Here is a 56,553-nt window from a genome sequence, read left to right on the forward strand (position 1 = left end):
TTTCGGGGCCTCCTTCGCAAGTGGTTGCTCAAAACTCCACTTTGGCACTTGATGCCGTCAGATGCGAGACCCTACTCTGCGAGTGCCGGCGCAGAAGAGGGAGGTGTCCATACCATCTCGCTACGCGCCTGCGGCGCTGCGCTCGAACAACTGCGGCGAGTCAGTTGACGAAGCGGGTGTGTCCTTCGGCACACCCGCCAGCCCGGGCCCTGCGCGCGGCAGGCGCAGCCAGAAGGGCGGGGCGCGGGCCCCCGGGGAGCCGGAATCGGGATAGCTTCTTTGGGGGGGACAGGGCTTTGGCCGTGCCAAAGGTTGCCACCCCAAAGCCAGCTTTACAGCGTGAAGATCTTCCCCGGATTGAGGATGTTCTTTGGATCCAGCGCGCGCTTGATGGCGCGCATCATGTCGACCGCGCCGGCGCCGGTTTCGTCGACCAGGAAGCCCATCTTGTGGATGCCCACGCCGTGCTCGCCGGTGCAGGTGCCGCCCAGGCGCAGCGCGCGCGCGACCAGTTGGTGGTTCAGGGCTTCGGCGGTTTCGAGCTGCGCGGGCACGTTCGGGTCGAGCAGGTAGCCGAAGTGGAAGTTGCCGTCGCCCACGTGGCCCACGAGGAAGTAGGGCAGGCCGCTGGCATCGGCTTCGGTGATCGAGTCGAGCAGGCAGTCGGCCAGGCGGCTGATGGGCACGCAGGTGTCGGTGCTGATCGCGCGGCAGCCCGGATGGGAGCTCACGGCCGCGAAATAGGCGTTGTGGCGCGCGGTCCACAGGCGCGTGCGGTCCTCGGGCGTGCTGGCCCATTCGAAGGCCTGGCCGCCGAACTCGCTGGCGATGTCCTGCACGGTCTCGGCCTGCTCCTTGACGCCTGCGGGCGAGCCGTGGAATTCCATCAGCAGCATCGGTTCTTCGCGCAGCGTGGTCTTGCTGTAGGCGTTGACCATGCGCACCGAGTTCGCGTCGATCAGCTCGACGCGCGCGATCGGCACGCCCAGCTGTATGGTCTGGATCACGGTGCGCACCGCGGCTTCAATGCTGGGGAAGGAGCAGACTGCGGCCGAGACGGCTTCGGGCAGCGGGAACAGGCGCACCGTGACTTCGGTGACGATGCCCAGCGTGCCTTCGCTGCCGACCATCAGCCGCGTGAGGTCGTAGCCCGCGCTGCTTTTCTTGGCGCGCGTGCCGGTGTGGATCACTTCGCCGCTGGCCGTGACGACTTCGAGCGCGAGCACGTTCTCGCGCATGGTGCCGTAGCGCACGGCGTTGGTGCCGCTGGCGCGCGTCGCGGTCATGCCGCCGATGCTGGCGTCGGCGCCCGGATCGATGGGGAAGAACAGGCCGGTGTCGCGAATCGCTTCGTTGAGCTGCTTGCGCGACAGGCCGGGCTGCACGGTCACCGTGAGGTCTTCCGCGTTGACACTGAGCACGCGGTTCATGCGGCTGACGTCGAGGCTGATGCCGCCCTGGACGGCCAGCAGGTGGCCTTCGAGCGACGAGCCCGAGCCGTAGGCAATGATGGGAACTTCGTAGCTGCTGGCCAGCTTCACTGCGTCGACCACGTCCTGGGTGCTTTCGGCGAAGACCACGGCGCTGGGCGGCGGCGCCTGCAGCGCGCCTTCATCGCGGCCATGCTGCTCGCGCACGGCCAGGGATTGCGAGCACTGCGCACCGAAACGGGCGACCAGGGCGTCAAGAAAGGCAGCGGGCACCGGGCGTGGCGCGATGGCGGGCAACAGGTGCTGGGCAGCGACGGGTGAATTCATGGATGGACCTCTTCAAGCTATCCAAAAGAATACCACCCGTGAACGGCGCGGATTCGTGGTGCGGCGCATGCCGCAGCAGCGCGCGAGACTACTGGCGCGCGCCCCGCTGGAACTCTTCGAACGACAGGCTGCCGTTGCCGTCGGTATCGAGTTCGCGCAGGCGGCTGGCGATCACGGGCAGGGCCTGGGCTTCGGCCGCGCTGAGCTGGCCGTCATGGTTGCTGTCGGCGCGCTCGAAAGCCGCCTGTTCGGCGGTTTGCCGGGGCGGTGCCTGCGGTGCGGGCGAGGCCGGTGCCGCGGCGCTGCGCGCGGTGGGCTGGGGCGCGGTCTGCGCACTCGCCGCGCCGCCGAACACCAGGCTGGCAAACAGGACCATGCTGCGCACTTCGAAAGCGCCGATGGTGCGGGGATGGCTGGCCTTCATGGACAAAACTCCGGAACAATGAAACACGATTGCATTCCACTGCACATCGGGCTGCTTTGCTAGCATTTTTGCTTGTTGTTGCCTGGGTCTACACTTTCCTGCGCGCTGTAACCGAGAATGGGCGTTTTTCCTCGCAGGAACCACCATGGGCAACCGTTTGACACAGATCGCCACCCGTACGGGTGACGACGGGACCACCGGCCTTGGGGACAACACCCGGGTCTCGAAGAACAGCGGCCGCCCGCATGCAATGGGCGATGTGGACGAACTCAATTCCCACATCGGCCTGCTGCTGTGCGAGCCGCTGCCGCAGGACGTGCGCGAGCTGCTGGTCGATGTCCAGCACCAGCTGTTCAACCTGGGCGGCGAGCTGTCGATTCCGGGCTTCGAGCTGCTCAAGGACGAAGGGCTGCTGCAGCTCGACAATGCGCTGGCGCACTACAACGCGCAGTTGCCGCGCCTGCAGGAGTTCATCCTGCCCGCGGGCACGCGCGCCGCGGCACAGGCCCATGTCTGCCGCACGGTCGCGCGCCGCGCCGAGCGCATGGTCGTGGCGCTGGAGCAAAGCGAAGCCATGCGGCCCGCGCCGCGCCAGTACCTCAACCGCCTGTCGGACCTGCTGTTCGTGCTGGCGCGCGTGCTCAATCGCGTGGACGGCGGCGACGACGTGTATTGGAAAAGCGAGCGCCTGGCCGCGCAGGCGGGTGACGCCTCCTGATACGGCTCAGCGCGGTGCCAGGATCGCCATGGTGATGCGCGATGTGCAGGTCGGCTGGCCTTTGTCGTTGACCATGTCGATCTGCCACACATGGGTCGTGCGGCCTATGTGCACCGGCTTGGCGGTGGCCGTGACCCAGCCGCTGCGCGCGGCGCGCAGGTGGTTGGCGTTGATGTCCAGGCCGACCGCGGTATGGCCTTCGGGGCTGGCGTAGAAGGCGCCCAGCGAGCCCAGGGTTTCGGCCAGCACCACGCTGACGCCGCCGTGCAGCAGGCCGAAGGGCTGGACCGTGCGCGCGTCCACGGGCACGCGGCCGACGAGGTAGTCGTCGCCGATTTCGGTGATTTCTATGCCCAGATGGCTGACGGCCGTGTTGGCGCTGTGCTGGTTCAGGGCGTGCACGGAAGCGGGCTTTTTCCAGATCGACATAAGGCAACTCATAGCAGTGGGAGCAATGCCTGCATCATGCCCGCAGCCGGCGCGGGCTGCACAACCGATGCGACAGCGCACAAAAAAGCCCGGCGGCGGCCGGGCTGGTGGTGGGGACGATGCAGTCGGGTCAGACGTGCATGGTTCCGGTGTCGAGGAAGCGCTCGTGCCAGCTCAGCGCTTCGCGCAGGATGTGCGGCGTGTGCTGCGCGCCCTTGAGGCGCGCGCGGTCGAAGTAGTCCTGCAGCATGGGACGGAAGTCGGGGTGGGCGCACTTGTCGATGATGACCTGGGCGCGCTCGCGCGGCGACAGGCCGCGCAGGTCGGCCAGGCCCTGCTCGGTGACGATGATCTGGGTGTCGTGCTCGGTGTGGTCGACATGCGAGCACATCGGCACGATGCAGCTGATCTTGCCGTCCTTGGCGACGGACGGTGTGACGAAGAACGACAGGTAGCCGTTGCGCGCGAAGTCGCCCGAGCCGCCGATGCCGTTCATCATTCCCGAGCCCATGATGTGGGTCGAGTTGATGTTGCCGTAGATGTCGGCTTCGATCATCGAGTTCATCGCGATGATGCCCAGGCGGCGCACCAGCTCGGGGTGGTTGCTGATCTCCTGCGGACGCAGGATGATGCGTTCGCGGTAGAAATCGATGTTGCGCTCGAAGTCTTCATAGGCGCTGTTGCTCAGCGAAATCGAGGTCGCCGAAGCCTGGCGCATCTTGCCCGCGCGCAGCAGGTCGAGCATGCCGTCCTGCAGCACTTCGGTGAAGCCCAGCAGGTTCTCGAACGGCCCGGTCAGCAGGCCGGCGAGCACGGCGTTGGCCACGTTGCCCACGCCCGACTGGATGGGCAGCATTTCCTTGGGCAGGCGGCCTTGCTTCATCTCATGCGACAGGAAGTCGATGATGTGGCCCGCGATCTGGCTGGACACGGCGTCGGGCTGGGCAAAGCCCGAGTTGCGGTCGCTCTGGTGGGTTTCGACCACGGCGATGACCTTGGCCGGATCGACGCGCAGGTAGGCCTCGCCGATGCGCTCGGCGGCATGCGTCATGTGGATGGGCGTGCGCCGCGGCGGGATGGCCGTGCCGTAGTAGATGTCGTGCATGCCCTCGATGGCCTGCGGGGGCTTGGTGTTGACTTCGAGGATCACCTTGTCGGCGATCTCCAGCCAGGTCTTGTTGTTGCCCACGGCCGTGGACGGGATCAGGCGGCCGTCGGGCAGCACGCCCAGCACCTCGATCACCGCCACCTTCATCTCGCCGAGAAAGCCGAACCAGGCGTGCTGGGCGACGTGCGAAAGATGCATGTCGACGAAGTGAATTTCGCCGGCATTGATCTTCGCGCGGCAGATCGGGTCGGTCTGGAAAGGCAGGCGTTTTTCGTAGGCGTCGGCCGCGGCCAGCGTGCCGTCCATTTCGGGGGCCGTGGACGCGCCGGTCCAGACGCTGATCTTGAACGGTCGGCCCGCAGCGTGCTCGGCGCGCGCGCGCGCGGCCAGGGCCTGGGGAAGAAGCTTGGGATACCCCGCGCCGGTGAACCCGCTCATGCCGACATTGGCGCCCGCGGGCACCAGTTCGGCCGCCGCTTCGGCGCTCATGATCAGGGGGTGGAAATCGCTATACCGTACGCGGTCAATCAAGGACATCAACAAACTCCGCAAAAAAGCGCCACCGCCTGTCGCCAGAATTCGGGCGCGGTGGCTTGCGGGGCGGATATTAGCAGTGATGGACCTCGCATCCATGGTTTACCCGAGGTATCCGGTTTCCCGTCATGCTCACTGCGGGGCGCTGCCGGAAGACAAAAAAGGGGCCTTGCAGGCCCCTTGGGAAAGACGGGCCACAGGCCCTGCCTGTGGCTCAGCGGGGCTTGCGGTCCAGCAGCGCGTAGAGAATGATCGCGCCGAACGTTGCGGTTCCGATGCCGCCGAGCGCGAAATCGCCGAACTTGAGCGTGAAGTCGCCCGTGCCCAGGATCAGCGTGATCGCGGCGACGATCAGGTTCTTGTTCTGCGAGAAGTCGACCTTGTTGCGCACCCAGATGTTGGCGCCGGCGACCGCAATCAGGCCGAAGACGACGATGGACACGCCGCCCATCACCGGCAGCGGAATCGCCTGGATCAGCGCGCCGAACTTGGGGCTGAAGCCCAGCAGCACGGCCAGCACGGCCGCGCACAGGAACACCGCCGTCGAGTAGATGCGCGTGGCCGCCATCACGCCGATGTTCTCGGCATAGGTGGTCACGCCCGTGCCGCCGCCCGCGCCGCTGACCATGGTCGCGACGCCGTCACCGATGAAGGCCCGGCCCATGTACTGGTCGATGTTCTTGCCGGTCATTGCCGTGACGGCCTTGATGTGGCCCAGGTTCTCTGCGACCAGGATGATGACCACGGGAACGATCAGCAGCATGGCCGGCGCGCTGAACACCGGCGCATGCAGTTGCGGCAGGCCGATCCAGGCGGCGCTGAGCACGCCCGACAGGTCCAGCGGCTTGCCCAGGCCGGCGACATTGGTCAGCAGCGCGTAGAACAGGCTGGAGATGATCAGGCCGACGAGGATCAGCAGGCGCTGGACCATGCCGCGCGTGAGCACCGCGACCAGGCCGACGCTGACGAAGGTCAGCGCCTGCATCCAGCTGTCGAAGTTGCTTGCCGCCATGTTCTTGACCGGAATGGCCGCGAGATTCAGGCCTATGACCGCGACCACCGCACCCGTGACCACGGGCGGCATGAAGCGCTCTATCCAGCCCGTGCCCAGCCACTGCACGATCACGCCGATCAGCGTGTAGACCGCGCCGCAGGCAATGATGCCGCCCAGCGCCACGCCGATGTTGGCGTTCGCGCCCTGGCCCGCGTAGCCCGTGGCGGCGATCACCACGCCGATGAACGCAAACGACGAGCCCAGGTAGCTGGGCACCTTGCCGCCGGTGATCAGGAAGAAGATCAGCGTGCCTATGCCGCTCATCAGCACCGCGAGGTTGGGGTCGAAGCCCATGAGGATGGGCGCGAGCACGGTCGAGCCGAACATCGCAATCACGTGCTGGATACCCATCAGCCCGGTTTGCGGCCAGGGCAGGCGCTCATCGGGGCCGATCACGCCCCCGGAATGCAGCACATCGGAGGACTTTTCGGTCCATTGGAAAATTCCCATCGCTTCTCTCCTGTGAAAACTGGCGCGATGTTAGAGACATTCCGGGGTGGATGGGGGACAGAATCGCCAACCGTTGTAGGCGCATGACGCCGGCGCCGGTGTCGCCCAGGCGGCAGTCTGCGGGCTAACCCGCAAACACCTGCGCGCAGCCCGACTTAGAGTGGCTGACACCACCCAGCGAATCGCAGATTTGCGGTTGATGCTAGGCGCGTTGCCGCAGACAGTGCGAATAGCACGGCAAGGCAATGCAACGACGCAGCAAGGGTGGTGTCAGCCACTCTTAACGTCAGGGGACTATGTCCACACTTCCTGCCTATATCCCCCAGATTCGCCTTTACCAGGACTGGCTCGCGCAGCGCCATGGACTGGTGTTTGCCGACTACGACGCGCTGTGGCGCTGGTCGGTCACCGAGCTCAATGCATTCTGGCAAAGCATCTGGGACTACTGCGACCTGCAGTCGCCCACGCCGCACACGGCCGTGCTGGCGCGCAATGTAATGCCCGGCGCGCAGTGGTTTCCGGGCGCCCAGGTCAATTACGCGCAGCAGGTGCTGCGCCACACCGCGGCGGCGCAGGCCGCGGGCATGCCGGCCGTGGTCAGCTGCAACGAGCAGGGCCTGCACCGCGAGTTGAGCTGGCCCGAACTGCGCCGCCAGGTCGCGGCGCTGGCGCTGCACCTGCAGGCCCGGGGCGTGGCGCCCGGCGACCGGGTCGCGGCCTATCTGCCGAACATTCCCGAAGCCATGGTGGCGCTGCTGGCCTGCGCGAGCATAGGCGCGGTCTGGAGCATCTGCGCGCCCGACATGGGCACGCAGGCGGTGCTCGACCGCTTTCGCCAGATCGAACCCAAGGTGCTGATCGCGGTGGACGGCGTGCACTATGCGGGCCGCGACATCGACCGCCAGCCGGTGCTGGCCGAACTGCGCGCGCAGCTGCCCAGCCTGCAGCAGGTGGTGCTGGTCAACAACCTCGATCTGTCGCTGGACCGTGCCGACTGCGCCCACTGGGGTCGTATCACGGCGCGCGACGATGCCGCGACTGCAGCATTCGAGCCGCTGTGGCTGCCGTTCGACCATCCGCTGTGGATCGTCTACTCGAGCGGCACCACGGGCCTGCCCAAGCCCATCGTCCATGGCCACGGCGGCATGGTGCTGGTGGCGCTGCAGCTCAAGGGCCTGCACAACGACGTCGGCTGCAGCTGGGAGCCGAACAGCTGGGGCGAGCGCTTTCACTGGTACAGCTCCACGGGCTGGGTGATGTGGAACGCCCAGGTTTCGGGCCTGCTCGGCGGCACGACCTGCGTGATCTTCGACGGCAGCCCCGGTGGCAGCAAGGAGCAGCCCGACTGGGGCGTGCTGTGGCGCTTCGCGGCCGAGACCGGCGTGACCTGCTTCGGCTCGGGCGCGGCGTTCTATGCGAACTGCATGAAGGCCGGGGTGGATCTTTCGGAGTGCGGCGATCTGTCGCGCGTGCGCAGCCTGGGCTCGACCGGCTCGCCGCTGTCGGCCGATGTGCAGCAATGGGGCACGGAGCAGTTCCGCGCGCTGCGCGCCCAGGCGCAAGAACAAGGGCGCCCGGGCCTGTCGGCCGATGAGGACATCTGGTGGAACAACATTTCGGGCGGCACCGATTTCTGCGGCGCGTTTCTCGGCGGCCACCGCGAGCTGCCGCAGGTGCCGGGCGTGATGCAGTGCCGCCAGCTCGGCGCGGCCGTCGAGGCCTGGGACGACCAGGGCCGCTCGGTCATCGACGAAGTGGGCGAGCTGGTCTGCAGCCAGCCGATCCCGTCGATGCCGCTGTATTTCTGGGGCGACGAGGGCGGCAGGCGCTACCGTTCCAGCTACTTCGAGCATTTCGCAGCGGGCCAGGGTCGCCGGCCGGGCGGCGGCGACGCCGCGCCCGAGGCCGGCGCGGTCTGGCGCCATGGCGACTGGATACGCATCACGCCGGATGGCGGCTGCGTGATCTACGGCCGCAGCGACGCGACCATCAACCGCCACGGCCTGCGCATGGGCACGAGCGAAATCTACCGCGCCGTCGAAGCCCTGCCCGAAGTGCTCGACAGTCTGGTGGTCGACCTCGAACACCTGGGGCGCGAAAGCTATATGCCGCTGTTCGTGGTGCTGCGCCCCGGCGTGGAGCTCGACGCGGGGCTGCGCGCGCGCCTCAACGGCGCGATCCGCGCCGCAGTCTCGCCGCGCTTCGTGCCCGACGCCATCTACCAGGTGGCCGAAGTGCCGCGCACGCTCAGCGGCAAGAAGCAGGAGCTGCCGATCAAGCAACTGCTGCTGGGCAAGCCGCTGGCGCAGGTGGTCAACAAGGACACCATGGCCAACCCGGCGAGCCTGGCCTGGTACGAGGCGCTGGCCCGGCAGCGCCATGCCGAGGCCTTGGCGCACGGCGCGGGCGTGCAGATGTCATGACATGTATCTCTGCGGTCACACGCGGGCTGCGGTGCATGGCCCCGGGGTACACTTTGTCATCTTTTGAGATGCGTCTCCGACCTTTCCTCTCGCACTCCCCTCCATGGCCGCTGATTCGACGGGCAATGCCCGCTCCAGTTTTGACCTCAAGAGCGCACAGCTGCATGTCGTGGCCGTCGCGCTCAAGGACACCGACGTCCAGCTGGTCGCGGCCGACCTCGCGCAGCGCCTGGCCGATGACCCCGATTTCTTCGACAACGACCCGGTCCTCATCGATCTGGCCCAGGTCAAGGAGGTCGAGCAGCCCATCGATTTCCCGGCGCTGATCGCGCTGCTGCGCTCGCACCACACGCAGCCCGTCGCGGTGCGCGGCGGCAGCGAAGCGCAGGTCCGGGATGCCGTGGCCGCAGGCCTGAGCCTCGCGCCAGACGCGCAGACCGCGCGCCCGGCGCCGGCCGAAGTGCATGAAGTGATACGCGAAGTCGAAGTGGTGCGTGAAGTGCCCGCGCCCATGGCCGATGCGATGGTGATCGACAAGCCCTTGCGCTCGGGCCAGCAGGTCTATGCCCGGGGAACCGATCTGGTTGTTCTGGCCGTGGTCAGTTATGGTGCGGAAGTGATCGCCGACGGCAATGTGCATGTCTATGCGCCGCTGCGCGGGCGGGCCATCGCGGGTGCGCGTGGCAACACCTCGGCGCGCATTTTCAGCACCTGCATGGAGCCGCAACTGTTGTCGATTGCCGGCATGTACCGCACCACCGATACGGAGCTTCCGCCCGAGGTGGTCGGCAAGCCGGCCCAGGTCCGGCTTGACGGTGAGAAGATCATCGTCGAGCCTTTGTAATATGTCAGCGTTGTCGGAGCGTTATCTCCCAGCAATCGAGCCCGTCTTTTAAGGAATAGTGCAAACATGGCCAAAATCGTCGTCGTGACCTCCGGCAAGGGTGGTGTAGGCAAGACCACCACCAGCGCCAGCTTTGCCTCCGGCCTCGCTCTGCGGGGCCACAAGACCGCCGTCATCGACTTCGACGTCGGGCTGCGCAATCTCGATCTGATCATGGGCTGCGAACGCCGTGTGGTGTATGACCTGATCAACGTGATCCAGGGTGAAGCCAACCTGAACCAGGCGCTGATCAAGGACAAGCAGTGCGACAACCTGTTCGTGCTCGCGGCCTCGCAGACCCGCGACAAGGAGGCACTGAGCCAGGACGGCGTCGAGAAGATCCTCAAGGACCTCGGCGAGATGGGCTTCGACTACATCGTCTGCGATTCGCCCGCGGGCATCGAGAGCGGTGCGCTGATGGCCATGCACTTCGCCGACGAAGCGCTGGTGGTGACCAACCCGGAAGTCTCCTCGGTGCGCGACTCCGACCGCATCCTGGGCATGCTCAGCTCCAAGACCAAGCGCGCGATCGACGGCGGCGAAGCGATCAAGGAACATCTGCTGATCACGCGCTACAACCCGAACCGCGTCGAAGACGGCCAGATGCTGTCGCTCGAGGACATTCAGGACATCCTGCGCATCGAGCTGATCGGCGTGATCCCCGAGTCCGAAACCGTGCTGCAGGCGTCGAACCAGGGCATTCCGGCGGTGCACATGGCGAACACCGATGTATCCGAAGCCTACAAGGACGTGATCGACCGTTTCCTGGGAGAAGAAAAGCCGATGCGCTTCATTTCGGCACAGAAACCAGGCTTCTTCAAACGCATCTTCGGAGGGAAGTAAGACATGTCGATGCTGTCTTTTCTGTTGGGCGAAAAAAAGAAATCGGCTTCGGTCGCCAAGGAGCGTCTGCAGATCATCCTCGCGCACGAGCGCGTCGGTGGCGGCCGCAGCCAGCACGATTACCTGCCCGAGCTGCAGCGCGAGCTGATGGCGGTGATCTCCAAGTACGTGACCATCCACCCGAACGACATCAAGGTCCACCTCGAGCGTCAGGACAACCTCGAAGTGCTCGAAGTCAAGATCGAGCTGCCTGAAGCGAAATAAGGCCCCCACGCTCCCCCACTGCGTGTGGGTCGCTGCCCCCCAAGGGGGCCCTCGCGGCTTGGGGCGGCCCGGCGCCGCTCGTTCACACCCTTCTCAAGAATGTGTGAAGTGCGTGCACGCCCCTTGCCAAAGCGTCTTGTCGTCTCTTACTGAGCTTGGCGCAAAGGGCATTTTCGGCAGCAGCGGGATCTACCTCATGCGCCCATCGTGATAAATCAGCGGCGCCGCATCATTGCGGTGGCTGCAATGCTCGACTTCGCCGACGAAGATCACGTGGTCGCCTTCCTGGTAGCGGCTGCGGTTGAAGCATTCAAACGTCGCCACGGCGCCATCGAGCAGGGGCATGCCGGTCTGGCCGGGTTGGTGGACAACGCCTGCCCAGCGGTCTATGCCCTTGGACGCGAACTGTTCGGCCAGCGCTTTCTGTCCAGCTCCGAGCACATGCACCGCATAGTGCGAGCAGGCCATGAAGACCGACAGCGAAGCGGCGCTGTTGGCCATGCTCCACAGCACCAGCGGCGGATGCAGCGATACCGAATTGAACGAGCTCACCGTCACGCCCACGGGCTGGCCCTGGGCATTGAGTGCGGTCACGATGGTCACGCCGGTCGCGAACTGGCCAAGCGCCTTGCGGAAATCATGCGAGGAAAATTGCGGCGGCTGGGCCACGGCGGAGTGGGGTAGGGGCGAGTTCACGGGCAGCGATCACGGACAGGATGGGCCTATTATGGGCTGAGCCTGATGAACCGCTGCGTCCGGGGGAAGAAGGCCGCCATCGCGGCTGAAGAGGTCGGCGCTGCGCAGCGGGAATTTCGCTGCTTGCTGCGCGAGCATGCGCGCCATCTGGCCCTTGGGGCAGCGCTGCAATTCGGACAGCAGCCCGTGCCCGGTCTGGGCAATGCCCCAGCGCTGGCGCAGGTCCTGCTGCATGCGCGCGAGCAGGCTGGCCGCCATTTCGGCATCGGCCAGCGCCCGGTGGGCGCGCCCCGCGCGCGGCAGGCCCAGGTGGTCGACGATATTGCCGAGCTTGTGGCTCGTGGCCTCGGGGTAGAGCCGCCGCGACAGCAGTACGGTGCAGGCAAACGGCTGCGGCGCGGGCAGGCCCGCATGCGCGAGTTCGGCCTCCCAGAACTTGCGGTCGAACGCGGCGTTGTGCGCGACCATGGGCGCCGCGCCGACAAAGCGCGCGGCGTCGCGCATCACTGCTTCGGCCGCCGGGGCCGTCGCCACCATGGCGTTGCTGATGCCCGTGAGCTGGGTGATGAACGAGGGAATCCAGACACCGGTGCGCATCAGGCTCTGGAAACGGTCGACGACCTGGCCCGCTTCCAGCAGCACGATGGCCACTTCCGTGGCACGCGCGCCCTGGCCGGGCGCCATGCCCGTGGTTTCAAAGTCGATGACGGCAATGGCAGAAGACATGGAGAGATTGTCCCATGGGGTCCATGCTTGCCCCGCGCATGGGGGGCGCGCTGGTGCATTTCGCCTGTTGAAAGCCAAAAAAACCGGAGACGGGTCTCCGGTTTCCATTTCATGGCCTGCGCGCAGGCCGGAGCGCTCAGCGCACCAGCAGCACGGGAATGGTGCTGTGGGCCAGCACCTGGGTGCTCACCGAGCCCATGACCAGCTTGCCCAGTGCGCCATGGCCATGGGTGCCCATGACCAGCAGGTCGAACTGGCCTTCGTCGGCCAGCTTGGCGATGCACTCGCCCGCGGGGCCGACTTTGCCCATGCGTGCGGCGTTCACACCGTGCTTGGCGAGAAATTCGCACACGGGTGTGAGCACCTTGTCGAACTCTTCCTGGTAGTACTGTTCGACCACGTCCTTGCCCAGCGCGCTGCGCGCGCGCGGAGGCAAGGTGGCTTGCACCGTCACGGCCGTGTACTCATGGGTACGGGCCAGCAACTCGGCGTGCGAGGCCAGGTAGTTCAGCATTTTCTGGGTGTATTCGCTGCCGTCGACAGCAAGCAGTATTTTCATGGCGTCCTCCTAATGTTCAGAAACCAGATTAATCCCAGCAGAAATTGCGTGCCTTGATTTAAGTCATGTTTTTGCAGGCCGCTGCCGGAGAACCGCAAGGACTGGGCGCATGCGGTATTCCCATCATAGTTCTATGCATGCGCGCGGCTGGAAAAAGTCCTGCTCGCCCTTGCGCGCATAGCCCAGGGGGTTGGCCACGACGCGGCACTGCCAGGGCGCACCATCGGCACGCTGGCCGCGCACGGTGTAGTCGCTGGGCGCGTGCAGATGGCCGTGCAGCCACAGCGGCGCATGGGCGAGCCAGTCATCGAGCGCATTGCAAAATCCCGCCGTGCCCGGCACCAGGCCGTAGCGCGGATCGGCGCTGCGCAGGCTAGGCGCGAAGTGGGTCACGGCCACGGTCGCGCCGTCGAAGGGCCGGGCCAGCGCAGCCTGCAGCCATTGCTGGCACAGCAGCGCCTGTTCGCGCATCGGCTCGGCGAGAAAAGCTTCGCCGTGGCGCGTGCCACCGGTCTTGCGCAGGTAGAAGTTCGCGGCGCGGAATGCCTTGTCGCGCAGGCGCAGCAGCGCGCCCAGATCGCCCGACTGCACCTTGGCGTCCTGCAGCGCGATCGCGTCGTAGTCGGTCCACAGCGTGGTGCCGACAAAGCGCACGCCGCCCAGCGCCGCCGTTTCGCGCTCGAGCCAGATCAGACCCAGGCGGTCGCAGGTGGCGCGCAGGCGCGCATGGGCGACGTCGAAGTCCTGGTTATCGTATTCATGGTTGCCGGGCACGAAGATCACGGGGCAGGGCCAGCCCGCGTATTGCGGCAATGGAGAGAAACGGGCCAGGCCGAAGTCCTGGTCTTTCAGCAGCCCGCCTTCCTGGTAGGAGCCGATGTCGCCGGCGAGCACCAGCACATCGGCGCCGGCCGCGGGTTCGGGCTGGAAATGGGGGTGGGCTTCGAGGTGCAGGTCGGAAAGCAGCTGGATCTTCATGGGGCGCGCGGGAAAGTGTTTTGTGCGGAACGGAACAGGGCCTGCAGCAGCCAGTTGCAGGCGCTCGCCTGGGGGCCACGGAGGGGCCACAGTGCCTCGACATGTACCGGCGGCACGCTGAACGGCAACTCGCGCAGCGCGAGCGATCCGGCCATGCCGGTCACGGGAACGAAGTGGCGCGGCAGGATGGTCAGCAGGTCGGATTGGACCACCACGCGCCCGGCGGTGAAGAACTGGTTGACGGTCAGCACCACCTGGCGCTTGCGGCCCAATGCGGCCAGGGCTTCGTCGATGAAGCCGAAGGAGCGCCCGGAAAAGCTCACCAGCATGTGGCGTGCCGCGCAGTAGTTGTCGAGCGTGAGCGGCGCATGGGCCAGGGGATGGCCTTCGCGCATCACGCAGATGTAAGCGCTTGCATACAGTCTGCGGCTTTCAAAGCCTACGACATCGCCCGACTGCTCGCGCGCCGTGAGGTCGGCGAGCACGGCAGGAAAGTAGCCCACGGCAATGTCGGCCGTGCCGTCCTCCAGCAGCTGGCGCGGGTCGCGCGTGGTCAGCGGCAGCACGCGCACCGAGACGCCGGGCGCTTCGCGCTCGATGATGGAGTAGAGCGCGGGCACCAGCGTCGACGCCGTGGCGTCGGCCATCGCGAGCACGAACGTGGTGGTGGCGGTGGCCGGATCGAACGGGTTGGGCGCAAGCGTCTGCTGCAACTGGGCCAGCGCGCCGCGCACCGCGGGCCACAGCGCGAGCGCGCGCGGCGTGGGCTGTACGCCCTGACCGTGGCGTACCAGCAACTCGTCGCCCAGCGCTTCGCGCAGGCGCCGCATGGCGTTGCTCACCGCGGGCTGGGTGATGGCGAGCTTGTGCGCGGCGCGCGTCAGGCTGCGTTCCGCCATGACCTCGTCGAAGACCCGCAGCAGATTCAGGTCGAGGTGGTGGAAGCTGTGCGGCGTCATGGCGGCAATACATCACTCATATGAATGATATTAATTCAAAAGATAAATTTGAAGTTGCAAAGGGTAAACCCTATGATTACTGCATTGCCCGGCAATTTCGCCACAAGCGTCTGTAACGAGGTTTCCATCATGACCAGCTTTGTAAATTCCAGCCAATCCCTTGAACACTCCGGCGTTGTGCGCGTGCAGCGCGCTGCCGTGTTCCTGCAGGCCACCGCCGCCGACCTCACCGGTTCGCAGCGCCTGCCGCTGTCTGCCAGCGTCCGGGCTGGACTGCGCATGCTGGCGGGCATTGCGCGCCGCGCCGCCGTGACGGCCCGTGCCGGCCACCGTGACTGGGTGCAAAGCCGCAAGCAGGCGGCTGAAGACGAGCGCACCTGGAACGCCGCGCTCAAGGATGCACGCATCATGGCTGATCTCAGCCGTGCAATGCACGGCGAAACTCGATAACACCCCCTAAGCGGGCCGTCGCTTCCCCTCTCAACCTTCGGTGGAGGGGGGCGCCCGGCGAGGGACGACATCATCGCTACGGGGCGGCCCTTGCTCGATGTCCCTGAATGGGGACGTTGAGCGCCTGTGATTGCTGAACCCGGTAGGAATCAAGCCGCTGCCCACAAGGCTGCGGCTTTTTTGCGGGCATGAAAAAAGCCCCCACGCTTGCTCGCTTCGCGTAGCCGCTGCCCCCCAAGGGGGCATTTTCATCTTGGGGCGGCCCGGCGATGAAAAGAGCCCCCACGCTTGCTCGCTTCGCGTAGCCGCTGCCCCCCAAGGGGGTATTTTCATCTTGGGGCGGCCCGGCGATGAAAAGAGCCCCCACGCTTGCTCGCTTCGCGTAGCCGCTGCCCCCCAAGGGGGTGTTTTTCATCTTGGGGCGGCCCGGCAATGAAAAAAGCCCTGCGGAGCAGGGCTTGGTCGGGAAGCGGGCAGGCCCGCTTCTCAGCGTACGGCGCTTCAGTCTGCGAGGCGCTTCTCAAGCTGGGAACGCGTGGCCAGCAGTTCCTGGGGCAGCTTGTCGGCGAGCTGGGTGAACAGCGCGTCGTGCAGTTGCAGCTCGGCTTGCCAGGCGTCCTTGTCGATGCGCGTCACGGTGTCGAACTGGCTGGCGTTGAAGTCCAGGCCTTGCCAGTTGATTTCCGCGTAGGCCGGGCTCACGCCGAGCATGTTGTCCACGCCCTGGACCTGGCCTTCGATGCGGTCGATCATCCACTTGAGCACGCGCATGTTCTCGCCGTAGCCGGGCCAGACGAACTTGCCGCCTTCGTCCTTGCGGAACCAGTTGGTGGTGTACAGGCGGGGCAGCTGCGCGCCGGTGGCCTGCAGCTTGGTGCCCATGTCCAGCCAGTGCTGGAAGTATTCGCTCATGTTGTAGCCCATGAACGGCAGCATGGCGAAGGGATCGCGGCGCACCACGCCCTGGGCGCCAAACGCCGCGGCGGTGGTTTCCGAGCCCATGGTTGCGGCCATGTAGACGCCTTCGGTCCAGGTGCGCGCTTCGGTCACGAGGGGCACGGTGGTCGAGCGGCGGCCGCCGAACAGGAAGGCGTCGATCTTCACGCCGGCCGGATCGTCCCAGGCGGGATCGAGCGCGGGGTTGTTGGTCGCGGCCACGGTGAAGCGGGCGTTGGGGTGGGCGGCCTTGGCGCCGGTTTCACGCGCGATCTGCGGTGTCCAGTCCTTGCCTTGCCAGTCGATCAGGTGATCGGGCAGGCTGCCGGTGTCCTTTTCCATGCCTTCCCACCAGACGTCGCCGTCGTCGGTCAGCGCGACGTTCGTGAAGATCACGTTCTTGTCGAGGCTGGCCATGCAGTTCGGGTTGGTGTGGTAGTTCGTGCCCGGGGCCACGCCGAAGTAGCCGGCTTCGGGGTTGATCGCGCGCAGCGAGCCGTCGGCCTGGGGCTTGATCCAGGCGATGTCGTCGCCGATGGTCGTGACTTTCCAGCCGTCGAACGCGGCGGGCGGCACGAGCATGGAGAAATTGGTCTTGCCGCAGGCCGAGGGGAAGGCGGCGGCGACGTGGTACTTGGTGCCGTCGGGCTTGGCCACGCCCAGGATCAGCATGTGCTCGGCAAGCCAGCCCTGGTCGCGGCCCATGGTCGAGGCGATGCGCAGCGCGAAGCACTTCTTGCCCAGCAGCGCATTGCCGCCGTAGCCCGAACCATACGACCAGATTTCGCGTGTTTCGGGGTAGTGGACGATGTACTTGGTCTTGTTGCAGGGCCAGCTCGTGGTGTCCTTCTCGCCTTCGGCCAGGGGTGCGCCCACGGTGTGCATGCAGGGCACGAAGTCGCCGTCGGTGCCGATGACGTCGTACACGGCCTTGCCCATGCGCGTCATGATCTTCATGTTCACGGCGACATAGGCGCTGTCGGACAGTTCCACGCCGACATGGGCGATGGGCGAGCCCAGCGGACCCATGGAGAACGGCACGACATACATGGTGCGGCCGGCCATGCAGCCGTCGAACAGCGGCTGCAGCGTGGCGCGCATTTCGTTGGGCGCCATCCAGTTATTGGTCGGGCCGGCGTCGGCCTGGTCCTGGCTGCAGATGTAGGTGCGGTCTTCGACGCGCGCCACGTCCGACGGGTCGGACCAGGCGAGGTAGCTGCCCGGACGCTTGGCGGCGTTGAGCGGCTTGAAGGTGCCGGCGGCAACCAGCTGCTGGCACAGCGCGTCGTACTCTTCCTGCGAGCCGTCGCACCAGTGAATGTTGGCCGGCTTGCACAGCGCGGCCATTTCGGCGACCCAGGAGATCAGCCGGGCATTCTTGACATAGGAGGGGGCCTGAAGCGTCAGGCCTTGCAGTGCAGGTGCGTTCATCACGGGAGCTTTCTAATTGAAAAAACGTTTTTTCAAAGACAGTGCAGCACCGCGCGAGCGGCTAGGCAGCCTTTGAGAAAACAGGTTTTTTCACGGTCGTAGGCAACGCCACCGGGCGGCTGCCCCGGTGCTCAAATCGAGAGGAAGCCGCCATTCTAGGGAGCTGGCGCATTTTTGTGTCAGGCAAAAGTCCAAAAAACTATGCAATATAAGTATCAATATATGCACATGTTGAAGTGGGAGTGCGCAAAAAAAGGGCAAAAAAAAGCCCCGTGACCGGGGCTTGGAGAAGCAATAAGGGGGTTTCAGGCCAGGTAGACGGCGATGAAGGCCAGCAGGAACATCAGCACCGCACCGACCAGCGGCAGCACGACCGGGATATAGCGGACGACGGCTTCGGTCGCGTCCTCGGGATGCTCGTCGGCCGGGGCCGGGGCGTGGGGATGGGTCATGAGACTGGGACTCCCGTCGGTAAGTCAAGAAAGCTGCACTGGGGCTGCAATGCCGTTATTTTAAGCAGACCCGGCCGGGGCCGGGCCTGGGGTTAGCCATGAGGCTGGCAGGGTGCTCAGATCGTGAACACGTTCTCAGACGCGCTGCGCTTCCATGCCCTGGGCGCGCAGGCTGGCGAGCACCTGTTCGACATGCGGCTGGTTGCGTGTCTGCAGAACGCACTCGATCTCGACGTTCTGCGCGGCCAGCAGCGTGAATGCGCGCTGGTGGTGGACTTCCTCGATGTTCGCGCCGGCGTCGGCCACGGTGGCGGTGATGCGCGCGAGCACGCCGGGCACGTCGCGCGCGCTCACGCGGATGCGCGCCAGCCGGCCCGAGCGCACCATGCCGCGCTCGATGATGGCCGCGAGCAGCAGCGGGTCGATGTTGCCGCCCGACAGCACCAGCCCGACCTTCTTGCCCGCAAAGCGCGCGCCGTGGCGCAGCATGGCGGCCAGGCCCGCGGCGCCCGCGCCTTCGACCAGCGTCTTCTCGATTTCGAGCAGCATCAGCACCGCCTGTTCGATGTCGCCTTCATCGACGAGCAGCAGGTCGTCGACCAGGTCGCGGACCACGCGCTGGGTCATCTGGCCGGGCGTGGCCACGGCGATGCCTTCGGCGATCGTCGACTGGCCCATGGGCCAGTCGCTGCCCTGGATCGCATTGACCATCGACGCAAAGCGCTGGGTCTGCACGCCGATGATCTCTATGCCGGGCTTGATCGCCTTGGCGGCCGTGGCCACGCCGGCGATCAGGCCGCCACCGCCTATGGCCACGACCAGCATTTCGAGATCGGGCTGGGCCTGCAGCATTTCGAGCGCCAGCGTGCCCTGGCCCGCGGCCACGGCGGCGTCGTCATAGGGGTGGACGAACACCAGGCCCTGGGATTGCGCCAGTTCACGCGCATGGGCCCGCGCTTCGTCGAGCGTGTCGCCGTGCAGCACCACTTCGGCGCCGAAGCCGCGCGTGCGCTCGACCTTGACATCGGGCGTGAAGCGCGGCATCACGATCACCGCGCGCAGGCCCAGCCGCTGGGCATGGTAGGCCACGCCCTGGGCATGGTTGCCGGCGCTCATGGCGATCACGCCGCGCGCGCGCTCCTCGGGCGTGAGCTGGGCGAGCTTGTTGCAGGCGCCGCGCTCCTTGAACGAGGCGGTGAACTGCAGGTTCTCGAATTTGAGGAAAACCTGCGCGCCGACGATCTGGGACAGCGTGCGCGATTCCACGCAGGGCGTTTCCAGGATGTGGCCCTTGAGGCGCTGGGCGGCGAGTTCGATGTCGTGGAGGCTGATCATGGGCCATTGTCTCCACAGATGGCGCCCGGCGCGCGGCGCGCGGGAAAAACGCGGCTGGCCATGCAGGTTCTGCGGTCATTCTGTTGATCGATGCAGGGCGCTCGCGTCATGAACCCGTCCCAGCTCAGGCGGTGCTTTCTGGCAATGCGCGCTGCAGCAGATGCTGCAGGTCCATCTGCCGCGTGTCGAGCGCGCCGAGCACGCGGCCCGCGCCGCTGTGGCCCAGGCGCGTGGTGATGAAGGCCTGGGCCACGGCCGGCGGTGCGTCGCGGTGCAGCAGGCAGGCCTGGGCGGTCAGCACCAGGCGCTGCACCAGCATGCGTGCCATGGCCTGCTGCTCGGCCTGCGGCTGGGCGAGCATGGCGCGCAGCGCATGCAGCTGGGCCAGGATGCGCGCGTCGCCGCCGGCAATCTCTTCCATGGATTCGAACAGCACCTGGGCCGCGGGTTTTTGCCGGCCCAGCGCGCCCAGCACCTGCAGGCACAGCGCGTTGCCCATGCCTTCGCCGCGGCCCTGCGCGGGCGCCGCGAGGAACAGCCGCGCCAGGGTCTGGCCCTGGGGGCTGTCGAGCGCGCCCTGGGCGCCGGCCCATTCCATGGTTTCGGCGGTGATTTCCATCGCGCGGCGGCCAATCCAGAACTGGGCCGCGGGTGCCACCACATGTTTCCAGGCGCGATCGAGCGGCGGCATGTTGTCGTTGGTGGCGTCATCGCAGCGCTCGAATGCCTGCGCCAGGCGCATGGTCAGCATCAGCGCGGCTTCGCTTTCGAGCGCCATGTCGACCAGCACGCTGCCCAGCAGAGGTTGTGCGCTCACATCGCCCAGGCCGCGCGCCTGCGTCAGCGACTGCACCAGGGCCTGGCGCAGCAGCGCGCAGCTGGCCAGCGTACGGCCCAGCCACAGCACGCTCGCGGCCGCGCGGAAGGTGACCGGCCCCTGGCCTTCCTCGCCCAGCAGATAGCCGCTGGCGGCATCGAGCTGGAGGTCGGCGACGGCCAGGGGGCCGAACGCGCTGCGCAGCGGCTGCACGACCAGGCTGTTGCGCTGACCGTCCTCGCGCCAGCGCGGCACGAAAAAGCAGCTGGGCCCCTGCGGTGTTTGCGCGCTGAGCAGGTGGGCATCGCTGTCGGGCGCCGCAAGCCCCGGGCTGCTGCCGCTGAGCAGGTACTGCCGGCCCCACAGGCCCATGCCCACGGGGGCGGCCTGGAGTGCCACAGGCGTGGCGCGCAGGGTGTGCGCGGCCTGGACGGCGCTCGCATCGAGGCCCATCCAGAGCGAAGTCTTGCGCGCGATCGGCAGGTCACGCGCGTCGTCGTCGGGGTTGCGCATCAGCGGCCCCAGCCGCGCCCAGAGTGGGGGCTCCTTGCGCAGCACGGCCAGCGAGGCGGACGTCAGCAGCAGCGGGTCCAGGCTGTCGGGCGCGAACTGGCCATGCAGGTACAGGCCCGCGGCCCAGATGCTCCAGCGTCCGGGCGTGTCCTGCGTCAGCGCCTGGGCAACCAGCCCCTGGTGGCGTCCCAGCGCGCGCTGGGCCTGCCAGGCGGGGTTGTCCTGCATGGCGTCGGAAGCGACCTCCGCCCGGGTCAACTGGTTCGCATAGGCGTCGAGTCCGGCCCGTGCAGGCCCCGCGTTGGCGCGTTGCAGCGCTTCATCCAGGGGCGCGTCGTGGGCGATCGACGACGGCGCCGGGGGCGGGGCGGTGGACATGGCGGTCTCCTGTGCGCGGGGTTGCACGGGCAGTCCGGAAACGGTTGCCCGCAAACCCGCAGTATCGACAACTCGCGCGCCGCGCGGTGTCGGAGAGGTTCGCCGGTCGTGGGGTCTTGCGCCGGATGCTCAGGAGGCAAACGCGCGCTGCAGCACGGCCTGCAGGTCATGCTGCGCCGGGTCGAGCGCACCGACCACCGCGCCCGCGGCCTGCGCGCCCAGGCGCGTGGCGATGAAGGCGTCGGCCGTAGCCTGGGGTGCGGTCTGGCGCAGCAGGCCGGCCTGGGCCAGCAGCACCAGGCGCTGCACCAGCAGCCGGGCCTGGCCCTCGAGCTGCGCCGCGGGCAGTTGCAGCTGCTGCAAGATGACCTGCGCGGCCGCGCGCAGCAGCGGCTCGTCCCCGGCCAGCGTCTGCAGATCCGCAAGCAGCGCCTGTGCCTGAGCGGGTTCGCGCGCAAGCGCGCGCAGCACGTCCAGGCACATCACGTTGCCCGAGCCTTCCCAGATCGAATTGACCGGCGCTTCGCGAAACAGCCGCGCCAGCAGGCTGTCTTCGACATAGCCATTGCCGCCGAAGACTTCCATGGCTTCGCCCGTGAGTTCCACGGCGCGCTTGCAGACCCAGAACTTGGCTGCCGGCGTCATGATGCGTTTCCAGGCGCGCTCCAGCGGCGTGTCGTCGCTCTCGCAGGCCTGGGCCAGCCGCATGGCCAGCACCAGCGCGGCTTCGCTTTCAAGCGCCAGGTCGCCGAGCACGGCACGCATCAGCGCATGCCCGGCCAGGTGCTTGCCGAAGGCCATGCGCCGGCGCGCATAGGCCAGCGCCTGCACGCTCGCCGAGCGCAGCAGCGCGGCGCTGCCGAGCACGCAGTTCAGGCGCGTGTAGCCGGCCATCTCGAGAATCGTCGCGATGCCCCGGCCTTCCTCGCCGAGCAGCAGGCCCCAGGCATCCTCGAACTCGACTTCGCTGCTTGAATTGCTGCGGTTGCCAAGCTTGTTCTTCAGGCGCTGCAGGCGCACGGCATTGCGGCTGCCGTCGGGCCGCCAGCGCGGCACGAAAAAGCAGGCCGGTCCGCCGTTCGCGCCCAGTTGCGCGACCACGAGGTGGGCATCGCTCATCGGCGCCGAGAAGAACCATTTGTGGCCGCGCAGCAGGTACTCGCCGCCGCGCCCGCCCGCGCCCAGGGGCGTGGCCCGCGTGGTGTTGCTGCGCACGTCGGAGCCGCCCTGCTTTTCCGTCATGCCCATGCCTATCCAGAGCGAGGTCTTGCGCGCCAGCGGCAGGTCGCGCGCGTCGTAGGCGTCGCTGTAGAGCCCGGCCTGCAGCTGCTGCCACAGCGCGGCCTCCTTTTGCAGCACCGGGATGCTGGCTAGCGTCATGGTGCCCGGGCACAGGCTGCCTTGCTCGACCTGGGCGTGCAGGTAAAAGCCCGCGGCCCAGGCCGTCCAGCGGCCCGCGCGCGCGTCGCGAAACGGCAAGCTTGCGAGCCCCTGGCCGCGGTACAGCGCCTGCAGCGCGTGCCAGCTCGGGTGGAATTCGACCTGGTCTATGCGCCGCCCGCGCGCGTCAAAGCGCTGCAGTTCGGGCGGGTGCTGGTTGGCCTGGGCGGCGAGGGCCCAGCCGTTGGCGCAGCCCAACTGCTGCGCGTATTGCGAAAGCTGCGGCCGGCTCCAGTCGGCGCCGCCGCGCGTGAGCGCTTCGCCCAGCGCCGCATCGGTGGCGAGCAGGTCGAAGTCGGTCAGCTCGTCGAACTGGTTGCTGACTTCATGGGTGGAAAATGGGGTGACAAAGGCGTGCACGGCGTAGCCCTCCATGGCGCCAGTCTAGGAGCGCCGGGCCGGTGCCGGTGTGCGGATTTACGCCATGAGCGCGTCCATCGGCACGCCCTTCGACCCTTACAGGGTGCCCTGCGCCAGGGAGCCCTGCGCCAGGCTCAGGGTGAGCGCGCAAGCCCCCGTGCAATGCCCTACTGCGCCATCTGGCACACGCGCAGCACTTCGGCGCCATAGGCATCGAACTTCTTGGCGCCCATGCCGGGAATGCCGTGCAGGTCGTCGAGGCTTGCCGGGTCGCGCTCGGCGATCGCGGCCAGCGTCGCGTCGTGGAAGATCACATAGGCCGGCAGGTTGTGCTCGCGCGCGACTTCGGCGCGCCAGGCCTTGAGGTTGATGAAGCGCACCTGCGCGTCGGGGCCGAGGTTGAGCGCCGCGACGTTGGCCTGCGGCGCCTTGCGCGTGCGTTTGGCGGCGCTGGCCGTGGCTTCGCGCAGCATCACCTGGGCGTCGCCGCGCAGCACGGCGCGCGAGCCCGGCGTCAGCGCCAGCGTGTCGAAGCTGTGGCCGCTGTCGCTCGTGACCTTGTGCAGGCCGAGAGCCCCCGTGGCCAGCAGTTGGCGCAGCACGCCGCGCAGCTGGGCTTCGGAGTACTGCGCGCCCAGGCCGAACGTCGACAGGCTCTGGTGGCCGTACTGGCGCACTTTCTCGGTGTCCTTGCCGCGCAGCACGTCCATGATGTGGCCCGTGCCGAAGGTCAGCTGGCAGGCCTCGTGCACGCGGTAGATGGTCGACAGCAGCTTGCGCGCGGCGTCGGTGCCGTCCCAGACCGCGGGCGGGTTCAGGCAGTTGTCGCAGTTGCCGCAGGGCGTGGATTCCTCGCCGAAATAACCCAGCAGGCGCTGGCGCCGGCAGTCGGTGGCTTCGGCGAGCGCGAGCAGCGCGTCGAGCTTGCCACGCATCACCTGCTTGAAGCTTTCCTCGGCCGGGCTTTCGTCGATCATGCGCCGCTGGTTGACGACGTCGTTGAGGCCGTAGGCCATCCAGGCGTGGGCCGGCAGGCCGTCGCGGCCCGCGCGGCCGGTTTCCTGGTAGTAGCCTTCGATGTTCTTGGGCATGTCGACATGGGCGACGAAGCGCACATCGGGCTTGTCTATGCCCATGCCGAAAGCGATGGTCGCGCACATGACGATGCCTTCCTCGCGCAGGAAGCGGTCCTGGTGGCGCTGGCGCGTCTCCACCGGCAGGCCGGCGTGGTAGGGCAGGGCCGAGAGGCCGGCGTTCTGCAGCGTCTGCGCGAGCTCCTCGACGCGCTTGCGCGACTGGCAATAGACCACGCCCGCGTCGCCCTGGTGCTCGGTCTGGATGAAGCGCTGCAGCTGGGCCGTCGCGTCCTTCTTCTCGACGATGGTGTAGCGGATGTTGGGCCGGTCGAAACTGCTGACGAACTGGCCGGCCTGCTCGAGCTGCAGGCGCTCGACGATGTCGGCGCGCGTGAGCGCATCGGCCGTCGCGGTGAGCGCAATGCGCGGCACGCCCGCATAGCGTTCGTGCAGCACCGTGAGCGCGCGGTACTCGGGGCGGAAATCGTGGCCCCACTGGCTCACGCAATGCGCTTCGTCGATCGCGAACAGCGACAGCTGGCCGGCTTCATAGAGCGCGTCGAGCAGGCCCAGGAAGCGCGGGGTGTTGAGCCGCTCGGGCGCGGCGTAGAGCAGCGTGATGTCGCCGGTCTGCAGGCGCAGCTCGACTTCCTGGGTCTGGTCGTACGACAGCGTGGAGTTCAGAAACGCCGCGTCCACGCCGGCTTCGTGCAGCGCGCCGACCTGGTCGTGCATCAGTGCGATCAGCGGCGAGACCACGATGGTCACGCCCCGGCCCTGCTGCTGGCGCACGATGGCCGGCACCTGGTAGCACAGGCTCTTGCCGCCGCCCGTGGGCATCAGCACCAGCGCGTCGCCGCCGGCAATCACATGGCTGACGATCGCCGCCTGCGGGCCACGGAACTGGTCGTAGCCAAAAACTTCTTGCAATACGGACTGCGCGGTGGACAAGCGGATTCTCTCGAAAAAAAGCGGCAAAGCGATGCGCCCTGCGGGGCGAGCTGCGCGTGCGCGCGGCGGGCCCTGGCAGGGGTCGGACAAACGCATATTGTGCGCCCGGGCCGCAAATCCGTGGTCCTCGGGCGGCACAGACCCCCGCCGCGCAAGGGCGTGCCAGCCCTTCCTACAATGCAGCCAACGCCTTGTTTCTGCTGGAATCTCCATGCCCCGATCCCCTCATTCCGGCTCCATGGCCCTGGCCGACAGCGAGCGGCTGTTCGGGCCGGCCGACGATGCGCCGGTCGCGCTCGACGCCGGCGCCTGGCTGCTGCCCGGCTGGGCCGCGGGCCAGGCGCAGCGCTGGGTCGACTGCGTGCAGCAGGTACTGGCCCGGGCGCCGTGGCGCACGATGCGCACGCCCGGCGGCCTGCCCATGTCGGTGGCGATGAGCCATTGCGGCAGCTGGGGCTGGGTGTCCGATGCAAGCGGCTATGCCTACAGCGCCACCGATCCGCGCAGCGGCCAGCCCTGGCCCGCAATGCCCGAATGGCTATGGCAGCAGGCGCGTGCCGCGGCTGACGCGGCCGGCTATCCGCACTTCGCGCCCGACTCCTGCCTGGTCAACCGCTACGTTGCGGGCGCGAAGATGTCGCTGCACCGCGATGCCGACGAGCGCGACACGCGCGCGCCCATTGTCTCGGTCTCGCTGGGCCTGCCCGCGACATTCCTCTGGGGCGGCCTGGCGCGCGCCGACCGCGTGCGCCGCATGCAGCTCGAACATGGCGATGTGCTGGTCTGGGGCGGGGCGACGCGCCTGGCCTACCATGGGGTCAGCCCGCTCAAGGACGGCCAGCATCCGCTGCTGGGCTACGAGCGCTGGAATCTGACCTTCCGTATGGCGCGCGCGCCGTACGGCCGCTCGGCCTGAGCCTGCCTCGGCGGGCCCCGTAGAAGGATGAACGGGCGCGCTGCCATCGGCTTGAGACGCCCTTCGACGGGCTCAGGGCGAACGGCCATTCGTTATTCGTTTTCAAAAAACTGGGACTTGGTGAAGAACCGGGCCGGCGCACGAGATGGCTGACCGGCCACGGGGCCACTGCCCAACTTCCTACAATCGGGGGATGAGCCTGCCCCAATACACCCGCGCCAAAGAACTGCCCGCCACCCTTGCCCGCCGCATCGCCATTCTCGATGGCGCCATGGGCACCATGATCCAGCGCTTCAAGCTGGGTGAAGCGCAGTACCGTGGCGCAGGCTATACCGGCGCCGACGCCGTGGGCGAGCGCTTCCAGGACCTGCCGCGCGACGTCAAGGGCAACAACGAACTGCTGAGCCTCACGCGCCCCGACGTGATCCGCGACATCCACGAGCGCTACCTGGCTGCGGGCGCCGACCTGATCGAGACCAACACTTTCGGCGCGACCACGGTTGCCCAGGACGATTACCTGCTGGGCCACCTCGCGAACGAAATGAACCTGCGCTCGGCGCAGCTCGCGCGCGCCGCCTGCGACAAGTACAGCACGCCCGACCACCCGCGCTATGTGGCCGGCGCGCTGGGCCCCACGCCCAAGACGGCGAGCATCAGCCCCGACGTCAACGACCCGGGCGCGCGCAATGTCGACTTCGAGACGCTGCGCAAAGCCTACCTCGCGCAGACGCTGGCGCTGATCGAGGGCGGCTCGGACGTGATCCTGGTCGAGACGATCTTCGACACGCTCAACGCCAAGGCCGCACTGTTCGCCGTCGACGAAGCCTTCGAGCAGACCGGCGAATGCCTGCCCATCCTGATCAGCGGCACGGTCACCGATGCTTCGGGCCGGATTCTCAGCGGCCAGACCGTGACGGCGTTCTGGCACAGCGTGCGCCATGCGAATCCGCTGGCCATAGGCCTGAACTGCGCGCTCGGCGCGGCGCTGATGCGCCCCTATGTGCAGGAGCTGCACAAGGCCGCGCCCGACACCTTCATCAGCTGCTACCCGAACGCCGGCCTGCCCAATCCTATGAGCGACACCGGCTTCGACGAAACGCCCGAAGTCACGAGCCGGCTGGTGCACGAGTTCGCGGCCGAAGGCCTGGTCAACATCGTCGGCGGCTGCTGCGGCACGACGCCCGAGCACATCGGCGCGATCGCCCAGGCGGTGCGCGCCACGCCCACACGCCCACTGTTCTACCCGGCCCAGGCCTGAGTCCGGCGCACGGTGGCAACAAAGCGTCTGCCGCGATGAACCTGCCGCTGCCGCCCGCCGCCGGGCCCCCCACGCCGGCTTCCGTGTCGCCCGTGGCTGCGGTAACGGCCGTGGCGGGCACGGCGCCGGTGACCGCCGCCGAGGCCGTTGTGCCGGCAACTCCGACCGCCCCCGCGCTGAGCCTTTCGGCCCAGGCGCAGCAGGCATTGCGGCTGCAGGTTTTCCAGACGCTGATCGCGCAGCTCGTGACCCAGGTCCAGTCGGGCGCGCAGGCCACGGCGGCGCAATGGCCCGCAATGGGTACGACGCCCGCGCTGCGTGAACTGCTCACGGCGCTGATCGCCCAGGCGACGGCGGGCCTGCCCCAGCCCCAGCAACTGGTCGCGGCCCAGCCCTGGCCGCAGGCCTGGCTGAACACGGTGCTGCCGGCCGCGGCGTCGGTACCGGCAAGCGCGGGCAGCGCCGCGCCGCCCCCGTCTAGCGGCAGCGGCGCCGCTGCCGGTACAAATGCTGCAGCCGTGGGCGCAGCCGCCGTCGGCACCGCCATTGCGGGAACCACCACGGCCGCCGCGAGCGCTGCGCCGCGTCTGCCGCCCATGCTGACCTGGCTGGTGCAGCAAGGCGTGGTGCGCACGCCCGAAGGCGAGCGCGGCTTTGCGCTGACCTTGCAGGTGCCCCAGGCCTGGGCGCAACTGCAGGCTGCGGCCTCGGCGTTGTTGCCGGCAGGCGCTGCCCCGCCCGGCGCGGCCTTGCTGCCCGCGGCGACGGGGCCTGCGCAACTGCAACTGCCGTTTGCGGCGCCCGCGCAGCAGCTCGAGTCGGGTGCGTTGGCCTTGGTGTTGCAGGGCGCGGGGCCCGGGGGGGAGAAGCTGCGCACCAGCGCGCTGCTGTGGCTCGATTTCCAGCCGCTGCCACCCGCCGCGCAGAGTGCGCAATCTGCAGCGACCGCCCTTGCAGGCCTGCTGCCATCCACGCAAGCCGCACAGCAGGCACTGGCGGCGCTGCAGGCCAAAAATGACCCCTGGCTGCAGATGGCGGTCCTGCAGGCCAGTGGACAGCAGCCACGCGACGACCAGCGGCTGCAGCAGCGCCGCACGGGCCTGTGCACCGAGCTGGGCTGCCCCTACCGCGGCAAGGCCAGTTGTGCCCAGCCGTTTTGCGCCGAAATGAACCGTGTCTGGGCGTCCGCGCGCATTGGCCCTACGGCCACTTGAGGGCGCGCGCCAGAGAAATCGATGGCGCTGATTTAAAAGTGTTCCATCGATGAGGTGCTGATCGTTATGGCCAACTCGTAATCCGATTCATCGGGTTCAGAGAAGTCGGTTTCCGCGAGAACACCGGCGGTCATCGTCAGAAAGCCTCCCATGTTCTCGCAATCTGCTTCTTCCAGCATGTCCTGCGTGTTCATATCGGCCACAAGCTTGCTCAGCTCGTGGGGGAGCATGACTCCATTCGCATTGGTATGCCATTGGGCTCCCGGCTGCGATGGGAGAGGGATGACGTAAGTCTGGTGATGCGCATCCACATGGGTGGCATGGGCCTGGTGATGGAGATCCACATGGGCGGCATGGGCCTGGTGATGCGCATTCAGATGCGCATCCACATTGGCTTGAAGAGGGGCCGGAGCTTGCTGCACGACGTTCAAAGTGTCTTCTGCCGGGGCATGGTCCTGCGGCTGGGCGTGCAACGTGATGTCAGTCTGGGCCGCTGCTTTTGCCTGGGCCTTTGCCTGTTGTTTTTCTTCATGCCTGTGCACGTTCCTGGCTACTTCGGCATGGACCTTGTCTTTGACAATGGATCCAATCTCTTGGAGTTTGGGTTTTATCTCCTGGTAGCCGTTGGATTGCTTTAGTTTCGCGACGGCTTTCTTGAGTTTGTTGGGCATGATGTTTAAAAAGTAGATGATGGATAAAATTAGCGATAGCTATATTCTATGTGTATTATTTGTTTGATAGGTTCCTTGTTTTGAGGCTGGGTGCTCAAAAAATATGTGACAACATGTTTTTTTAAGCGCGGCATCTTGGCGAAGATGCCCGGCCCCGGCAGGGCCGCCATCCATGCGTTCGCCACAAGCCGCTTGAAGAGCGAGAAAGCGCCGCGCAAAAGAATTCGGGCCCGTGGTTCGGAATGAACCACGGGCCCGAGTGCGTCAGCCCCCTTGCGGCGCAGCGCAAAAGGGGAACGTGCAGGTTCTTACGGGTACAGGCCGCGCATTTCGCGCGCATGCAGGATGCGCTGGCAGGCGATGATGAAGGTCGCGGTGCGCAGGCTGACCTTGTGGTCCTGGGCCACCTGCCAGACGCCTGCAAAGGCGTCCTGCATGATGCGCACCAGGCGGGCATTGATTTCGTCCTCGCTCCAGAAGAAGCTGGAGAAATCCTGCACCCATTCGAAGTAGCTCACGGTGACGCCGCCCGCATTGGCGATCACGTCGGGCAGCACCAGCACGCCGTTGTTGTGCAGGATGTCGTCGGCTTCGGGCGTGGTCGGGCCGTTGGCGCCTTCGATCACCAGCTTGGCCTTGATCTGGCCGGCGTTGGCCAGGTGGATCTGGCCTTCGAGCGCGGCCGGAATCAGGATGTCGCAATCCACGCCCCAGAACTCGTCCTTGGCAAGCACATCGGCACCGGCGAAGCCGCCGACGCCGCCAGTGTGCTGCACATGGCGCAGCAGCGCGGGCACGTCGATGCCCAGATTGTTGTAGATGCTGCCGCTGTGGTCCTGCACCGCGACCAGCTTGGCGCCGGCTTCGACGAACAGCTTGGCGGCCGTGCCGCCGACATTGCCGAAGCCCTGCACGGCGACACGCGCGCCTTCGACGCGCATGTCGGTGCGGCGCATGGCCTCGATGCCGACGGTGAACACGCCGCGGCCCGTGGCTTCGCGCCGACCCAGCGATCCGCCCAGGTCGACAGGCTTGCCCGTGACCACGCCGGTGGCCGTGGAGCCGGTGTTCATCGAGTAGGTGTCCATCATCCACGCCATGACCTGTTCATTGGTGTTGACGTCGGGCGCGGGGATGTCCTTGTTCGGGCCGATGATGATGCCGATCTCGCTGGTGTAGCGGCGCGTGAGCCGCTCGAGTTCGGCGCGCGACAGCGTCTTGGGGTCGACGCGGATGCCGCCCTTGGCACCGCCGTAGGGCACGTTCACGGCTGCGTTCTTGATCGACATCCAGGCCGACAGGGCCATCACTTCGGACAGCGTCACGTCCTGGTGGAAGCGCACGCCGCCCTTGCCGGGGCCGCGGCTGGTGTTGTGCTGCACGCGGTAGCCCTCGAAGTGGGCGATGGTGCCGTTGTCGAGCTCGATCGGCACGTCGACGATCAGCGCGCGCTTGGGGCGCTTGAGTGTTTCGACCCAGCGTGCGAGATGGCCCAGATAGGGCGTGACACGATCGATCTGTTGCAGGTAGATGCCCCAGGGGCCGAGCTTGTCGGCTTGCAGGTAGGAGGGCAGGGCATGGACCGGCAAAGCGCCGGTCGACGGGGAAGCAGGGGTGTTTTGCATGGAATATTCCAAAGCGTTTGAAGCGGCGGTCAAAGAATGAATGACACGTTTTTCAGCTTATTCCTGCGCGCCTGGCTTGTCCAACGCCGCTTATTTTGCTTGTTATGCATTTTATGCATAACATGGGTTTTGTCCTCTGGGAGCGCTGCCCTGAAACGCCGTTTTTGCGGAAAAATACAGGCTTTGCAGGGCCGGATTGCCGACCCTTGTTCCGTCACTGTCTTTGCCCAGGAGTTCCATGTCCATTGAAGTCGTTTCCGAGACCTTGCTGCGGGCGCGCGCGCATGTCGACCTGGCCGATGCGCTGGCGCTGGCCACGAGCCTGGCCGACCAGGAAGAGGCCTATGCCGTGCAGCAGGCCGTGGCCCGGCAGCTGGGCTGGTTTGGCGCTGGCGCGCCGCGCGCCTGGAAGTCGGGCGGCCCGGCGCGCGGCGCCCAGCTGACGCACGCGCCGCTGCCTCCTGCCGGCGTCTGGCCCAGCCCGGCCCGGGCCGGTGACTGGCCCTTGCGCGCGCGCGGCATCGAAGCCGAAATCGCGCTGCGCCTGGGCCGGGACGTGTCGCTCGCACAGGCCTGGCAACTGGTTGCCGGCGAATGCGCGGGGCTGATCGATGCGATGGCCGTGGGCATCGAAGTCGTCGAGTCGCGCTGGCTGCAGCAGTTCGCGGCGCCGCCGCTGCTGGCCCTGGCCGACCAGCTGTGCCATGGTGCGCTGGTGGTCGGCGAGTGGCAGCCTTGCGATCTGGTGCGCGCCGCGCCCGACTGGTCGCGCCAGGTCTGCCGGCTGCGCATAGGCACGGGCGAAACCAGCGTGCACACCGGCACCCATTCGCTCAATGATCCCGCCTGGCTGCTTGCCGACTGGCTGCGCCATGCGACCGCGCACTACGGCACGCTGAGCGCGGGCACGGTGGTCACCACGGGCAGCTGGGTGGGGCTGGCACGGGCGCAGGCGGGAGACAGTGTGCATGTGCAGTTCGATGGGATAGGGGAGGCCTGGCTGCAGCTTTGAGCGGACCTCGGCGGGGCCGTCAGAACACGTTCTCAGTCCGCGGCCATCTGCCTGTCCATGGCCTGGACGAAGAGCTGAGCGCCCAGGCCCATGGGGCGCTGCTTGGACCAGACCACGTCGACCCACAGGCGCAGGCCATTGCTGAGGTTGGAAAACGGCATTTCGACGAGCCGGCCGGCCTCGATGCGCGGCGCGACCAGGGAGCGCGGCTGCCAGCCCCAGCCCAGGCCGGCTTCGATCAGGCCCAGCGCGGCCAAATGGTTGTCGGTGCGCCAGATGTGGCGCGCATAGACGAAGCGTGCATCGGTCTGGCCCAGGTCGCGGCTCGCGACCACGATCTGGCGCGTGGTCTTGAGATGCTCTTCACTCAGTGACGCGGCCTGGGCGCGCGCGGCCACGAGCACCGGGTGGTCGGGCGCCATGACGGCAATCAGCGTGTCGCTGCCCACTTCCTGGAAGCCTTCGCGCCCGTCGAGGCTGGGGCGCTCGAAGACCAGCGCGAGCTGGGCGCGGCCGGTGTGCAGCAGCGCCAGCGCGTCTTCCTGCGGCGCGGCCAGCACCTCGACTTCGAGCAGCGGATGGGCCTGGGCCAGTTCGGCCAGGGCCGCCGTCCAGCGCGAAGCCAGCAGCTCGGGCGCGATGGCGATGCTCAGCCGCTGCTCCAGCCCCTGGGTCAGCGCCAGCGCCTGGCCGTTGAGCTGCTGCAGCTGCGCGGCCAGCAGCCGCGCCTGGGGCTCGAGCGCGCGCGCGCTTTCGGTGGGCTGGGGCTCGCGGCCCGAACGGTCGAACAGGTTGAGCTGCAGCTCGGCTTCGAGATGCGCGATGGCCATGCTCACGGCCGAAGGCACGCGCGACAGCGCGCGCGCCGCGGCCGAAAAGGAGCCATGGTCGAGCACGGCCAGGAACACCAGCACGTTATCGGAAGAGAAAGCCATGGCCGCAATCTATCAGTAAAACTGAAAGATCCTGACTTTTATTATCAGTAAAAACCCTATAAATTCAGCCCATGTCTTTGAATATCTCTTCTCCGAAACGCCAGCTGCAGGGCCCCTGGCGGCGCGTCGTGTATGTCACCCTGTTTGAATTGTTTGCCATCGCCGCCACCTCCTACGGCCTCGCCGCCCTGACCGGCGAAAGCGCCGCGCACTCGAGCATCGTTGCGGTCATTACCTCGGCGATTGCGGTGGCCTGGAACGTGGTCTGGAACGGCCTGTTCGAGCGCTGGGAAGCGCGCCAGGCCCAGCGCGGGCGCGGCTTCGCGCGGCGCGTCGCGCATGCGCTGGGCATGGAAGGCGGCCTGGTGGTGATGCTGGTGCCGCTGTTTGCCTGGTGGTTCAAGGTCAGCCTGTGGCAGGCCTTCCTCATGGACCTGGGGCTGCTGCTGTTCTTTCTGGTCTATACGTTTGCCTTCAACTGGGCGTTTGACCGGGTGTTCGGTCTGCCGGCATCCGCCCAGTCGCAGCCCCTGCCTCAATCCGTGGCCACGGGCGCCTCGTAAGCCAGCTCCAGCTTGTAGGCCAATCCCAGAAACAACGACTGCGCGAGCGCCAGCGTGCTCGTCAGGGATCGGAAACCGAAGGTCGCGCCGTCCTGGGCGATCAGCACCACTTTGGCTTGCGCGGCCAGCGGGCTCAGCTGGCTGTCGGTGATGGCGATCAGCTGCGCGCCCCGGGCCACGGCGGCCTGGGCCATTTCCAGCGTTTCCTGCGCATAGGGCGCGAACGACACCGCCAGCATCACATCGCCGGGGCGCAGCGCGCGCAATTCGAGCTGCTGCATCGCGCCCAGGCCGTTGAGCCAGTGCACGGCCTTGCCCGTGTGCTGCAGCGCATAGGCGAGATAGGCGCCTACGGGGAACGCACGGCGCGAGGCCGCGAGCCAGATCGCGGGCGCCTGCACCATCAGATCCACGCCGGCTTCGAAGCGGTCGTCGGGCAGCTGGCGCTGCAGGGCCTGCAGGCTGTCGACGCTGCGCTCTATCACTTCGCGCGCCAGCTGGCCCACGGCCAGCGTCCGGGCACCGGGCACGATCAGGTCGCGGATGCGCTCCTGGTAGCCGCGGTTGGGCGCGAGCTGGCGCTCGGCGTCGGTGCGAAACAGCGCCTGCAGCTCGGAATAGCCGCTGAAGCCGAAGCGCTTGGCAAAGCGCACCACGGCCGAAGGCTGCACGCCGCAGGCTTCGGCCGTGGCCTGCACGCCGTCGAGCACCAGCCGGTCGCGGTGCATTTCCACATGGCGCGCAATGGCCTTGAGCTGGCGGCTCAGACCGTCGAACTGCGCCTGCACGGCCGTCAGAAAGGCCTGGGTATCCGCAAACCCCGCAGGGGATTGGGGCGGCAGCGGCGCTTCCTGTGGTGTCGTTCTATTTTTCATAAATTTAGAAAATATTTTCTATATCGGATTATCATTCGTTCGCGAAGATTATCCGGCGGGGCCTGCGCGCTGCCGATGTGACCAACAAGGAAACCATGAGCACGCTGCCTTTTCCCGCCGACCGCCCCTTTGACGTCGCCTGCCTCGGGCGCCTGGCCGTCGACCTCTATGCCCAGCAGATCGGCTGCAGCCTCGAGGCGGCGAGCAGCTTTTCCAAGTACCTCGGCGGCTCGTCCGCGAACATCGCCTTCGGCACGGCCCGCCTGGGAATGCGCTCGGCAATGATCTCGCGCGTGGGCAACGAGCAAAACGGCCGCTTCCTGTGCGCCACGCTGCAGCGCGAAGGCTGCGACGTGAGCCAGGTGCAGGTCGATGCCGAGCGCCTCACGGCCATGGTGCTGCTGGGCATCAAGGACCAGGATACGTTCCCGCTGCTGTTTGCGCGCGAGAACTGCGCCGATATGGCGCTCAGCGCAGACGACATCCACGAGGACTTTCTCGCCCAGTGTCGCAGCCTGGTGATCACCGGCACCCACCTGAGCACGCCCGGCGTGCTGGCCGCAAGCCGCAAGGCGCTGGAGATCGGCGGGCGCCACGGTGTGGTGCGCGTGCTCGACATCGACTACCGCCCCGTGCTGTGGGGCCTGACGGGCAAGGGCGACGGCGAGACCCGCTACATAGTCAACGACCAGGTCAGCGCCCACCTGCAGCAGCAGCTGGGCCTGTTCGAGCTGATCATAGGCACCGAAGAGGAATGGATGATTGCCGGCGGCGCCGAAGGCGACCTGATGGCCAGCCTGCGGCGCGCGCGCGAATGCACGGCTGCAGTGTTTGTCGTCAAGCGCGGCCCGCTGGGCTGCTCGATCATCGATGGCGCGATTCCCGTGGCCATCGACGATGCGCTGACGGTGCTCGGCGAACGCATCGAAGTGCTCAACGTGCTGGGCGCGGGCGACGCGTTCGCCTCGGGCCTGCTCGCCGGGCTGCTGCGCGGCAAGTCGTTTGCGCAGGCCGCGGCCATGGCCAATGCCTGCGGCGCGATCGTGGTCTCGCGCCACGGCTGTGCGCCCGCCATGCCCACGCCCGCAGAACTTGCGCACTGGTTCTCGGGCCGGCGCCATGTGCGTCCCGACCAGGACCCGCAGCTCGCCCACCTGCACCGCGTGACGGCTGCGCGCCCGGCCTGGCCCGAGCTGTGCGTTCTCGCCTATGACCACCGCTCGCAGTTCGAGGACCTGGCCGACCAGGCCGGCGCCGAGCGCGCGCGCCTGCCGCAGCTCAAGCGCCTGATCAACCGCGTGGTCGAGGATGTCGAGAACGACCCGGGCTGCAAGGGCCGCATGGGCGTGCTGATCGACGGCCGCATAGGCGAAGCCGCGCTGCACGACGCCACCGGCCGCGGCTGGTGGGTGGGCCGGCCCATAGAGCGCCCGGGCTCGCGCCCGCTGCGTTTCGACGGCACGCATTCGCTGGCCTCGCAGTTGCAGCACTGGCCGCGTGAGCAGACCGTCAAATGCCTGGTGTTCTACCACCCGCAAGACGCGGCCGCGCTGCGCGCCGAGCAGGAAGAGTGGCTGCAGCAGGTCTGGGAAGCGACGCGTGCCAGCGGCCATGAACTGCTGCTCGAAGTGATTCCGCCCAAGGAGCAGATCGCGCCCGGCGACAGCGGCGAATGCGTGGTGCAGACCATAGAACGCTTCTACGACCTGGGCTTCAAGCCCGAGTGGTGGAAAGTCGGCGCGATGTCGCGCGCCCAGTGGCTGGCGCTCGAGGCGCTGGTGCAGGAGCGCGACCCGCATTGCCGCGGCGCAGTGATCCTGGGCCTGTCGCAGCCCGTGGACCAGCTGATCGCCGCGTTCGCCCAGGCACCCGCATCGCTGGTCAAGGGTTTCATGATCGGGCGCAGCGTCTGGGCGGCGCCGGCGCTGGCCTGGCTGCGCGGCGAGATCGACGACGCCAGTCTGCATGCCCAGGTCGCGGCCAACTTCCGCGCGCTGATCGCGGGCTGGCGCGCCAGCCGCGCTCCGGCCGGTGTTGAACAAGGCGCGCTGCGCGCAGGAGCTAGCGTATGAGTCTGCTCGTCAAGGCCCAGCCGGGCCGCATCGTCACCGACATCACGCCCGCGTCGGCGGGCTGGCGCCACATCAGCTTCAAGGTGCTGCGCCTGCAGGCGGGCGAGGAAGAAGCGCTGCAGACCGGCGCGCTCGAGCTGTGCCTCACGGTGCTCGCGGGCAGCGTCGACGTGCGCGTCGGCTCCGTGCTGTACAGCGCTCTCGGCAACCGCGCGTCGGTGTTCGAGGAACGCGCGCCCGCGGCGCTGTATGTGCCGCCGGGCCGCGGCGTGCATATCAGCGCGTCGGCCGAGGCCGAAGTCGCGCTGAGCCTCGCGCCCGCCAGGGGCCTGCTGCCCGAGCGCGTGATCGCGCCCGGACAGATGAAGCGCAGCGTGCGCGGCAAGGGCAGCAATACGCGCTTTGTCTGCGACATCCTGCCCGAGTCCGAGCCCGCCGAAAGCCTGCTCGTGGTCGAAGTGATCACGCCCGCGGGCAACTCGTCGAGCTACCCGCCGCACAAGCACGACAGCACCGATCCGGCCCAGCCCAATGCCGAGACCGTGCTCGAGGAAACCTACTACCACCAGATCGATCCGCAGCAGGGCTTCGCGTTCCAGCGCGTCTACACCGACGACCGCTCGCTGGACGAAACCATGGCCGTCGAGCACCGCGACACGGTGATGGTGCCGCGCGGCTACCACCCCTGCGTCGCGCCGCACGGCTACGACCTCTACTACCTCAACACCATGGCCGGACCGGAGCGCCGCTGGGCTTTCCGCAACGATCCGGCGCATGAATGGATGTTGGCGGCGGCGTAAGCCGCAGCCTTGTGAAAGCGCCCCGGCATGGGGCAAAAAATCAAAAAACCAGGAGACAAGACATGCAGAAACGGCAATTCATTGCAGCCATCGGCGCGGCCCTGATGACCACGGGCCTGGCGCAGGCACAGACGGCCTTTCCGGCGCAGCAGCCCGTCAAATGGGTCGTGCCCTATGCCCCGGGCGGCACCACCGACGTGATCGCGCGCAACCTCGCGATCGGCATGTCCAAGGAGCTGGGCCAGACCGTGGTGGTGGAGAACAAGCCGGGCGCGGCGACCATCATCGGCGCGACGCAGATCGTGCGCTCGGCGCCCGACGGCTACACCGTGGGCACGGCCGATTCGGGCACGCTGGCGTTCAATCCGGCGATGTACCGCAGCCTGAGCTACGACGCGCAAAAGGACTTCAGCTTCATCGGCGGCCTGGGCCGCATGCCGCTGGTGCTGGCCGTGCACCCGGACTTTCCGGCGAAGAACATGCGCGAGTTCCTGGCCCACGTGCGCAGCCAGCCGGGCCAGGTGACTTCGGGCTCGTCGGGCCCGGGCTCGCCATTGCACGTTGCGCTGGAACTGTTCAAGCAGCGCACCGGCAGCAACATGCTGCATGTGCCCTACAAGGGCTCGGCGCCCGCGCTGCAGGACCTGATGGCCGGCCAGGTGCAGACCATGTTCGTCGATCTGCCGCCCAGCCTGTCGATGATCAAGGCCGGCAAGCTGCGCGTGCTGGCCGTGGCCACGCCCGAGCGCCTGGCCATCCTGCCCGATGTGCCGACCATGGCCGAGGCCGGCGTGCCCGGCTTCGAGGCCTATGCCTGGCAGGGCTTCGTCGGCCCGGCCAGGATGCCCGCGGCCGTGGTGCAGCGGCTCAACAAGGACCTGGGCGCGGCCCTGGCCCAGCCCGCATTGCGCGCCAAGTTCGAGGAAATCGGCATCCAGCCTATGGCCATGACGCCAGGCGAGTTCGGTGACTACGTGCGCAGCGAGCAAAAGCTCTGGAGCGAAGTCATCCGCTCCGCCAGGATTCAATTGGACTGAAGCTGCCTGCAGCGCGAGAAAAACGAGGAAAGAGACCATGACATATTCCATGCACCGCCGCGCCTTTGGCCGCCAACTGGCCGCTGTGGCGGCCGCCGCTTCCACGCTGCCGGCCTGGGCGCAGACCGGCGCCTCGCCGGCAGGCGCCTACCCCCAGCGCCCGGTGGAGCTGATCGTGCCGTTTGCCGCGGGCGGCGGCACCGATGTGCTCGCCCGCGCCATGGCCGAGACCATGCGCCGGCATTTCCCGCAGAACCTGATCGTGATGAACCGCGCGGGCGCCAGCGGCGCCGTGGGCTGGTCCGAACTCGCAGCCGCCAGGCCCGACGGCTACAAGCTCGCGATCATCACCGTCGAGATGACCATGATTCCGCACATGGGCCTGACCAGGATCACGTCCGACGACGTGCAGCCCATCGCGCGCCTGAACGCCGACCCGGCAACCATCGCCGTGCGCGCCGACTCGCCGTTCAAGACGCTGGAGGACTTTCTCGCCGCGGCGAGGAAGGACGTCGGCGGTGTGCGCATCGGCAATGCGGGCCCGGGCTCGCTGGGCCACCTGGCTGCGGCCGCGCTCGAAGACAAGGTCGGCGTGCAGTTCAACCATCTGCCCTACCGGGGCGCGAACCCCGCCGTGCTCGATCTGCTCGGCGGCCATATCGAGGCCGTGGCGGTGACACCGGTCGAAGTCGCGACCTATGTGGCCGCGGGCAAGGTCCGGGCGCTGGCGATCATGGGCGACAAGCGCATCCAGGCCGGCTGGGAGCAAGTGCCCACGCTCCAGGAGCGGGGCATCGACCTGGTGATCGGCGGCTGGCGCGGCCTCGCGGCACCGAAGAACACGCCGCCCGAAATCATCCAGCAACTGCGCACCGTCATGGCGCGCACACTGCAGGAGCCCGATCTGCGCGCGACCATGGCCAAGCAGAACATGGGCGAGGGCTATCTCGACCAGCCGGCATTCCTCGAAGTGATTGCGCGGGATAACGCGACGTTCAAGCAGTTGGTGAACAAGCTGGGGATTAAAGCCTGATCACGGCCTGCGTCCTGTCCAGCCCGGGGTCCGAGAGGATGCCGGGCTGTTTTTTTTGAGGACAGGTCGTTCATGGTTCGACAAGCTCACCACGAACGGTTTGTACCCGTTCGGGCTGAGCTTGTCGAAGCCCCGGTATGACGAAAACGCTGTCACTTGTCAGCGTCCACTCTAAGCCTGGCTCACCCCCGCCCTTCCGGCGCAAACCCCTTTGCAAACACCTCCCGCACCCACTCCACAAACACCGCCACCGCGCGCGGCACATGGGCGGAATACGGGCGCATGGCGTAGATCGTCGGGCTGAACGCGCCCATGGGGCGCCACTGCGGCAGCACCTGCACCAGCTGGCCCGCGGCCAGCGCGGCCTGGGCGCTGAAGTCGGGCACCAGCGCAATGCCCAGGCCGGCAATTGCCGCGTCGCGCAGCGCCTCGCTGTTGTTGGCGACCAGCGGGCCGCTCACGGGCACGGTGGCGCGCGCGCCGCCGCCGCGGCCCAGGCGCTGCAGGGTCCAGGCCGCGGCTTCGTGGCCGCGCGGGTAGTGCAGGCAGCGGTGCTGGCGCAGGTCGTCGGGCGCGGCCGGTGCGCTCCCGTGGTGCTCGAGATAGGCCTGGCTCGCGACCAGTACCGAATGGGTGGTGCACAGCGCCCAGGCCACATGGTTGTCGGGCGGCGTGCTGGTGTGGCGTATGGCCAGGTCCAGGCCCTCCTGCGACAGCGGGCGCAACTGGTCGGACAGATCGAGCTCGAGCTGGATGTCGGGGTACTGGTCGAGAAATTCGGGCAGGCGCGGCACCAGGTGCTGGCGTGCGAGCGCCACGGGCGCCGTGACGCGCAGGCTGCCGCGCGGCGCGTCGGCCAGGTCGCGCACCTGCGCGAAGCTGCCCGCGATGCGCGCGAAGGCGTCGCGCGTGTCCTGCACCAGATGCCGGCCGGCATCGGTCAGCAGCATGGAGCGCGTGGTGCGCCGCACCAGCGGCACGCCGGCCGCGCGCTCCAGGCCGGCGATGTGCTGGCTTACCGCGGCCTTGCTCACGCCCAGGCGCGCGGCGGCGGCCGTGAAGCTGCCCTGCTGCTCGAGCACCACCAGCCAGTAGAGGTGCGACCAGAGCTGTTCGGTTTTCAGTGCATCGTTGGAATTCATGCCACCATTGTTCACCAATTTAAACAATCAATTCACGCCACGGGACTGGGCAGCGCGCCGGTGCCTGCCTACACTTTGCCCATCGCTTACCGACGACCCAAGGACTTTTCCATGAACGCAGCCATCTCGACGGCCTCCATCGCCCACTTCATCCACGGCCAGCGCGTGGCCGGCAGCAGCCTGCGCACGCAGCCCGTGACCAACCCCGCGACCGGTGCCGTGACCGGCGCCGTGGCGCTGGCCAACCGCGCCGATGTCGATGCCGCCGTGGCCTCGGCCGCCGCCGCGTTTCCCGCCTGGGCCGACACGCCGCCGATTCGCCGGGCACGCGTGATGTTCAAGTTCCTCGAGCTGGTCAACCAGCACAAGGACGAACTCGCGCATGCGATCACCGCCGAGCACGGCAAGGTGTTCACCGACGCCCAGGGCGAAGTCGCGCGCGGCATCGACATCATCGAGTTCGCCTGCGGCATTCCGCAGTTGCTCAAGGGCGACTTCACCGAACAGGTGTCGACCGGCATGGACAACTGGACGCTGCGCCAGCCGCTGGGCGTGGTCGCCGGCATCACGCCGTTCAACTTCCCGGTGATGGTGCCGATGTGGATGTTCCCGGTGGCGATTGCCGCGGGCAATACCTTCGTGCTCAAGCCCAGCCCCACCGACCCGACGGCCTCGCTGCTGATGGCCGAGCTGCTGAAGAAAGCCGGCCTGCCCGACGGCGTGTTCAACGTGGTCCAGGGCGACAAGGAAGCCGTCGACGCGCTGATCGAGCACCCCGATGTCAAGGCCGTGAGCTTTGTCGGCTCGACGCCGATTGCCAACTACATCTACGAGACCGGCGCCCGCCTGGGCAAGCGCGTGCAGGCGCTGGGCGGCGCGAAGAACCACATGGTGGTGATGCCCGATGCCGACATCGACCAGGTGGTCGATGCGCTGATCGGCGCGGGCTACGGCTCGGCCGGCGAGCGCTGCATGGCAATCAGCGTCGCGGTGCTGGTCGGCGACGTGGCCGACAAGGTCGTCGCCAAGCTGGTCGAGCGCACGAAGACGCTCAAGGTGCTCGACGGCGAGAACCTGGCGGCCGAAATGGGCCCCATCGTGACGCAGGCCGCGCGCGCGCGCATCGAAGGCTACATTGCATTGGGTGAGCAGGAAGGCGCGCAGCTGCTGGTCGACGGCCGCGGCTTCGACGGCGCCCAGGCGGGTGCGGGCTGCGACAACGGCTTCTGGCTGGGCGGCACGCTGTTCGACCATGTGACGCCCGAAATGCGCATCTACAAGGAAGAGATCTTCGGCCCGGTGCTGGCCTGCGTGCGCGTGCCTGATTTCGTGCAGGCGGTGGACCTGGTCAACGCCCATGAGTTCGGCAACGGCGTGGCCTGTTTCACGCGCGACGGCAACGTGGCGCGCGAGTTCGGCCGCCGCATCCAGGTCGGCATGGTCGGCATCAACGTGCCGATTCCCGTGCCCATGGCCTGGCAGGGTTTCGGCGGCTGGAAGAAGAGCCTGTTCGGCGACATGCATGCCTACGGCGAGGAAGGCGTGCGCTTCTACACCAAGCAAAAGAGCATCATGCAGCGCTGGCCCGAGAGCATTGGCAAGGGCGCGGAATTCGTGATGCCTACGGCAAAGTAAGCCTGCGCGCAGGGCCGGCGGCTGCAAGGAGTTGGTTGGCCCGCTAAAATCCCGGGCTAACCCCCAAGGAGCGTTGCAGCGGCGGGTTCGGCACGATGGCCGGACCGCTCGTCAGGCTTGGGGTTTCTGTCTCCCGCAACGACGCTCACCTGTTGGCCCTTGTTTTGTGCAGGTGAGTTGTATGTCGTCTGAAGTTTCCATTCCTCCGATGCGTCTGTCGGGCCTCGAGCCCGTGTTTGTCGGCGAGGACACGCTGTTCGTCAACATTGGCGAGCGCACCAATGTCACGGGCTCCAAGGCCTTTGCGCGCCTGATCCTCAACGGCCAGTTCGAGGATGCGCTGGCCGTCGCGCGCCAGCAGGTCGAAAACGGCGCCCAGGTGATCGACGTCAACATGGACGAAGCCATGCTCGACAGCGAAGCCGCGATGGTGCGCTTCCTGAACCTGATTGCGTCCGAGCCCGATATCGCCCGCGTGCCCATCATGGTCGACTCGTCGAAGTGGGCGGTGATCGAGGCCGGACTGCGCTGCATCCAGGGCAAGGGCATCGTCAACTCGATCTCGATGAAGGAAGGCCTGGAGCCGTTCAAGCACCAGGCCAAGCTGGTCAAGCGCTATGGCGCGGCCGCCGTTGTCATGGCGTTCGACGAAAAGGGCCAGGCCGACACGTTTGCGCGCAAGATCGAAATCTGCGAGCGCGCCTACCGCATCCTGGTCGATGAAGTCGGCTTCCCGCCCGAAGACATCATTTTCGATCCCAACATCTTTGCCGTCGCGACCGGCATCGAAGAGCACAACAACTACGCGGTCGACTTCATCGAGGCCGTGCGCTGGATCAAGCAGAACCTGCCCGGCGCCAAGGTCTCGGGCGGGGTGTCGAACGTGTCGTTCTCGTTTCGCGGCAACGACCCGGTGCGCGAAGCCATCCATACCGTGTTCCTGTACCACGCCATCCAGGCGGGCATGGACATGGGCATCGTCAACGCCGGCATGGTCGGCGTCTATGACGACATCGAGCCTGTCTTGCGCGAGCGCGTCGAGGACGTGGTGCTCAACCGCCGCGCCGACGCCGGCGAGCGCCTGGTGGAGATCGCCGAAACCGCGCGCAGCGGCGCCAAGGACGAGAGCAAGCGCCTCGAATGGCGCGGCACGCCCGAGCACCCCGTGACCGTCGCCCAGCGCCTGGCGCATGCGCTGGTGCATGGCATCACCGACTTCATCACCGAAGACACCGAAGAGGCCTACCAGGAAGTGCTGGCGCGCGGCGGCCGGCCGCTGCACGTGATCGAAGGCCCGCTGATGGCCGGCATGAACGTCGTCGGTGACCTGTTCGGCGCGGGCAAGATGTTCCTGCCCCAGGTGGTCAAGTCGGCGCGCGTGATGAAGCAGGCCGTGGCCCACCTCGTGCCCTACATCGAGGAAGAGAAGCGCCAGCAGCAGGCCGCGGGCCAGGACGTGCGCTCCAAGGGCAAGATCGTGATCGCCACCGTCAAGGGCGACGTGCACGACATCGGCAAGAACATCGTCACCGTGGTCCTGCAGTGCAACAACTTCGAAGTGGTCAACATGGGCGTGATGGTGCCCTGCCACGAAATCCTGGCCAAGGCCAAGGAAGAGGGCGCGGACATCATCGGCCTGTCGGGCCTGATCACGCCCAGCCTGGAAGAGATGCAGTACGTGGCCGGCGAAATGCAGAAGGACGAATACTTCCGCAGCCGCCAGATGCCGCTGCTGATCGGCGGCGCCACCTGCTCGCGCGTGCACACGGCCGTGAAGATCGCGCCCAAGTACGACGGCCCGGTGATCTACGTGCCCGACGCCTCGCGCAGCGTGGGCGTGGCGCAGAGCCTGCTGGGCGAGGGCCTGCAGGAGTATCTGCAGACGCTCGAGGCCGACTACGACAAGGTGCGCCTGCAGCATGCCAACCGCAAGCAGGTGCCGATGTGGCCGCTGGCCAAGGTGCGCGCGAATGCCGCGCAGGTCGATTTCACGCGCGTGCCCCCTGCGCCGCGCGCGCTGGGCCGGCGCGTGTTCAAGAACTTCGATCTCAACGAGATCGCGCGCTTCATCGACTGGGGCCCGTTCTTCCAGACCTGGGACCTGGCCGGCCCGTATCCTGCGATTCTCGACGACGAGATCGTCGGCGAGGAAGCGCGCAAGGTCATGGCCGACGGCCAGGCCATGCTGCAGAGGATCATCAGCGGGCGCTGGCTTTCGGCCAATGGCGTGATCGGCCTGTACCCGGCCAACAGCGTAGGCGACGACATCGAGTTCTACACCGACGACAGCCGCACGGAAGTGCTGCTGACCTGGTATGGCATGCGCCAGCAGACCGAGAAGCAGGCCGTCGAAGGCGTGATGCGCCCCAGCCGCTGCCTGTCGGACTTCGTCGCGCCCAAGGACAGCGGCATCAAGGATTACGCCGGCCTGTTCGCCGTCACCGCGGGCCTGGGCATGGAGAAGAAGGAGCAGGAGTTCATCGATCAGCTCGACGACTACTCGGGCATCCTGTTCAAGTCATTGGCCGACCGCCTGGCCGAAGCCTTTGCCGAATGCCTGCACCAGCGCGTGCGCACCGACCTCTGGGGCTATGCGCCCGATGAACAGCTGAGCAATGCCGAGCTGATCAAGGAAAAGTACCTGGGCATACGCCCCGCGCCCGGCTACCCGGCCTGCCCCGACCACAGCGCGAAGATCGCGCTGTTCGAGACGCTGCAGTGCCCGGACATCGGCATGACGCTGACCGAGAGCCTGGCGATGATGCCGGCGTCCAGCGTCAGCGGCTTCTACCTCGGACACCCCGACGCGGCCTACTTCAACGTCGGCCAGATCGGTGACGACCAGCTGATCGACATGGCCAAGCGCCGCAGCATGGACGAGGCGGAACTGCGGAGTCTGCTGGCGCCCAATCTGGCTTGAGGGCGGCCGTTCATGGTTTGACGCGGCCGGCCAGGCAAGCTCACCACGAACGGGTTTTGCCGTTCGCCCTTAAACGCCATTCGGCAGGCTCAGGGCGACCGGCATTTACTTGATCGCTGCCGACCAAGGCACTTCCGCCTTGGGCCTGCCCGTCGCAAAGAACGCGTGCAGATTCTCCAGCACCAGATCGCCCATGGCGCGGCGCGTCTCGTGCGTGCCGCTGGCCATGTGCGGCGCGAGCACCACGTTGTCCAGCGTCAGCAGCGCGGGCAGCGGGCGGGGCTCGTCCTCGAATACATCCAGGCCTGCGCCCGCAATGCGGCCCTGCTGCAGGGCCTGCACCAGCGCGGCTTCATCGACCACGCTGCCGCGCGCGACATTGACCAGAAAGCCCTGCGGGCCCAGCGCGTCCAGCACTTGGGCGTTGACCAGATGGCGCGTGCCCGCGCCGCCCGCGGCGACCACCACGAGGTAGTCTGACCACTCGGCCAGGGCCAGCAGCGAGTCCTTGTAGGCATGGGGCGAGCCTTCGACGGGGCGGCGGTTGTGGTAGCCGACTTCCATGTCGAAGCCCGAGGCGCGGCGCGCGATGGTCGAGCCTATGCGGCCCATGCCGAAGATGCCCAGGCGCTTGCCCGCGGCCCGGGTCTGCAGGGCGAAACGGCCCTTGGTCCATTCGCCGCGGCGCACAAAGCGGTCGGCCGCGCTGACGCCGCGCGAGATGTCGAGCAGCAGCGCGAAGGCCAGGTCGGCCACGCAATCATTGAGCACATCGGGCGTGTAGCCCACGCGCACTTTCTGCGCCACCAGCGCGGCTTCGTCCAGTGCGTCATAGCCCACGCCGAAGCTGCTCACGACCTGCAGATTGGGCAGCGCGCGCACCAGTTCGGCCTTGGCGCCCGTGCCGGCGCCCGTGACCAGGCCGACGAACTCGGCGCCATGCGCGGCGAGAAAGCCCGCGCGGTCGGTCTCTAGGTCGAGGCGGTGGATATCGAACTGTTCGGCGAGATCGCGGTCAAGCGCGGCCAAGGGCATGGCGCCGTTTTGCAGCAGGCGGGGAGGACGGGACATAAGGCAATTCTTTCGGTGCGCAATGAAACATCGGTGGTCATATGACCTGCACACATTCTCGCTGCGTTTGCGCCCCGCCTGCGCCTGCCGCCAATGTCAGGTTTCTTCGCAGCTTTGGGCGCAAGCGCGCGTGGATGTGCATTTTGGATAGCGCGATTGCGCTTCATGGGTCAAGATAAGCCCATGCCACCCATGCTTGACTCCCTCCTGCGTCGCGCGCGTGTCATCGTGCGCCCCATCCAACCGCTGATCGATGCGTTCCAGCTCTGGCTGGGCGCCGACGGTCTGCGCATGAGCGCGGCGATGTCGTTCTACGGCATCCTGAGCCTGGCGCCGCTGCTGCTGCTGCTCGTGGGCCTGCTCGGCTGGTGGGTGGACCGCGCCTATGTCGAGACCAATCTGCTGAGCCAGGTGCAGGCCGTGATCGGCGAGCGCGGTGCCCAGGTCGTGCAGGCGGCGCTCGCGAGTGCGCAAAAGCCCTCCGAAGGCACGCTGGCCTCGCTGGCCGGTTTCGTGCTGCTGCTGTCGGGCGCGACCGGTGTCTTCGTCGAGCTGCAGTCGGCCCTCGAGAAGCTCTGGCAGATGGGAATGAAGGAGCTGCCCGCGCCCAAGGCCGCGTGGTGGCGCATGGCGACATTGCGCCTGCGCGGGCTGGCCTATGTGCTGGCGCTGGGCTTTTTGCTGATGGTCTCGATGGTGCTGTCCACCGCCGTGCACATGCTCACGACCTGGGCCGGGAGCCGGTTGCCGATCGTGCCGCTCGCGCCGCTGATCGGGGTGATCAACGAAGGCGTGGCGTTCGCCGTCGCGGTCGCGCTGTTCGTCGGACTGATGCGCATAGGCACCGGCCCCAAGCCGCCGCTGCGCTTTTTGCTGTTCGGCGCCGTCGTCGGCGCGACGCTGTTCACGCTGGGCAAGCAGGGCCTGGCCTGGTACCTGTCGACGGCCGCCGTGGTCTCGGCCTATGGCGCGGCCGGATCCATCGTCGTGCTGCTGATGTGGATCTACTTTTCCTCGGCCATCCTGCTGTTCGCCGCGGCCACGGCCAAGGCGGTCTGCGATGCGCGCACCAAGGAGGCCGGCCGGCTGGGCCGGGTCGCGCAGCAACCCGGCAGCCAGCTGCCCGGGCATGCGGGTGAAAACATCTGAGCGCGCTGCGCTCAGATGATCCCGCTTACTTTTCGACGAATGCGCGTTCGACGACGAAGTCGCCGGGCGTCGTGGTATTGCCTTCCTTGAAGCCGCGCGCCTCGAGCATGTGCTTGAGGTCGGTGAGCATCGCGGGGCTGCCGCACAGCATCACCCGGTCGGTCTCGGGGTTGAGTTCGGGCAGGCCGATGTCGGCCGCGAACTTGCCGCTTTCGATCAGGCTGGTGATGCGGCCCTGGTTGCGGAAGGGCTCGCGCGTGACCGTGGGGTAGTAGATCAGCTTGTCGCGCACGATGTCGCCGAGGAACTCGTGCGCGTTGAGGTCTTGTTCGAACAGCTGCTGGTAGGCGAGTTCCTCGACCTGGCGCACGCCGTGCACCACCACGGCCTTCTCGAACTTCTCATAGGTCTCGGGGTCGCGCGCCACGGCGAGCCAGGGCGCGAGGCCGGTGCCGGTGCCGATCATGTACAGGTTCTTGCCCGGCAGCAGGTAGTCGATCAGCAGCGTGCCCGTGGGCTTCTTGCCGACGATGATGGTGTCGCCGACCTGGATGTGCTGCAGCTTGGAGGTCAGCGGGCCGTTGTCCACCTTGATCGACAGGAATTCGAGGTGTTCCTCGTAATTCGGGCTGGCGATCGAATAGGCACGCAGCAGGTTCTTGCCGTCCACCTTCAGGCCGATCATCGTGAAATGGCCGTTGGAGAACCGCAGCGACATGTCGCGCGTGGTGGTGAAGGAAAAAAGGCGGTCGGTCCAGTGATGGACGGACAGCACGCGTTCTTCGTTAAAGGCACTCATGGCGTGAAATGGGTGAAGTCGTAAAGCAGGAACCCGGCGGGTGACAGGTCAGAAGCTGGCTGGAGCTGGCTGGCGAAAACACGGCGCACGGTGGCGGGGCGTTCGCGGGGCGGGCATCTGTCAAGCGGGCAAACCTGGGCATTGTCGGGCAAATAGGGATGTAAGGGTACATTTCATTCCCAGTCCGTATTCAAACCTAAGGAAATCGCATGACAAGGCAAGCGTGGACGGTGGCAGCGGTGCTGGCTCTGGCAGTGGGTCAGGCAGGCGCGCAAGGCGTGATCAAGATCGGCGAAATCAACAGCTACAAGGCCATGCCGGCCTTTCTCGAGCCCTACAAGAAGGGCATGGAGCTGGCCGTCGAGCAGATCAACGCCGCAGGCGGCATCGCAGGCAAGAAGCTCGAACTCGTGACCCGCGACGACAACGGCAACCCCGGCGACGCGGTGCGCGCGGCCGAGGAGCTCTATGCGCGCGAGAAGATCGACGTGCTCACCGGCAGCTTCCTGTCGCATGTGGGCCTGGCACTCACAGACTACGCGCAGCAGAAGAAGCGCTTCTTCCTGGCCTCCGAAACCCTCACCGACAAGGTGGTCTGGGCCCAGGGCAACCGCTACACCTACCGCCTGCGCGGCTCGACCTACATGCAGGTCGCGATGCTGGTGCCCGAAGCCGCCAAGCTCAGGAAAAAGCGCTGGGCCATCGTCTATCCCAACTACGAATACGGCCAGTCGGCGGTGGCGACGTTCAAGAAGCTGCTCAAGCAAGCCCAGCCCGATGTCGAGTTCGTCGCCGAGCAGGCGCCGGCCCTGGGCAAGATCGACGCCGGCAGCGTGGTGCAGGCGCTGGCCGATGCCAGGCCCGACGCGATCTTCAACGTGCTGTTCTCGGCCGACCTGGGCAAGTTCGTGCGCGAAGGCAATACGCGCGGCCTGTTCAAGGGCCGCGAAGTCGTGGGCCTGCTGACCGGCGAGCCCGAGTACCTCGAGCCTTTGAGAAAGGAAGCGCCGCTGGGCTGGATCGTGACCGGCTACCCCTGGTATGCGATCAACACGCCCGCGCACCAGGCCTTCCTCAAGGCCTACCAGGCCAGGTACAAGGAGCACCCGCGCCTGGGCACCATCGTCGGCTATGGCGCGATCAAGTCGCTGGAAGCCGGCCTGCGCAAGACCGGCGGCAGCGCCGACACCGAAAAGCTGATTGCCGCGTTCAAGGGCCTGGAAGTCGAGATTCCGTTCGGCCGCATCACCTACCGGCCCGAGGACAACCAGTCGACCATGGGCGCCTATGTGGGCAGGACCGCCTACGACGAGCGCCTGCAGCATGGCGTGATGGTCGATTTCCACTATGCCGATGGCAAGGACTACCAGCCATCGAATGAGGCCGTGCGCAGAATGCGCCCGGTCACCCCCTGAGCGGCTGTCGCCGCATCCCCCTCTCTCGCTTCGCGGGAGGGGGACGGCAGCCTCGCTGCGGGGCGGCCCTTGCTCGCTGCCTCCATGCTGGGCCACGCCCGTTTCATGGAGCAGCGCAATGAGCCTGTCCGGACTGCTGGTGCAACTGCTCAATGGCCTGGCCAGCGCGTCGTCGCTGTTCCTGGTCTCGGTCGGGCTGTCGCTGATCTTCGGCGTCACGCGCACCATCAACTTCGCGCACGGCTCGTTCTACATGCTGGGCCTCTACGTCGCTTATTCGCTGGTCGGCCTGCTGGGCGAGCACATCGGCTTCTGGCCCGCGCTGCTGCTCGCGCCGCTGGTCACGGCGGCGCTGGGCGCGCTGGTCGAGATCGTGCTGCTGCGGCGCATCTACAAGGCGCCCGAACTATTCCAACTGCTGGCGACCTTTGCGCTGGTGCTGGTGATCAAGGACGCCGCGCTGTGGCTCTGGGGGCCTGAAGAGCTGTTCGGCCCGCGCGCGCCGGGGCTCGAAGGCGCGGTCGATATCTTGGGCCGGCAGTTTCCGGTCTATGACCTGCTGCTGATCGCCGTCGGGCCCGTGGTGCTGGGCCTGCTCACGCTGCTGCTCACGCGCACGCGCTGGGGCACGCTGGTGCGCGCGGCCACGCAGGATCGCGAAATGGTTGGCGCCTTGGGCGTCAACCAGGCCTGGCTGTTCACCGCGGTGTTCGCGCTGGGCACGCTGCTTGCGGGCCTGGGCGGCGCGCTGCAGCTGCCGCGCGAGCCCGCCCACCTCGACATGGACCTGCTGACCATAGGCGCGGCCTTTGTCGTGGTGGTGGTCGGCGGCATGGGCTCCATCCCGGGCGCGTTTGTTGCGGCGCTGTTGATTGCCGAACTCAAGGCCATCTGCATCTGGCTGGGCCTGGTGGAAATCGGCGGGGTGGAAATTTCGTTCTCCAAGTTGACGCTGGTCGTCGAATTCATCGTCATGGCCGTGGTGCTGGTCTGGCGGCCCTGGGGGCTGATGGGCCGGCCGCAGGCCACGGCGCGCGCGCTGGGCGAGGCCGAAGCGCCGCTTACGCCTGCAGGCGCGCGCGGCCAGGCCGCGACCTGGGCCGGGCTGGCGCTGCTGGCCGCACTGCCGTTGCTCGCGGGCGAAAGCAGCTACGCGCTGGTGCTGCTGACCGACATCTTCATCATGGCGCTGTTTGCCGCAAGCCTGCATGCGCTGCTCGGGCCCGGCGGCATGCATTCGTTTGGCCATGCGGCCTACTTCGGCCTGGGCGCGTACGCGGCGGCCTTGCTGGTGCGCAGCAGTGGCCTGCCCATGGAAGCCGCGCTGCTGCTCGCCCCGTTGTGCGCGGCCTGCGTAGCCTTGTTGTTCGGCTGGTTTTGCGTGCGGCTGTCGGGCGTGTACCTGACCATGCTCACGCTGGCGTTCGCGCAGATCACCTGGGCGATCTGCTTCCAGTGGGACGCGGTCACGGGCGGCAGCAACGGCCTCACGGGCGTGTGGCCCAGCGAATGGGCAGCGCAGGGCGCGGCCTACTACTGGCTCACGCTGGCCGTGGTGGCGGCTGCCGTCTGGCTGCTGCGGCGCATGCTGTTCGCGCCGCTGGGCTACGCCTTGCGCGCGGCGCGCGACTCGGCGCTGCGCGCCGAAGCGATCGGCATCGATGTGCGGCGCGTGCAGTGGGCCGGCTTTGTCATCGCCGGGCTCTGGGCCGGGCTTGCGGGCGCGCTGTTCGTGTTTTCCAAGGGCAGCATTTCACCCGACAGCCTGTCGGTCACCAAGTCCGTCGATGCGCTGGTGATGGTGCTGCTCGGCGGCGTGCAGACGCTGGCCGGGCCGCTGGTGGGCGCGGGCGTGTTCACCTGGCTGCACGACACCATTGCACGCCAGACCGATTACTGGCGCGCGCTGCTGGGCGGCGTCATGCTGGTGCTGGTGCTGATCTTCCCGCAGGGCATTGCGGGCTTCGCGCAGCAGTTGCAAAGGCTTTTCGCTCGCCGGGAGGGCCGTGCATGAGCCTGCTCGAAGTACGCGGCCTGGGCAAGGCATTTGGCGGCGTCAAGGCCGTCGACGGCGTGGGCTTCTCGCTGGAAAAAGGCGAGCTGCTGGCGCTGATCGGGCCCAACGGCGCGGGCAAGTCGACGACCTTCAATCTGGTCGGCGGCCAGCTTGCGCCCGACAGCGGCTCGGTGCGGCTTGCGGGCCACGATATCGCGGGCCTGTCGCCGCGCGCCATCTGGCGCCGCGGCGTGGGGCGCACATTCCAGATTGCCGCGACTTTCGCTTCGCTGAGCGTGGTCGAGAACGTGCAGATGGCGCTGCTGTCGGCCGACCACAAGGTCTTCGCGTCCTGGCGTCGCGCGGCCGGCCACCGGCGCGACGATGCGCTGGCGCTGCTCGAACGCGTGGGCATGGGGCGCCAGGCAGACCGCCCCTGCAGCGCGCTGGCCTACGGCGACGTCAAGCGCGTGGAACTGGCGATGGCGCTGGCCCATGCGCCGCAGCTGCTGCTGATGGACGAGCCCACGGCCGGCATGGCGCCGGCCGAGCGGCTGGCGCTGATGGCGCTCACGCGGGCGCTGGCCAAGGAGCGTGAGATGGGCGTGCTGTTCACCGAGCACAGCATGGACGTGGTGTTCGGCCAGGCCGACCGCGTGCTGGTGCTGGTGCGCGGCCAGCTGCTGGCCGAAGGCCGGCCCGAAGTGATACAGCGCGATCCGCGCGTGCAGCAGGCCTATCTGGGCCATGGGCAGATTCTGGGAAAGCGCAGAACATGAACCATCCGCGACCATCGTCGGCACCATTGCTTGAAGTCCGTGGTATGAATGGCTGGTATGGCGCGGCGCAGATCCTGCGCGATATCGCGCTGAACGTGGGGCCCGGCGAAGTCGTCGCGCTGATGGGCCGCAACGGCGCGGGCAAGTCGACCACGCTCAAGGCGATTGCCGGGCTGCTGGCGCGCAGCAGCGGCGAGGTGCGCTGCATGGGCCAGCGCATCGCAGGCTGGCCGGCGTATCGCATCGCGCGCCTGGGCCTGGGCTATGTGCCTGAAGACCGGCGCATCTTCACCGATCTCACGGTGCGCGAGAACCTCGAAGTCGGCCGCCAGGCGCCGCGCCACTGGCCCGACGGCCGCGCCGCGCCGCACTGGACGCCCGAGCGGCTGTTCACGCTGTTTCCCAATCTCGGCGAAATGCCCGATCGCCTGGGCGGGCGCATGAGCGGCGGCGAGCAGCAGATGCTTTCCGTGGCGCGCACGCTCATGGGCCAGCCGCTGCTGGTGCTGCTCGACGAGCCGTCCGAAGGCGTGGCGCCGCTGATCGTCGAGCAGATGGCGCAGACCATTCTCGCGCTCAAGGACCAGGGAATAGGCATTCTGCTGTCCGAGCAGAACCTGCCGTTTTGCGAAGCCGTTGCCGACCGCGCCTATGTGCTGGAAAAAGGCCAGATCCGCTACGCCAGCAGCATGACCGAACTCCAGGACAACCTGGCCGTGCGCCAGGCCTATCTGGGCATTTGAGTCGCTCAAGAGTGGCTAAGACAAGCCAGCAAATCGCAGATTTGCGGTTGAAGCTAGGCGCGTTGCCGCAGACAGTGCGAATAGCACGGCAAGGCAGCGCAACGACGCTTCAAGGCTTGTATTAGCCACTCAACGCCGGCCGCTGGCCCAGGCCAGCAGCGTGCCCAGCGCGAGCAGTGCTGCGGCCAGCGCGAACAGCGGCTGGTACAGATGCGACTGCGCGTAGAGCCAGGCCATGCCCGTGCCCGACAGCGCCTGCGCCGTGGCGAACACCGCCGTGGCATAGCCCCACACGCGCTTGTGCGCCAGCGGCCCGACGAGCTGCAGCAGCCGCCCTGAAGTCAGCGCCGCAATGCCCGGCGACAGCGCGCCGACCAGGAACGATGACAAGCCGTAGGCCACGAGCTGCAGCGTGGGCGCGGGCCCGTACAGCAGCCAGGGCAGGGCCACGGGAATGCACACCGCCGCGGTCTTGAGCGCCATGCCGCCGACCACGGCGCGGTGCCAGTCCCAGCGCGCGGCGCAGGCGGCCGTGACGATGGGCCCTAGCAGTGCGCCCAGGCCGAACAGCCCCCATTGCAGCGCGCCAAAGGCCGTGCCCAGTTCACGTTCACGCGCCAGATAGTCGACCCAGAAAACGGTATGCGGCACAAAGCCCGCGGCATCGCAGGCATAGGCAGCCATGAGCCACAGCACGGGCAGCAGCCAGAGCCGGCCTGTGGTGTCAGGGGGCAGGGCGGCGGGCGGCGCAGCGGGCTGCTGGCGTGCGAGCAGCGCCGCGGCCGCGGGAATCTGCCGGCTGCTGCGCCAGCCCCACAAGCCGCACAGCGCGGAGACGAGTGCCAGCGCCGCCCAGGTCCAGGGCAGGTCCAGGCGCGCGAGCGCCGGCACCAGCGTCGCCGATAGCAATGCCCCGACGCCCACGCCCGCGAACAGCACCGGGCCCAGCACCGCGCGCCGCGCCACGGGCAGCGCCGCCATCGCCGCCGATGGGCCGACCACCATCAGCACCGCGGCGGCCATGCCGCCCAGACAGCGCCAGGCGAAGAACGTGACAAACGGCTGGGGCAGGGCCGACAGCGCAAAGCTCAGCGTCACGGCCGCGAAGCTGCCCAGCAGCACGCGCGGCACGCTCCAGCGTTCGGTGAGCCGGTGGGCGACCAGCGCGCCGACCAGGTAGCCGAGCAGCGTCGCCGCGCCCAGGTAGGCGGCCTGGTCGGCGCTGAACCAATGCGCCTGCACCAGCGCCGGCATCAGCGCGGTAAAGGCCATGCGGCTCAGGCCTACGCCGCACAGGGTGGCCAGCAGGCCGGTGAGCAACAGGGGAAGTTCGTGGCGGTGAATCAAGGCGCGGTCCTGGGCGGCATGGCGCCGCCGACAGGAGCTTGCGCGCTGCCGGCCCGTCTGGCAAGCCGTGGCTGTCGCCTGCGTGCGACGCCCTCAGTGTTCGCTCTGTCGAAGGGCCGCTTTGGGCATTTGCCGGCGCACGAGATCGATGCGCAGGTCCAGCTGCGGCAGCACGCGCGTGCGCAGCGCCTGCAGCGGCTGCTGCCAGCGCGCGGCGTCGGCGCCGGGCGTGCGCGCGATGCGGCTCCAGGCCCAGCCCAGCAGCAGCAGGGCCAGGGCCTGCAGGTAGTCGTCGGCGACCGCATAGGGAAGTTGCGCGTCGGCTTGAGCGGCGTCGATCACCTCGGCCGTGAGCACGTCGAATTCGGCCATCGCGGCGCGCAATTGCGCATCGAACGCCAGCTTGGGGTCGAGTTCGGCGTGCAGCGAGCGCAGCAGCTGCGCCAGCCCCAGGCCCTGGTCCGGCAGCACCTTGCGCACCAGCAGGTCGATGGCCTGGATCTCGTTGCTGCCTTCGTAGATCATCGCCACGCGCGCGTCGCGCACATGCTGCTCCACACCCCACTCGCGCACATAGCCGTGGCCGCCGAACACCTGCAGGCAGTCGCTGGCGCCTTCGAAGCCCTGGCGTGTCCAGGCGGCCTTGAGCACCGGCGTGACCAGGCTGCACCAGCGCTGGGCCTGGGCGCGCTGCGCGGCATCGGGGTGTTCGTGCGCGGCGTCTAGCAGCAGCGCCGTGCGGTAGGCGAGCACGCGGCCGCCGTCTATCCAGCAGCGCTGCACATCGAGAATGCGGCGCATCGCCGGGTGCTCGATCAGCAGGTCGGCGCGGTCGCTGTCGCCGCGGCTCGCGGGGCGCGCTCCGGGCGCGCGCATCTGGCGGCGCTCATGCGCATAGGCATGGGCTTTTTGCCAGGCGGCGTCCAGCAGCCCCATGCCCTGGCCCGCGACCATCAGCCGCGCGGCGTTCATCATCAGGAACATCGCGGCCAGGCCCGCGCCCCGTTCGCCGACGAGCCAGCCGGTCGCGTCGTCGAAACGCATCTGGCAGGTGGCGCTGCCGTGCAGGCCCATTTTTTCCTCTATGCGCTCGCAGTGCACGGCGTTGCGCGTGCCGCCCGGCAGCCGCTTGGGCACGAGGAACAGCGACAGGCCCTTGGGGCCGGGCGCGGCGCCGGGCAGGCGCGCGAGCACCAGGTGCAGGATGTTGTCGCTGAGGTCGTGCTCGGCGTTGGACGCGAAGATCTTGCTGCCGCGTATGCGGTGTTCGTCGGGAATGGCGCCCGCATCGTCCACGGGCTGTGCCAGCGTCTGCACCAGCCCCAGGTCGCTGCCGGCCTGGGCTTCCGTGAGGCACATCGTGGGCAGCCATTCGCCCGACGCCAGCGGCGCGAGGTACTGCGCCTGCAGCGCGGCGCTGCCATGCTGCTTGAGGCATTCGTAGGCGCCATGGATCAGGCCCGGCGCCATGGTCCAGGCGTGATTGGCCGCGTGCAGCCATTCGTAGAGCACGATCTCGAGCAGCCGCGGCAGGCCCTGGCCGCCGTCCTCGGGCGCGGCCGCGAGCGCAGGCCAGCCGGCCTGCCAGAACGCGCGATAGGCATCGGCAAAGCCCGGCGGTGTGGTGACTTCGCCTTGCGCCCAGCGGCAGCCGACGGCATCGCCGCTGGCGTTGAGCGGCGCGACGACTTTGCCGGCGAACTGCGCGGCCGCGTCGAGGATCTGCGCCATCAATGGGGCGTCGGTCTCGGCCTGGCCGGGCAGCGTCTGCAGAAATGCCGGGGCTTGCAGCACATCGAAGACCAGGAAGGCGATGTCGTCGGGGCGGGGCTGGTAATGCATGCGAGAAAACAAAAAGCGCGCTGCGGGCGCAGCGCGGGTGGCAGGGGAAAGAAGGGTCCGCGGGGCGCGGACCCTCAGGAGTCGGCGGTGAAGCCTATGCGCTTGATGATCGGGCCCCAGTGCGCGTGTTCGGCCTTCTGCCAGCGCTCCATTTCGGCCTGGCTCGTGCCGTGGGGAATCAGGCCCATGATGGCCAGGCTGTCGGTCACGCTTTTTTCCTTGAGCGCGGCATTGATCGCGGCGTTGGCCTGGGCCAGCACCTTGGCCGGCGTCTTGACGGGCGCGTAGAAGCCGAACCATTCCTCGGTCGTGAGTTCGGGAAAGCCGGCTTCGGCGAACGTAGGCACTTCGGGCAGCGAGGGAAAGCGCTGCGGGCCCGAGGTGGCGAGAATGCGCATCTTGCCGGCCTTGTAGTTGGCCAGGAAGTCGCCGCAGGGCGAAAACGCCGAGGCGATCTGCCCGGCCACGGTATCGGTGACAGCCGGCACCGTGCCGCGGTAGGGCACATGCTTCAACTCGACGCCGCTGCTGATGCCCAGCAGCGCGCCCAGGAAGTGCGGTGTCGAGCCCGCGCCCGGCGAGCCGTAGTTGGCGAGATCAGGGTGGGCCTTGGCCCAGGCGAGGTAGTCCTTGACGGTCTTGACGCTGGCCGGAACCATGGGGCCCACGGCCAGGCCGTGGTGCATGATCGCGCCTATCGACACCGGCGCGAAGTCCTGCGCCGTGTAGTTCATCTTGCTGTAGATGTGCGGGTAGTTGG

47 protein-coding genes, 1 pseudogene and 1 riboswitch (1 of these 49 only partly in view) are annotated in these 56,553 nt (G+C 67.4%); of the genes and pseudogenes, 22 read left to right on the forward strand and 26 right to left on the reverse strand.

Translation table 11 applies throughout. The features are described 5' to 3' along the window. Positions 1-332: 332 nt before the first annotated feature. Together GVL12_RS03900 and GVL12_RS03905 are read right to left on the reverse strand one after the other, a co-directional pair. Complete coding sequence (locus GVL12_RS03900) at positions 333-1,757, reverse strand: FAD-binding oxidoreductase (protein WP_159911350.1); 1,425 nt, start codon at positions 1,755-1,757, stop codon at positions 333-335. Positions 1,758-1,845: 88 nt separating this feature from the next. Then, positions 1,846-2,181 (reverse strand): EF-hand domain-containing protein, encoded by a 336-nt coding sequence (locus GVL12_RS03905; RefSeq protein WP_159911351.1) that lies wholly within the window; start codon positions 2,179-2,181, stop codon positions 1,846-1,848. 145 nt (positions 2,182-2,326) lie between these two features. Here GVL12_RS03905 and GVL12_RS03910 point away from each other — a divergent pair, with 145 nt between their 5' ends. Then, on the forward strand, positions 2,327-2,899 hold the full coding sequence (locus tag GVL12_RS03910) for a cob(I)yrinic acid a,c-diamide adenosyltransferase (protein WP_159911352.1): 573 nt from the start codon (positions 2,327-2,329) through the stop codon (positions 2,897-2,899). Between the two features lie 6 nt (positions 2,900-2,905). On the opposite strand, the gene GVL12_RS03915 is transcribed toward GVL12_RS03910, so the two are convergent. From GVL12_RS03915 to GVL12_RS03925, 3 genes are all read right to left on the reverse strand, one after another. Next, entirely contained in the window at positions 2,906-3,328 is a 423-nt protein-coding gene (locus GVL12_RS03915; RefSeq protein ID WP_159911353.1) for a hotdog fold thioesterase, read from the reverse strand. Between the two features lie 130 nt (positions 3,329-3,458). Beyond that, positions 3,459-4,973, reverse strand: coding sequence for an acetyl-CoA hydrolase/transferase family protein (locus GVL12_RS03920; RefSeq protein WP_159911354.1), 1,515 nt, complete (start codon positions 4,971-4,973; stop codon positions 3,459-3,461). 211 nt (positions 4,974-5,184) lie between these two features. Further along, a complete protein-coding gene (locus GVL12_RS03925; RefSeq protein WP_159911355.1) occupies positions 5,185-6,474 on the reverse strand; it encodes a solute carrier family 23 protein in 1,290 nt (429 codons plus the stop codon). 296 nt (positions 6,475-6,770) lie between these two features. Here GVL12_RS03925 and GVL12_RS03930 point away from each other — a divergent pair, with 296 nt between their 5' ends. The 4 genes from GVL12_RS03930 to minE all read left to right on the forward strand — a co-directional run bounded on the left by GVL12_RS03930 (position 6,771) and on the right by minE (position 10,887). Continuing rightward, positions 6,771-8,897 carry an acetoacetate--CoA ligase gene (locus GVL12_RS03930; RefSeq protein ID WP_159911356.1) on the forward strand — a complete coding sequence of 709 codons (2,127 nt, stop codon included), beginning with the start codon at positions 6,771-6,773 and terminating at the stop codon, positions 8,895-8,897. 103 nt (positions 8,898-9,000) lie between these two features. Continuing rightward, positions 9,001-9,741: a septum site-determining protein MinC gene (minC, locus tag GVL12_RS03935; protein WP_159911357.1), complete on the forward strand. Its 741-nt coding sequence runs from the start codon at positions 9,001-9,003 to the stop codon at positions 9,739-9,741. 66 nt (positions 9,742-9,807) lie between these two features. Then, positions 9,808-10,623 (forward strand): septum site-determining protein MinD, encoded by an 816-nt coding sequence (minD, locus tag GVL12_RS03940; protein WP_159911358.1) that lies wholly within the window; start codon positions 9,808-9,810, stop codon positions 10,621-10,623. A gap of 3 nt (positions 10,624-10,626) precedes the next feature. Next, complete coding sequence (gene minE / locus GVL12_RS03945; RefSeq protein WP_159911359.1) at positions 10,627-10,887, forward strand: cell division topological specificity factor MinE; 261 nt, start codon at positions 10,627-10,629, stop codon at positions 10,885-10,887. Positions 10,888-11,076: 189 nt separating this feature from the next. Here the strand turns inward: minE and GVL12_RS03950 are convergent, their stop codons facing one another. The 5 genes from GVL12_RS03950 to GVL12_RS03970 all read right to left on the reverse strand — a co-directional run bounded on the left by GVL12_RS03950 (position 11,077) and on the right by GVL12_RS03970 (position 14,805). After that, entirely contained in the window at positions 11,077-11,583 is a 507-nt protein-coding gene (locus tag GVL12_RS03950) for a flavin reductase family protein (RefSeq protein WP_159911360.1), read from the reverse strand. Positions 11,584-11,592: 9 nt separating this feature from the next. Beyond that, positions 11,593-12,309, reverse strand: coding sequence for a PolC-type DNA polymerase III (locus tag GVL12_RS03955; protein ID WP_159911361.1), 717 nt, complete (start codon positions 12,307-12,309; stop codon positions 11,593-11,595). Positions 12,310-12,445: 136 nt separating this feature from the next. Continuing rightward, positions 12,446-12,868, reverse strand: a complete 423-nt coding sequence (locus tag GVL12_RS03960; protein ID WP_159911362.1) for a universal stress protein — start codon at positions 12,866-12,868, stop codon at positions 12,446-12,448. Positions 12,869-12,991: 123 nt separating this feature from the next. Continuing rightward, on the reverse strand, positions 12,992-13,846 hold the full coding sequence (locus GVL12_RS03965; RefSeq protein WP_159911363.1) for a metallophosphoesterase: 855 nt from the start codon (positions 13,844-13,846) through the stop codon (positions 12,992-12,994). After that, complete coding sequence (locus GVL12_RS03970) at positions 13,843-14,805, reverse strand: LysR family transcriptional regulator (RefSeq protein ID WP_159911364.1); 963 nt, start codon at positions 14,803-14,805, stop codon at positions 13,843-13,845. Before GVL12_RS03970 ends, GVL12_RS03965 begins: the two co-directional genes overlap by 4 nt. Positions 14,806-14,829: 24 nt before the next feature. Here GVL12_RS03970 and GVL12_RS03975 point away from each other — a divergent pair, with 24 nt between their 5' ends. Further along, on the forward strand, positions 14,830-15,255 hold the full coding sequence (locus GVL12_RS03975; RefSeq protein ID WP_200843485.1) for a hypothetical protein: 426 nt from the start codon (positions 14,830-14,832) through the stop codon (positions 15,253-15,255). A gap of 501 nt (positions 15,256-15,756) precedes the next feature. On the opposite strand, the gene GVL12_RS03980 is transcribed toward GVL12_RS03975, so the two are convergent. From GVL12_RS03980 to recQ, 6 genes are all read right to left on the reverse strand, one after another. Then, entirely contained in the window at positions 15,757-17,622 is a 1,866-nt protein-coding gene (locus GVL12_RS03980; RefSeq protein ID WP_159911365.1) for a phosphoenolpyruvate carboxykinase (GTP), read from the reverse strand. A gap of 305 nt (positions 17,623-17,927) precedes the next feature. Next, positions 17,928-18,074: a hypothetical protein gene (locus GVL12_RS26220; RefSeq protein ID WP_200843486.1), complete on the reverse strand. Its 147-nt coding sequence runs from the start codon at positions 18,072-18,074 to the stop codon at positions 17,928-17,930. A gap of 135 nt (positions 18,075-18,209) precedes the next feature. Beyond that, entirely contained in the window at positions 18,210-19,409 is a 1,200-nt protein-coding gene (locus GVL12_RS03985; protein WP_159911366.1) for a threonine ammonia-lyase, read from the reverse strand. Between the two features lie 124 nt (positions 19,410-19,533). Next, a complete protein-coding gene (locus GVL12_RS03990; RefSeq protein WP_159911367.1) occupies positions 19,534-21,117 on the reverse strand; it encodes an acyl-CoA dehydrogenase family protein in 1,584 nt (527 codons plus the stop codon). 129 nt (positions 21,118-21,246) lie between these two features. Next, on the reverse strand, positions 21,247-22,932 hold the full coding sequence (locus tag GVL12_RS03995) for an isovaleryl-CoA dehydrogenase (RefSeq protein ID WP_159911368.1): 1,686 nt from the start codon (positions 22,930-22,932) through the stop codon (positions 21,247-21,249). Between the two features lie 152 nt (positions 22,933-23,084). Beyond that, on the reverse strand, positions 23,085-24,944 hold the full coding sequence (gene recQ / locus GVL12_RS04000; RefSeq protein WP_159911369.1) for a DNA helicase RecQ: 1,860 nt from the start codon (positions 24,942-24,944) through the stop codon (positions 23,085-23,087). Between the two features lie 238 nt (positions 24,945-25,182). Between recQ and alkB the strand changes: the two genes are divergently transcribed. The 3 genes from alkB (at position 25,183) to GVL12_RS04015 (ending at position 28,332) form a co-directional block, all read left to right on the forward strand. Then, positions 25,183-25,860, forward strand: coding sequence for a DNA oxidative demethylase AlkB (alkB, locus tag GVL12_RS04005; RefSeq protein WP_159911517.1), 678 nt, complete (start codon positions 25,183-25,185; stop codon positions 25,858-25,860). A gap of 193 nt (positions 25,861-26,053) precedes the next feature. Then, complete coding sequence (locus tag GVL12_RS04010) at positions 26,054-27,118, forward strand: homocysteine S-methyltransferase family protein (protein WP_159911370.1); 1,065 nt, start codon at positions 26,054-26,056, stop codon at positions 27,116-27,118. A gap of 35 nt (positions 27,119-27,153) precedes the next feature. Then, a complete protein-coding gene (locus GVL12_RS04015) occupies positions 27,154-28,332 on the forward strand; it encodes a hypothetical protein (protein ID WP_200843488.1) in 1,179 nt (392 codons plus the stop codon). A gap of 32 nt (positions 28,333-28,364) precedes the next feature. Here the strand turns inward: GVL12_RS04015 and GVL12_RS04020 are convergent, their stop codons facing one another. Both GVL12_RS04020 and GVL12_RS04025 read right to left on the reverse strand, forming a co-directional pair. Further along, positions 28,365-29,003, reverse strand: coding sequence for a hypothetical protein (locus tag GVL12_RS04020; protein ID WP_159911371.1), 639 nt, complete (start codon positions 29,001-29,003; stop codon positions 28,365-28,367). Between the two features lie 308 nt (positions 29,004-29,311). After that, positions 29,312-30,628 (reverse strand): Glu/Leu/Phe/Val dehydrogenase, encoded by a 1,317-nt coding sequence (locus GVL12_RS04025; RefSeq protein WP_159911372.1) that lies wholly within the window; start codon positions 30,626-30,628, stop codon positions 29,312-29,314. A gap of 238 nt (positions 30,629-30,866) precedes the next feature. On the opposite strand from GVL12_RS04025, the gene GVL12_RS04030 reads away from it, so the two are divergent. Beyond that, complete coding sequence (locus GVL12_RS04030; RefSeq protein WP_159911373.1) at positions 30,867-31,640, forward strand: fumarylacetoacetate hydrolase family protein; 774 nt, start codon at positions 30,867-30,869, stop codon at positions 31,638-31,640. Between the two features lie 32 nt (positions 31,641-31,672). On the opposite strand, the gene GVL12_RS04035 is transcribed toward GVL12_RS04030, so the two are convergent. Continuing rightward, positions 31,673-32,575 (reverse strand): LysR family transcriptional regulator, encoded by a 903-nt coding sequence (locus GVL12_RS04035; protein WP_159911374.1) that lies wholly within the window; start codon positions 32,573-32,575, stop codon positions 31,673-31,675. Between the two features lie 104 nt (positions 32,576-32,679). Here GVL12_RS04035 and GVL12_RS04040 point away from each other — a divergent pair, with 104 nt between their 5' ends. Next, complete coding sequence (locus tag GVL12_RS04040; protein ID WP_159911519.1) at positions 32,680-33,138, forward strand: PACE efflux transporter; 459 nt, start codon at positions 32,680-32,682, stop codon at positions 33,136-33,138. Here GVL12_RS04040 and GVL12_RS04045 read toward each other — a convergent pair. Continuing rightward, positions 33,111-34,013: a MurR/RpiR family transcriptional regulator gene (locus GVL12_RS04045; protein ID WP_159911375.1), complete on the reverse strand. Its 903-nt coding sequence runs from the start codon at positions 34,011-34,013 to the stop codon at positions 33,111-33,113. The genes GVL12_RS04040 and GVL12_RS04045 overlap by 28 nt on opposite strands. Positions 34,014-34,108: 95 nt before the next feature. On the opposite strand from GVL12_RS04045, the gene iolC reads away from it, so the two are divergent. The 4 genes from iolC to GVL12_RS04065 all read left to right on the forward strand — a co-directional run bounded on the left by iolC (position 34,109) and on the right by GVL12_RS04065 (position 38,955). After that, positions 34,109-36,085: a 5-dehydro-2-deoxygluconokinase gene (iolC, locus tag GVL12_RS04050; RefSeq protein ID WP_159911376.1), complete on the forward strand. Its 1,977-nt coding sequence runs from the start codon at positions 34,109-34,111 to the stop codon at positions 36,083-36,085. Then, positions 36,082-36,885, forward strand: a complete 804-nt coding sequence (gene iolB / locus GVL12_RS04055; RefSeq protein ID WP_159911377.1) for a 5-deoxy-glucuronate isomerase — start codon at positions 36,082-36,084, stop codon at positions 36,883-36,885. Before iolC ends, iolB begins: the two co-directional genes overlap by 4 nt. A 62-nt stretch (positions 36,886-36,947) precedes the next feature. Beyond that, entirely contained in the window at positions 36,948-37,922 is a 975-nt protein-coding gene (locus GVL12_RS04060) for a tripartite tricarboxylate transporter substrate binding protein (protein WP_159911378.1), read from the forward strand. Between the two features lie 37 nt (positions 37,923-37,959). Then, a complete protein-coding gene (locus GVL12_RS04065) occupies positions 37,960-38,955 on the forward strand; it encodes a tripartite tricarboxylate transporter substrate binding protein (RefSeq protein ID WP_159911379.1) in 996 nt (331 codons plus the stop codon). Positions 38,956-39,137: 182 nt separating this feature from the next. On the opposite strand, the gene GVL12_RS04070 is transcribed toward GVL12_RS04065, so the two are convergent. Then, complete coding sequence (locus tag GVL12_RS04070; protein WP_159911380.1) at positions 39,138-40,097, reverse strand: LysR family transcriptional regulator; 960 nt, start codon at positions 40,095-40,097, stop codon at positions 39,138-39,140. A 111-nt stretch (positions 40,098-40,208) separates the two neighbouring features. Here GVL12_RS04070 and GVL12_RS04075 point away from each other — a divergent pair, with 111 nt between their 5' ends. After that, positions 40,209-41,732, forward strand: a complete 1,524-nt coding sequence (locus GVL12_RS04075) for a CoA-acylating methylmalonate-semialdehyde dehydrogenase (protein ID WP_159911381.1) — start codon at positions 40,209-40,211, stop codon at positions 41,730-41,732. A 59-nt stretch (positions 41,733-41,791) separates the two neighbouring features. Further along, positions 41,792-41,886: riboswitch (S-adenosyl-L-homocysteine riboswitch) on the forward strand. A gap of 42 nt (positions 41,887-41,928) precedes the next feature. Next, positions 41,929-44,652 (forward strand): annotated as a pseudogene (gene metH, locus GVL12_RS04080) (methionine synthase); the annotation flags it as partial. Positions 44,653-44,757: 105 nt separating this feature from the next. Here the strand turns inward: metH and GVL12_RS04085 are convergent. Beyond that, entirely contained in the window at positions 44,758-45,723 is a 966-nt protein-coding gene (locus GVL12_RS04085; RefSeq protein WP_159911383.1) for a 2-hydroxyacid dehydrogenase, read from the reverse strand. Positions 45,724-45,915: 192 nt separating this feature from the next. Here GVL12_RS04085 and GVL12_RS04090 point away from each other — a divergent pair, with 192 nt between their 5' ends. Further along, the gene (locus GVL12_RS04090; protein ID WP_200843489.1) at positions 45,916-46,872 is read left to right on the forward strand and encodes a YihY/virulence factor BrkB family protein; all 957 of its coding nucleotides are present in this window, start codon (positions 45,916-45,918) and stop codon (positions 46,870-46,872) included. A 25-nt stretch (positions 46,873-46,897) separates the two neighbouring features. Here the strand turns inward: GVL12_RS04090 and GVL12_RS04095 are convergent, their stop codons facing one another. Next, positions 46,898-47,671, reverse strand: a complete 774-nt coding sequence (locus GVL12_RS04095) for a ferredoxin--NADP reductase (RefSeq protein WP_159911385.1) — start codon at positions 47,669-47,671, stop codon at positions 46,898-46,900. 209 nt (positions 47,672-47,880) lie between these two features. Between GVL12_RS04095 and GVL12_RS04100 the strand changes: the two genes are divergently transcribed. From GVL12_RS04100 to GVL12_RS04115, 4 genes are all read left to right on the forward strand, one after another. Continuing rightward, a complete protein-coding gene (locus GVL12_RS04100; RefSeq protein WP_159911386.1) occupies positions 47,881-49,086 on the forward strand; it encodes an ABC transporter substrate-binding protein in 1,206 nt (401 codons plus the stop codon). A 118-nt stretch (positions 49,087-49,204) separates the two neighbouring features. After that, entirely contained in the window at positions 49,205-51,100 is a 1,896-nt protein-coding gene (locus GVL12_RS04105; RefSeq protein ID WP_159911387.1) for an ABC transporter permease, read from the forward strand. Further along, positions 51,097-51,861: an ABC transporter ATP-binding protein gene (locus GVL12_RS04110; protein WP_159911388.1), complete on the forward strand. Its 765-nt coding sequence runs from the start codon at positions 51,097-51,099 to the stop codon at positions 51,859-51,861. Before GVL12_RS04105 ends, GVL12_RS04110 begins: the two co-directional genes overlap by 4 nt. 44 nt (positions 51,862-51,905) lie before the next feature. Next, a complete protein-coding gene (locus tag GVL12_RS04115) occupies positions 51,906-52,604 on the forward strand; it encodes an ABC transporter ATP-binding protein (RefSeq protein ID WP_235033799.1) in 699 nt (232 codons plus the stop codon). Between the two features lie 129 nt (positions 52,605-52,733). On the opposite strand, the gene GVL12_RS04120 is transcribed toward GVL12_RS04115, so the two are convergent. The 3 genes from GVL12_RS04120 to GVL12_RS04130 form a co-directional block, all read right to left on the reverse strand. Then, entirely contained in the window at positions 52,734-53,951 is a 1,218-nt protein-coding gene (locus GVL12_RS04120; RefSeq protein WP_159911390.1) for a YbfB/YjiJ family MFS transporter, read from the reverse strand. A 93-nt stretch (positions 53,952-54,044) separates the two neighbouring features. Further along, on the reverse strand, positions 54,045-55,793 hold the full coding sequence (locus GVL12_RS04125) for an acyl-CoA dehydrogenase family protein (RefSeq protein ID WP_159911391.1): 1,749 nt from the start codon (positions 55,791-55,793) through the stop codon (positions 54,045-54,047). 74 nt (positions 55,794-55,867) lie between these two features. Beyond that, a protein-coding gene (locus GVL12_RS04130; RefSeq protein WP_159911392.1) for a Bug family tripartite tricarboxylate transporter substrate binding protein crosses the window boundary here: on the reverse strand, positions 55,868-56,553 show its 3' portion. 316 nt of this gene lie beyond the right edge of the window; 686 of the gene's 1,002 nt are visible here — the last part of the coding sequence; its start codon lies beyond the right edge, outside the window; the stop codon is at positions 55,868-55,870.

It is taken from the genome of Pantoea sp. 18069, from assembly GCF_902706035.1.
Taxonomy (GTDB): Bacteria; Pseudomonadota; Gammaproteobacteria; order Burkholderiales; family Burkholderiaceae_C; genus Comamonas.

Excerpts from the sequence above, each read along its gene's own strand:
- GVL12_RS03900 (WP_159911350.1), bottom strand. The coding sequence starts at position 1,757 with ATGAATTCACCCGTCGCTGCCCAGCACCTGTTGCCCGCCATCGCGCCA.
- GVL12_RS03905 (WP_159911351.1), bottom strand. The coding sequence starts at position 2,181 with ATGAAGGCCAGCCATCCCCGCACCATCGGCGCTTTCGAAGTGCGCAGC.
- GVL12_RS03910 (WP_159911352.1), top strand. The coding sequence starts at position 2,327 with ATGGGCAACCGTTTGACACAGATCGCCACCCGTACGGGTGACGACGGG.
- GVL12_RS03915 (WP_159911353.1), bottom strand. The coding sequence starts at position 3,328 with ATGTCGATCTGGAAAAAGCCCGCTTCCGTGCACGCCCTGAACCAGCAC.
- GVL12_RS03920 (WP_159911354.1), bottom strand. The coding sequence starts at position 4,973 with ATGTCCTTGATTGACCGCGTACGGTATAGCGATTTCCACCCCCTGATC.
- GVL12_RS03925 (WP_159911355.1), bottom strand. The coding sequence starts at position 6,474 with ATGGGAATTTTCCAATGGACCGAAAAGTCCTCCGATGTGCTGCATTCC.
- GVL12_RS03930 (WP_159911356.1), top strand. The coding sequence starts at position 6,771 with ATGTCCACACTTCCTGCCTATATCCCCCAGATTCGCCTTTACCAGGAC.
- minC (WP_159911357.1), top strand. The coding sequence starts at position 9,001 with ATGGCCGCTGATTCGACGGGCAATGCCCGCTCCAGTTTTGACCTCAAG.
- minD (WP_159911358.1), top strand. The coding sequence starts at position 9,808 with ATGGCCAAAATCGTCGTCGTGACCTCCGGCAAGGGTGGTGTAGGCAAG.
- minE (WP_159911359.1), top strand. The coding sequence starts at position 10,627 with ATGTCGATGCTGTCTTTTCTGTTGGGCGAAAAAAAGAAATCGGCTTCG.
- GVL12_RS03955 (WP_159911361.1), bottom strand. The coding sequence starts at position 12,309 with ATGTCTTCTGCCATTGCCGTCATCGACTTTGAAACCACGGGCATGGCG.
- GVL12_RS03960 (WP_159911362.1), bottom strand. The coding sequence starts at position 12,868 with ATGAAAATACTGCTTGCTGTCGACGGCAGCGAATACACCCAGAAAATG.
- GVL12_RS03965 (WP_159911363.1), bottom strand. The coding sequence starts at position 13,846 with ATGAAGATCCAGCTGCTTTCCGACCTGCACCTCGAAGCCCACCCCCAT.
- GVL12_RS03970 (WP_159911364.1), bottom strand. The coding sequence starts at position 14,805 with ATGACGCCGCACAGCTTCCACCACCTCGACCTGAATCTGCTGCGGGTC.
- GVL12_RS03975 (WP_200843485.1), top strand. The coding sequence starts at position 14,830 with ATGATATTAATTCAAAAGATAAATTTGAAGTTGCAAAGGGTAAACCCT.
- GVL12_RS03980 (WP_159911365.1), bottom strand. The coding sequence starts at position 17,622 with ATGAACGCACCTGCACTGCAAGGCCTGACGCTTCAGGCCCCCTCCTAT.
- GVL12_RS26220 (WP_200843486.1), bottom strand. The coding sequence starts at position 18,074 with ATGACCCATCCCCACGCCCCGGCCCCGGCCGACGAGCATCCCGAGGAC.
- GVL12_RS03985 (WP_159911366.1), bottom strand. The coding sequence starts at position 19,409 with ATGATCAGCCTCCACGACATCGAACTCGCCGCCCAGCGCCTCAAGGGC.
- GVL12_RS03990 (WP_159911367.1), bottom strand. The coding sequence starts at position 21,117 with ATGTCCACCGCCCCGCCCCCGGCGCCGTCGTCGATCGCCCACGACGCG.
- GVL12_RS03995 (WP_159911368.1), bottom strand. The coding sequence starts at position 22,932 with ATGGAGGGCTACGCCGTGCACGCCTTTGTCACCCCATTTTCCACCCAT.
- alkB (WP_159911517.1), top strand. The coding sequence starts at position 25,183 with ATGGCCCTGGCCGACAGCGAGCGGCTGTTCGGGCCGGCCGACGATGCG.
- GVL12_RS04010 (WP_159911370.1), top strand. The coding sequence starts at position 26,054 with ATGAGCCTGCCCCAATACACCCGCGCCAAAGAACTGCCCGCCACCCTT.
- GVL12_RS04015 (WP_200843488.1), top strand. The coding sequence starts at position 27,154 with ATGAACCTGCCGCTGCCGCCCGCCGCCGGGCCCCCCACGCCGGCTTCC.
- GVL12_RS04020 (WP_159911371.1), bottom strand. The coding sequence starts at position 29,003 with ATGCCCAACAAACTCAAGAAAGCCGTCGCGAAACTAAAGCAATCCAAC.
- GVL12_RS04025 (WP_159911372.1), bottom strand. The coding sequence starts at position 30,628 with ATGCAAAACACCCCTGCTTCCCCGTCGACCGGCGCTTTGCCGGTCCAT.
- GVL12_RS04030 (WP_159911373.1), top strand. The coding sequence starts at position 30,867 with ATGTCCATTGAAGTCGTTTCCGAGACCTTGCTGCGGGCGCGCGCGCAT.
- GVL12_RS04035 (WP_159911374.1), bottom strand. The coding sequence starts at position 32,575 with ATGGCTTTCTCTTCCGATAACGTGCTGGTGTTCCTGGCCGTGCTCGAC.
- GVL12_RS04045 (WP_159911375.1), bottom strand. The coding sequence starts at position 34,013 with ATGAAAAATAGAACGACACCACAGGAAGCGCCGCTGCCGCCCCAATCC.
- iolC (WP_159911376.1), top strand. The coding sequence starts at position 34,109 with ATGAGCACGCTGCCTTTTCCCGCCGACCGCCCCTTTGACGTCGCCTGC.
- iolB (WP_159911377.1), top strand. The coding sequence starts at position 36,082 with ATGAGTCTGCTCGTCAAGGCCCAGCCGGGCCGCATCGTCACCGACATC.
- GVL12_RS04060 (WP_159911378.1), top strand. The coding sequence starts at position 36,948 with ATGCAGAAACGGCAATTCATTGCAGCCATCGGCGCGGCCCTGATGACC.
- GVL12_RS04065 (WP_159911379.1), top strand. The coding sequence starts at position 37,960 with ATGACATATTCCATGCACCGCCGCGCCTTTGGCCGCCAACTGGCCGCT.
- GVL12_RS04070 (WP_159911380.1), bottom strand. The coding sequence starts at position 40,097 with ATGAATTCCAACGATGCACTGAAAACCGAACAGCTCTGGTCGCACCTC.
- GVL12_RS04075 (WP_159911381.1), top strand. The coding sequence starts at position 40,209 with ATGAACGCAGCCATCTCGACGGCCTCCATCGCCCACTTCATCCACGGC.
- GVL12_RS04085 (WP_159911383.1), bottom strand. The coding sequence starts at position 45,723 with ATGTCCCGTCCTCCCCGCCTGCTGCAAAACGGCGCCATGCCCTTGGCC.
- GVL12_RS04090 (WP_200843489.1), top strand. The coding sequence starts at position 45,916 with ATGCTTGACTCCCTCCTGCGTCGCGCGCGTGTCATCGTGCGCCCCATC.
- GVL12_RS04095 (WP_159911385.1), bottom strand. The coding sequence starts at position 47,671 with ATGAGTGCCTTTAACGAAGAACGCGTGCTGTCCGTCCATCACTGGACC.
- GVL12_RS04100 (WP_159911386.1), top strand. The coding sequence starts at position 47,881 with ATGACAAGGCAAGCGTGGACGGTGGCAGCGGTGCTGGCTCTGGCAGTG.
- GVL12_RS04105 (WP_159911387.1), top strand. The coding sequence starts at position 49,205 with ATGAGCCTGTCCGGACTGCTGGTGCAACTGCTCAATGGCCTGGCCAGC.
- GVL12_RS04110 (WP_159911388.1), top strand. The coding sequence starts at position 51,097 with ATGAGCCTGCTCGAAGTACGCGGCCTGGGCAAGGCATTTGGCGGCGTC.
- GVL12_RS04115 (WP_235033799.1), top strand. The coding sequence starts at position 51,906 with ATGAATGGCTGGTATGGCGCGGCGCAGATCCTGCGCGATATCGCGCTG.
- GVL12_RS04125 (WP_159911391.1), bottom strand. The coding sequence starts at position 55,793 with ATGCATTACCAGCCCCGCCCCGACGACATCGCCTTCCTGGTCTTCGAT.